We start from the raw sequence: 57,671 nt of genomic DNA on the forward strand, positions 1-57,671 counted from the left end.
TATGTCTACGTGCCATGTCAGTGAATTTCCTCCTGCACCCATTATCGGATGCGAAACCCACACAGTCACTGGACTCCTACCCGGGGACCCAACCACGGCGGCTTCGGTGCGGGTCTGGCCGGGTTTGGCGCCGTCATCGATCTCGGCCCGGCGCAGCCATTTCTGCAGCGTCATGGAGTGGACTCCGAAGTCTTTGGCGATCTGTTCGATCGTGACTCCGGGCTCACGTTTCCTGGCCACGCGGACAACATCGTCGCGGAACTCTGAGGGATAGGGCTTGGGCACTGTGACATCCTTCCAGGCCGCCCGCAGGCAAGCCAGAGTAGATGTCACCTACCGGTGCAGCAGACCCTTGTCAGTCCGACTACTTGAGGAACTATAAACTTGTTTCAGGTGTCGTGTCTGGTGGCATAAACGAACCCGAACGAGTGACATCTGGCGCAATCGCCCTCCGCCTGCTGCTCGAAGGGTATCTGCACCGCAAGTATCCAGAGGTGATCCCGACCGGGATAACGCTAGGAAAGGCAATCTCGGCGATAGAGGAAGCAGCTGGGACGGATTCGCCGTGTGCTGTTATGGCTTCTCGGGTAGAGGATCTCCGAGAGATGAATGATTATGCCAGCCAGTTCCATCACGAGACTCAACCTGATTATGCCGCCGCACAAAGAGCGGACCATCGAGAAATCGCGCGAAGCGGCGAGAGGATCTTGGAGTTCATCCACTCGGCCTAGCGTGGTCCTGAAGTCTTATTTACGAGTGTTGCCGTCCTGCTCGATCGATTGGATGTGACAGGAATCTGGCGGTGCCCTGGGCGCATGGGGCCATGCAGTCTAGCTCTCCGCCGCAACCATGACCTGGAGCTGTGGACTCCTTGCCCAAACGGTATCGCGGTTGATGGCCTGGCGCGGCCTCTGACCCTCAGATGGGAACGGTGTAAACGCAGGGGGAGGTAGCACTGCATGTATTCGCGGTCGATCCGCTCGATAACATGGCTGGCGCCTCAGGTAGACGGTCCTTTCAGGGTAGTTCGCTTGCCACAGAGCAGCGACACAAGAGTACTGCCGCCATGTTCTGTGCCGCGTGGACCCTTCGTGAACTCATCGATGACGGTGGGGCGGGCTGGCTAAGGCTCCCGGTCTTCCTCCGCTTCCGGAGCCCGTCCAAATGCTGTGAATCGAACCCGTTAGCTTTGACAGGCTCATCCCCGTGAGGTTTTCCCAACGCACGGAGTGCCGACATCGCACTGAAGCTAGAACAATCGACCCAACCGAAACGAGGCGCGAGTCCTCTAAGCAGAAGTGGTGGTCGTGAACTTGGTTGCCGGGAGAGCCGCTGAGAAGGCGTGGCCTCCCCCTGGTGCCGAGTGCGTACGAACAAGCTGGACAATGCCTTGAGAGTTTGCTTGCGACGGGGATTCCACGAGCCCACGTTCAGACTGCATGGCAGGTAGGTTCCGGAGGTTCAGGGTGCCCCTCAAGCCAGCGCGACGACGGCAACCCGCCCCAGGAATTGAGGGTCGCCGTCGTCGTGTTGCAGTTCAGTACTAACCGCGTCCGATAATCAGCGAGCCGCCGTGGGGGCGCCGCTGTTCACCGAAGCCTCGCGCGGCTGCACCTTCGGGTACTTCACCGGGGCGCTGCCGGTCATGTGCTCCAGCACCCGGACCACCTGAGCGGAGTAGCCGAACTCGTTGTCGTACCAGACGTAGAGGATTGCCTGCTTGCCGTTCACGATGGTCGCCAGCCCATCCACAATTCCCGCAGCTCGGGTGCCCACGAAATCGGTGGAGACCACCTCCGCGGAATCGATGTAGTCGACCTGCTTGTGCAACGGGCCTTCCAAGGATTCACGCCGCAGGAACTTGTTGAGCTCCTCCTTGGTGGTCTCGCGGTCCAGCTCCAGGTTCAGGATCGCCATCGAGACGTCCGGGGTGGGGACGCGGATGGCGTTCCCGGAGAGCTTCCCGGCCAGCTGGGGGAGCGCCTTGGCCACGGCCTTCGCCGCACCGGTCTCGCTGATCACCATGTTCAGCGCCGCGGACCGGCCGCGGCGTTCCCCGGGGTGGAAGTTGTCGATCAGGTTTTGGTCATTGGTGTAGGAGTGCACCGTCTCCACATGCCCGTGGTCGATCCCGTAGGCCTCGTCCATGAGCTTGGCCACCGGGGTGATCGCGTTGGTGGTGCAGGACGCCGCGGAGATGATTGTGTCCTCGTCGGTGATCTCCTCGTGGTTGACCCCGAACACGATGTTCTTCAGGTCGCCCTTGCCCGGAGCGGTCAGCAGCACCCGGGAGACGCCCTTAGCCTTGAGGTGCTGGCTGAGCCCCTCCTCGTCGCGCCAGCGGCCGGTGTTGTCCACCACCACGGCATTGCTGATCCCGTGGGCGGTGTAGTCCACTTCCGCCGGGTTCGAGGCGTAGATGACCTTGATGAACGTGCCATTGGCGATGATCGCCTGGTTCTCCTGGTCCACCCGGATGGACCCTTCGAAGGGCCCATGGACCGAGTCGCGGCGCAGCAGCGAGGCGCGCTTGGCGAGGTCGTCCTCGGCACCCTGGCGCACCACGATGGCGCGCAGTCGCAGCCCCGAGGCCGAGGAGGCGTTGCCAACGATGATCCGGGCCAGCAGCCGTCCGATGCGGCCGAAGCCGTAGAGCACCACGTCGCGGGGCTCGATCATGCCTTCGCCGCCGCGGCCGATGACCTCGGCCAGCTCCTCACGCAGGAAGCCGTCCATGTCCTCGGAGGCCGCGTAGGCAGAAGCTCTGTAGCGGGAGTTCAGCCGGGCGACGTCGATGCTTGCGGCGCCCAGATCCAGCGTGGTCAGCGCCTGCACCAAGGGCAGGGTCTGGGAGACCGGAAGCTCGGTCTCGTCGACCTGGCGGGCGAAGCGGTGCGCCTTGAGGATCTCGATGGCGGACCGATTGACCAGTCGGCGACCGTAGATCCCGGTGACCACATTGTTCTCACGGTAGAGCTTGCCCAGCAGAGGGATCATGGCCTCGGCCTGGGACTCTCGGTCGATCCAGCTGCGCAGTTGTTCGTCTGCTTCAGTGGTCATTATTGGACGTGTCCTCACTCGTCTAGACGTCATTGTCTACGTGGACCCATCGGGTGTTCGAATCACAAGCGAACACCGCGATGTGTCCGTAGGCGAGTCTAGCCGAAGCCGACTGGCTCGGCGCCGGAGAGCGGAGCGCGTTCACGCGCGCCGTGGAGGGCACGGGGGAGCGGGTGGGGGACGGGTCGGTCGATAAGCCGGGTTCTGTCGCCGCGGTGATTGCTCACCGAGGCGGACCATCATCCATCTGGGCCTCGTGTTGCCACGGACCTCAAGCGATCAACCCGGATGCTCGGGCGGGCAGCCCTCAAACACATCCTGTTCGACCTTGCACCGGATGGGGTTTGCCTAGCCGCCCCAGTCACCTGGGGCGCTGGTGGTCTCTTACACCACCGTTTCACCCTTACCTGCGACGACGAGCGCCGCGGGCGGTCTGTTTTCTGTGGCACTGGCCTGCGGGTCTCCCCGAGTGGGCGTTACCCACCATCCTGCCCTGTGGAGCCCGGACTTTCCTCGGCCCGAGGCAGTTATCCGCCGTCTCCGGCGGGCCTCAGTCTCGAGCCGCGATGGTCTGACCGACCCGTCCCGGCTCACCATGGTACGGGATCTAGTCACCGCCCCCGGCACGACGGTGAGGCCGGGCACACGGCCGGTCCTGAGGCCGCAGGCGCGCGGAGGCGGTCCCTCCCCGGGCGGCTTGCTAGCCTTGCCCGGTGCTGATCTTCCTGCCGCCCTCCGAGGGCAAGACACCCCCGAGCGATCCCAGTGCATCCGCGGTGGATCTGCGCAGCCTGATCCTGCCCGAGCTGGACCAGGCTCGGAGCACCGTGATGGACGCGCTGGTCCAGGTCAGTGCGCAGGAGGACGCGCAGCAGATCCTCAATGTGGGCAAGACCGTGATGCCCGAGGTGCGCGCCAACGCCCACCTCGGCACCGCCCCCACGGCACCCGCGCACGAGATCTACACCGGGGTGCTCTTCGAGGCCCTGGACTCCGCATCCCTGACCCCCGAGCAGCTGAACCGGGCTACTAAGCAGGTGCTGATCTTCTCCGGGCTCTTCGGTGTGACTTCGCTCACCGATCGGATCCCGGCCTACCGCCTCTCCATGGGCGTCAGTCTCAGCGCCCCGGGCACTGGGCAGGGTCCCGGTGCGGCTCCAGCACGTCCCGCACCGGGTCGACTGGGCAGCTTCTGGAAGACCGCCCTGGCCGAGCCGCTGTCCGAACACATCGGTGATCAGCTGGTCGTGGACTGCCGCTCGAGTTCCTACGCCCAAGCCCACCGCTCCGCGCCGGAACAGACCTTGATGGTCAACAGCTTCACCGAGCGCGACGGGCAGCGGAAGGTCGTCACGCACTTCGCCAAGCATGCCCGCGGAATCCTCGCGGGGATGCTGCTGCGCACCGAGGGTGCCGAGCCTGAAACGGTCGAGGACGTCGCCGAGCTGGCCTCCCAGCGATGGCGGGTGGAGCTGCGTCCGGCCACCGCGAGGACTCCGCATCAGCTGGACCTGATCGACTGACCCGCGCAAGCCCGATCAGCCCGGACGGCCCAGCGGGCCATTAGCAGATTCTCTGCCCCGCCGACTAGCCTGGGGACCATGGCAGAGTTTATTTACACCATGATCAGCGCCCGCAAAAAAGTGGGCGACAAGGTCATCCTCGATGACGTCACCATGTCCTTCTACCCCGGTGCCAAGATCGGCGTAGTCGGACCCAACGGTTCGGGCAAGTCCACCATCCTCAAGATCATGGCGGGCCTCGATGAGCCCTCCAATGGCGAGGCACGTCTCTCCCCGGGATACTCCGTGGGCATCCTGATGCAGGAACCCGCGCTCAACGAGGACAAGACCGTGCTCGGCAACGTCCAAGAGGGCGTCGGCGAGATCTACCAGCAGCTGCAGCGGTTCAACCAGATCTCCGAGGAGATGGCCAACCCCGACGCTGACTTCGACGCCCTGATGGCCGAGATGGGCACCCTGCAGGAAGCCATCGACGCCGCCAACGCCTGGGACCTCGACTCCCAGCTGGAGCAGGCCATGGACGCGCTGCGCTGCCCGCCACCCGAGGCGGACGTCAGCGTGCTTTCCGGCGGTGAGCGCCGCCGCGTGGCGCTGTGCAAGCTGCTGCTCTCCAAGCCGGACCTGCTGCTGCTCGATGAGCCCACGAACCACCTCGACGCCGAGTCCGTGCTCTGGCTCGAGCAGCACCTGGCCGCCTACGAGGGCGCCGTGCTGGCCGTGACGCACGATCGCTACTTCCTCGACCACGTCGCCCAGTGGATCTGTGAGGTCGACCGCGGTCGGCTCTACCCCTACGAGGGCAACTACTCCACCTACCTGGAGAAGAAGCAGGCCCGCCTGAAGGTTCAGGGCAAGAAAGACGTCAAGATGGCCAAGCGACTCTCCGACGAGCTGGAGTGGGTGCGCTCCAACGCCAAGGGGCGCCAGACCAAGTCCAAGGCCCGCCTGAACCGCTACGAAGAGATGGCCGCCGAGGCCGAGCGCACCAAGAAGCTCGACATGGACGAGATCCAGATCCCGCCAGGCCCACGCCTGGGCACCCAGGTCATCGAGGCCGAGAACCTTCAGAAGGGCTTCGGCGACCGCCAGCTCATCGAAGGACTCTCCTTCTCGCTGCCGCGCAACGGCATCGTCGGGGTCATCGGTCCCAACGGCGTCGGCAAGTCCACGCTGTTCAAGACCATCGTGGGCATGGAAGAGCTCGACGGCGGCAAGCTCGCTGTGGGCGACTCCGTGAAGCTCTCCTACGTCGACCAGTCACGCGCCGGCATCGATTCGGAGAAGAGCCTCTGGGAGGTCGTCTCCGACGGGCTGGACTTCATCCACGTGGGTGCCGTCGAGATGTCCTCGCGCGCTTACGTCTCGGCCTTCGGCTTCAAGGGTCCGGACCAGCAGAAGAAGGCAGGTGTGCTCTCCGGCGGTGAGCGCAACCGGCTGAACCTGGCCCTGACACTGAAGCAGGGCGGCAACCTGTTGCTGCTCGATGAGCCCACCAACGACCTCGACGTGGAGACCCTCGGTTCCCTGGAGAACGCTCTGCTGGACTTCCCCGGCTGCGCCGTGGTCATCTCGCACGACCGTTGGTTCCTGGACCGCGTGGCCACCCACATCCTGGCCTGGGAGGGCACCGACGAGAAGCCTGCCGACTGGTATTGGTTCGAGGGCAACTTCGAGTCCTACGAGCAGAACAAGGTGGAACGGCTCGGCGCCGATGCGGCCCGTCCGCACCGCGTGACTCACCGCAGGCTCACCCGCGACTGATCCCGCAGCCCAGTCACCGACTGATCTGCTCGATCAACCCGCAGAGGAACCTGCGAGGCTGACTCGGCCCGCCCGCGACACCACTTCGGTGACCGCGGGCGGGCCGAGTCGTGTGCCCGTATTGTCCCTCGCTCGACATGGTCCTTCGCTCGGCGTCGTGCCGGTCAGAAGGGGGCTGCCTCCTTCTCCTCGGCCGGTTCCCGGGCCTCGGCGGTCTCGGTACCCCAGGCAGTCTCCGCGGCGGAGCTGGAAGAGCCGTTGGAGGACTCCGAGTTCGACTCCGTCATGTTGCGCCCGCTGTCTTCCCCGGAGCCTGCGCCACCGAGCCGGGTGAAAGAGCCCGAGCCGAAGGTCAGGTCATAGCCGATGGCCTCGGCGTCGATCTCTACCGAGGTCCCGCGCTGACCCTTCTCGTTCTCCCACTGCCGCACCCGCAGCCGTCCGGTGACCAACACCGGGTCGCCCTTGTGCAGGCTGCTCTTGACGTTCTGGGCCAGCTGACGGAAGGCCGAGACGGTGTACCAGTTGGTCTCCCCGTTGACCCACTGTTCGGTCTTGCGGTCGAAGCGCCGGGGCGTGCAGCCGAGCCGGAAGTTCGAGATCGGCAGCCCTTGGAGCGTGGTGAACTCCTCCACTTCGCCGCCCAGGAATCCGCGGACGGTGATCGTTTCGCTCATTGCTCTCCTCCATCTCTGTCACGGCCGCTCAGGAACGGCACGGTGTGCCTGGCCCCGCCGCAGGCCGTGGCAGTCGGAGACGGGGTCCCACCAGTGTTCGCGGTCAGGCTGCCCGGCAGGGTCATCTTCGGTGGGTGTGGATGACCGGCGCCTCGGCGGCGTGGCGAGGGACGCTGGGGAAAACCGGGGCCGTGAGGAGCAGGTAGACTCTCTGCCTGGACCTGCTCAGGATGCTGAGACTCTGCGTGTCCACGCCTCGGTAGCTCAGGGGATAGAGCAGCGGCCTTCTAATCCGCCGGTCGGGGGTTCGAATCCCCCCCGGGGCACTTGTCCATTTCGCATAGACTCCAGCTGGCCGCCGTCATGACGGCGGCTGCTCTGCTGTATCTCGCGCACTCCCTGCTGCGGTTCCGCAACTTCGAGGCCAAGGGCTACGATCTGGGCATCTTTGATCAGGCGGTGCGCCAGTACTCGCTGTTCAAGGCGCCGATCGTGCCGATCAAGGGCGAGGACTTCCACCTGCTGGGGGATCACTTCCACCCGATCATCGCCGCCTTCGCCCCGCTGTATTGGATCTGGGACGATCCCCGGGTGCTCAACATCGGCATGATCGCTCTGCTGGTCTCCACAGCGATCCCGGTCTACCTGGTGGTGCGCGGTTGGTTCAGCCACCTTCCGGCCCTGCTGGCCGCCGTCGCGCTGCTGCTCTTCTGGCCCTTCCAGGCGCTGGTGAACTGGGACTTCCACGAGATCGCCTTCGGAGTCCCGCTCATCGCCTGGGTGATCTGGGCCATCGAGCGTCGCCGGATGTGGCTCGCCGTGGGGCTCGGCGCGGCGCTGCTGCTGGTGCGTGAGGACATGGGAGTCACCCTCATCGCGCTCAGCCTGGTCCTCGCGATCAAGCGCGCCTGGCTGCCCGCGCTGGTGACCGCCGGCCTCGGTGTCTTCGGCTACTGGTTCGCCGTGGAGCTGGTGATCCCGCACTTCTCCGCAGCCGGGGAGTTCGGCTACTGGGAGTTCACCGCACTGGGACCCAGCGCGGGTGCCGCCATCGTCTTCCTGCTCACCCAGCCGTGGAACGCGGTGGTGATCCTCTTCGATCACCCGACCAAGGTGGGACTCTGGGCGCTGCACTTCCTGCCGCTGCTGCTGCTGCCCTTCGCCTCCCCGTATGTGCTCCTCGGCGCCCCGATCCTGCTCTCGCGGCTGTTCAACGATCGAGCGAACGTCTGGTCGGTGATCTATCAGTACGACGCGATCCTGACCCCGATCTTCCTGCTCGCCGGCTTCGACGTCGCCCGTCGGCTCATCGCGCGCTGGCCGCGGCTCAAACCGCTTGCCGTCGGTCTGCCCGGCACCGTCATCGCGGTCGGTCTGGTCGGCACCTTGGCGTTCCCCGGAGTCTTTCCGCTGCAGCGCACGGTGACCGCGGACAACTGGACCATGGGGGACCGGGCGCTGGCGCATCAGCAGGTCACCGAGGCCGTGCCCGACGACGTCTGCGTGGAGGCCGCGGACACCGCGGTGCCGCACCTGGTGGACCGCACCTCGGTGGGTCTGCACGGCACCACCGACGAGGACGCGCTGACCTGGCTCATCATCGACGACACCGTTCAGGAGCTGGGCGGCTCGAACCCGTTGAGCCCCGCGGAGGCCTTCGAGCGGGCCGAGCGGCTCGGCTTCGAACCGGTCATCGAGGATGCTGAGGGGCTCTGGCTGCTTGAGCGTGCCTCCGCCCCCGAGGGCGACGCCGCGAACGAATGCGCGGAATACCTGCGGCGATGACCGCGCTGTAGCATAAGGACCGAACCACCACACCCCTCAGCCGCGCCGCCGCGCGGCGTCATGGAGAGCCACATGTCCACCGACTGCGTCCCTGCGGGGGTCTGCCGAGCCTCGCAGACCGACCCGGAATCGGCCCGCGTGGTCATGGTGAGCCTGCACACCTCACCCTTGGCGCAGGCCGGAAATCGGGACGCCGGAGGGCTCAACGTCTATGTCAACGCGCTCAGCGCGGCTCTCGCCCAGTCGGGTCTCACCGTGGACATCGTGACCAGCGACGTCGACGCCGAGACCTCCGCCGGCGCGGACAGCGTCACGGTCCTCGATGACGGCCGGCGGATCCACACCCTGGCTGTGGGCGAGCAGGCGCGGGCCGAGAAGTCACTGCTGCCCGAACGGGTCGACATGCTCGCCGCCCGGGCGCTGCGCAGCCTGGAATCGATCGACATGAATCCGGTCACCACGGTGCACTCGCACTATTGGATCTCCGGGCTGGCCGGGATCCAGCTGGCCCGGGCGCTCTCGGCGCCGCTGGTGCACACCATGCACACGATCGCTGCGGTGAAGCAGGAGCTGGACCCGACGGCCTCAGCGAGCCCGCGGCGCAGCCTCGCGGAGGCGGAGATCGCCCGCGCCGCGGATCTGGTGACCGCCAACACCGAGCGCGAGATCGCCGACCTGAAACGGCTCTTCGGCCTCGCCGACGCCTCCATCGCGCTGGTCCGGCCGGGGGTGGACCTGGAGATCTTCCATCCGCCGGCGGGGAGGGACCCGCGCTCCGGCCCGTTGGCCGGGCGCGCGCTGCGCCTGGCCTTCGCCGGGCGGCTCCAGCCGCATAAGGGGCCGCAGGTCGCCGTGGAGGCCCTCGGCGCGCTGCGCCGGATGATGCCCGAGGTGCCGGTGCAGCTCGTGGTCGCCGGCAGCCAGAGCGGAGACGACGTGCTGGACCTCCAATCCCTGGCAGCCCGGGCCGGCGTCGCCGATGCGGTCCAGGCTCTGCCCCCGCTGCCGCATGAGGAGCTGGCAGAGCTCTTCCGAGGCAGCGACGCCGTCCTGGTGCCCTCGTTCAGCGAATCCTTCGGGCTGGTCGCGCTCGAAGCCATGGCCTGCGGCACCCCGGTGATCGCCCACGACGTCGGCGGCCTCTCCTCGCTGATCACCCACCGCCGCAGCGGCCGGCTGATCCCTAGCCTGGACCCTGCGCTGTGGGCCGAGCAGCTGCGCTGGCTGGTGCTGCACCGGCGGGCCTGGAGCCGCTACAGCGCGACCGCGGCCACGCTTGCCCGCTCCTACTCCTGGGAGGCGACGGCGACCGCTACGCTGCAGGCCTACCGCAGCGTGGCGCTGATCACCAGTTGCTGAGCCCGCCCGTCAGGAACCGATCCTCTTCCCGGGTGGCGGAGTCGCGGCGGGCTGGCCTCCAGCCCGCCAGGCTCAGGTCTCCAGGTAGCGCGAGGACCAGGTCTGGGCGTACTTCTTGTTGATCGCCCGAGTGGCGCGGGAGCTGTTCACCAGGGTCTGTTGCATCTTCTCGGAGAGCTTCGGGCGCAGACCTTCCGGGGGCCGCACCATGCCCTCCTGGGCCACCGAGGCGACCAGCGCGCCGTCGCGGCTGTAGATGGACCCCTGCGCCAGGCCGCGGGCGTTCTGCGCGCTCGGGCTCTGCTGGACATAGAGCAGCCACTCGTCGGCGCGGGCCTCGCGGTGCCACCACATGGCGTGGTCGAGTGAGGCGACCTTCATCTCCGGCTTGGCCCAGTAGAGACCGTGCCGGCGCAGCACCGGTTCCAGCAGCGTGTAGTCCGAGGCGTAGAGGATCGCGGCCCGGTGGAGATTGGGATCATCGGGCAGCGCGGCCTTGGTCTTGAGCCACACCGCGCTGGTGGCATGCGGATTCTGGTCGGCCTCGAGGTAGATCGGACGGTCCACATGGCGGATGTCGAACGGGCGTCCATGCGCCCACTCATGCACGATCGGGTGCTTCACGTGTCCCACAAGCTCCTGGGGAGGTGCCAGATCCTCGGGATCCGGGACCCCCTCAGGCATCGTGCGCTGGTGTGCCACTCCGGCCGAAGGCCGCTGGAAGGACGCGATCATGGACAGGATCGGGGTCCCGTCCTGATAGGCCTGGCTGCGGCGAGCAGAGAAGGAGCCGCCGTCACGCAGCCGCTCCACCGAGACCTGGATCGGCTTGCTCGCGTCACCGGGGCGAAGGAAGTAGCCGTGCACCGAATGGATCAGCCGGTCAGGATCCACCGTGGTCATGGCCGCGGTCGCCGCCTGGGCGAGCACCTGCCCGCCGAAGACCCGCCAATAGGCCTGCTTGAACACCGGCCCGAGGAAATGATCCTCGCCGCTGCGTCCGGCGGCCGCCTCGGCATCGCTGGGATCCAGGTGCTTCAGCTGGAGCATGTCCACGAGCTGCTGCACCGACTCGGCGGCGGCGGGCACCTCATAACGGCGATCAGGCATGCGACGTCCTTTCGGGCGTGGACAGGGTCAGGTGCCTCCACTCTAACGGCCCTTCAGCCCGGCTCCGGGGGAGCAGGATCAAGCGTCGAGTGTCACGAGGGATTCTGCTCATCGATGGAGTCGGAGGCGGAGGCATTGCTGCGGAGCCAGGCTCGGGCCGACTCCAGGAGGTTCTCGACCGTGGTGTCATTGGCGAGCACCACGCCGTCCTCTCCCGGCTCGAGGGCTTCCAGGGTGCTCAGCTGAGACTCCAACAGCGCCGGGGGCATGAAATGTCCGCTGCGGTGGGCCAGTCGGGTGTTCAGCCGCGGAATCTCCACATCCACGTGGAGGAACACCACCCGCCCTGCGGCGGTGCGCAGCACATCGCGGTAGCTGCGCCGCAGCGCGGAGCAGGTGATCACGCTGCCGGTCGCCGCCTGGGTGGACATCCAATCGCGCAGGGACTCGAGCCAGGGCCAGCGATCCTCGTCGGTGAGCGGGGTCTGGGCCGCCATCTTCGCGATGTTCTCAGGTGGGTGGAACTCATCTGCTTCAGCCATCGGCAGGCCAAGGTCTGCCGCAAGGGCGGCTGCCAGAGTGGATTTTCCAGAGCCGGAGACGCCCATCACCACGAGGTGACGAGGGGGTGTGGGTTCACCCGGGCTAGGCTGTGCTGGGGGATTCGACATCGAATTCCTTTGTGCTGAGGGCTGGTTCTCGAGCCCCCTGTGACGGGGACCACGTTCCAGCTAAGATAGCACCTTTAAGTTCTAAAGGTGTGATGTTTGGTTCTGCGTCGATGAAGGAGACTCCGTGGCGAACTCTGCCGTGGCCCGGGTGGGCCGTGACGCGATCTCCGAGACCCTCGGACGCGAGATCGTCGATGGGGCGCATCGATCTGGGGCCGTGCTGACCCTGGAGTCGCTGCAACAGCGTTTCGGGGTCTCGCGCACCGTGGCCCGAGACAGCGTCAAGGTCCTGGAGTCCCATGGTCTGCTCTACTCCAAGCGACGCATAGGCCTGGTGGTGACCGCCGCGAAGCACTGGGACGTGATGTCGCCCTCGGTGATCGCCTGGCGCCTGGCCTCAGCCGACGCGCGCGGCGCGTTCATCGAGCTGACCCAGCTGCGCATCGCGGTGGAGACCGAGGCCGCCGCGCTGGCCGCGGCTCGACGGACCGAGGTCCAGGCACATCAGATGCTGGATCTGGCCGCCACCATGCGCCGGCTGGGGGAGTCCGAGCAGCTCACGGAGTTCATCACGGCGGACATCGCCTTTCACCGGCTGATGCTCGAAGCAGGCGGGAACTCGATGTTCGCTGCCCTGGCCGACGTCGTCGCCGAGGTCCTCTCCGGGCGCACCCAGCATGGTCTGATGCCGACCCGACCGATGCCAGAGGCGCTGGACGCCCACGACGGCGTGGCCCGAGCGATCGCGGACCAGGACCCCCGCGAGGCGCGGCGCTACATGGAGGTGCTGGTCGATGAGGTGCGCTCTGCTCTGGAAGAATGAGCCCCATGACTGACTCGCTGCGATTCGCTGAAGCCGTCTCGCTCCAGGACCTCTCCACCTACATCAAGCGCGCCAGGCGGATCCAAGAACAAGGCATCCGGCTCCAGGCCGTGGGCCGGGTGCTTGCCGCCTGGGTGCCGGTGATGACCCCGGGATCGCTGACCAGCCAGCTGCCGGCGGTGCTGGGACTGCGCACCGTCGCCCTGGCCGAGGAGTCCCGGGCCGATGTCACCGCGGAGCTCAGCTCGATCAGTGAGCGCATCGCCCGGATGAACCCGGCGGAGACCGAGCTCTCGCTGCCGCCGAGCCGGCTCAGCGTGCCCTGGGCGGCCGTGACGCCACCTCGCTCGGGCTGGGAGCCGCTGGGAAGTGTGGCCGATGACCAGCTGCGCTCCCAGGCCGCATCAGGCATCGCCCAGATCACCGAAGCCGTGCCGACCACGGCGGGCGCCGCCGTCGTCGAGCAGGTCCGGGAACAGGTCTGGGGCCGGGACCTGGAGACCGATGCCTCAGCAGACGGTGGGCAGGCGGCCCAGGCGCAGCAGCGCAGCGATGCCGCCATCCCGGCGGGCGCGGCCTTCGGCGCCCACGCGCTGAACTTCCTGGCCTCCGAGGGCGCTGGCGGCTCCACCGCGATCCACCGTCGGGGCCGCTGGGTCCGGCTCAGCTCGCAGGGCGGCTACATCCTGTGCCGCAGCACCCGGGAGCCGAGTCTCTGAGCTAAGTGCCTTCAGGCGCCTGAGCTGAAGACGCTCACCCCGAAGAGGTGTGAGCCTCTCCGGCTCAGCTGTTGACCATCGAGTGCGCGGCGCGCTCCAGGTAGTCCCAGAGGATCTGCTCGTGCAGCGGGGAGAGCTCCGCGGCGTCGACTCCGGCGCGCATGAACCTCAGCCACTTGTCCCGGGCCTGCGCGTCCACGGCGAACGGCATGTGCCGCATCCGGAGCCGGGGGTGCCCGCGCTGCTCCTGGTAGGTGCGCGGTCCGCCCCAGTACTGTTCCAAGAACATCAGCAGGCGCTCCTTGGCAGGTTCCAAGTCCGTCTCGGGGTACATCGCCCGGAAGTCCTCATCCTCGGCCACATGTGCGTAGAAGACCTCGACGATGGTCTCGAAGGTCTTGCGCCCACCGACGGCATCGTAGAAGCTCTGCTGCTCGGCGCCGGAGGGTTCCGGGGCGGGCGGTGCGGGGTTGGCCAGGGCGGCGTCGGAGGGTCCTGAGCTCGGCGGCGCCGCGCGCCCGGGCAGGCCGGAGACCTGGGACGGAGGCTTGCCCACTGGACGCACGGTGGCTATCGGTGCCCCCAGGCGGTTCGAGAACTTCGGAAGCTCGCGGGCGGGCTGGGACTCTTGCTCGGACATGTTCCTCCTCTTGCGCGGTGCAGGGTGCAACGATACTCGCTCGGCCCATGTTCCCGTCGGCAGCGCTGCCCAGCGGCCAGCGCCGGCCCCTCGCCGCGCGACGTAGGATTGACCCGGCCCTCGGGCCACCCGCGCCCTCGTCCCGAAAGGTCTGAGAAGAGATCATGGTAGACAGCATCGAAGTCCACATCGCCACCGATCACGCGGGGATGGAGCTCTCCGCCCACCTGGTGGATCATCTGCGCGGCCTCGGCTACACCCTCATCGACCACGGACCGCAGGAATACGACGCGCTGGATGACTACCCCGCGTTCTGCATCCGCGCCGCCGCGGCGGTGGTGGCCGCCCAGGGTGCGGGCAGGCACGCGCTGGGGATCGTGCTGGGCGGATCCGGCAACGGCGAGCAGATCGCCGCGAACAAGGTCACCGGGGTCCGCGCCGCGCTGGCCTGGAACCACGACACCGCGGTCCTCGCCCGGGAGCACAACGACGCCAACGTCGTCGCACTCGGCGGGCGCCAGCACAGCCTCGCGGAGGCCACCGGGATCGTGGAGGCCTTCCTGGGTGCCGAGTTCAGCGGAGATGAGCGCCACGCCCGCCGGATCGGGAAGATCTCCCACTATGAGCTCACCGGCGAGATCCTCGACTGATCCATGCCTGAAGGCCACACCCTCCACCGGCTCGCCGCGCAGATCAACACGGTCTTCGCCGGTCATCCGTGGCGGGTCAGCTCTCCGCAGGGACGTTTCATCGCCGGCGCGCAGCGTCTGGACGGGCAGGTGCCCCAGCATGCCGAGGCCTGGGGCAAGCACCTGTTCGTGCACCTCGGTCCCGAGGTGTGGCAGGTCCACCTGGGGCTCTACGGCGCGTTCAGCTTCCGCGGCGATGCGGACTTTGCGGCAGAGGCCACGGTCGGTGCCCCGCGCGCCGCGGTGGGGACCCTCGAGCCGCGCTACGCCGAGGACGGCTGGCTCATCCCAGAACCGCCCAAGGGTGCGGTGCGCGCCCGGGTCAGCGCCCGGCACGGGTGGGCGGACCTGCGCGGCCCCACCACCTGCGCGGTGCTGGACCTGACCGAGTACCAGGCTGTCGTGGATCGGCTGGGGCCGGATCCGCTGCGCCAGGGGATCAGCCAGGACGCCCGAGCCGATGCGCAGCTGCGCGAGCTCTTCCTGCACAATCTCAGCCGACGTCGAATCAGCATCGCCGCCGCCCTGATGGACCAGGCGGTCATCGCCGGGGTGGGCAACATCTACCGCGCAGAATCCCTTTTCCTCGAGGGGCTCGACCCGTATACGCCCAGCAACCAGCTGGATCCTGAGCGCGCGGCACCACTGTGGGACCGACTCACCGAGCAGCTGCGCGACGGGGTCGCCGAGGGTCGGATCCGCACCGTGCGCACCGGCGGCTCGCGTCGGCACTGGGTCTATAAGCATCAGGGCACCGCCTGTCCACGCTGCGGGACGGTCATCAAGGCGGCCGAGCTGCAGGGCCGAAGACTCTACTGGTGTCCGGGGTGCCAGCGCGACTGAGCCCCGCTTCAGTTCCGCCGGCGTTCCCGTAGAATCACCTGCGTCCGCAGAACATCCATGAGGAGTACATCCCAAGTGTCCGAAAACGCAGCATCGGAAGCCCCGTCCCAGGCCGCAGCGCCGGCTGAATCCATCAGCATCACCCGCGACGGCGAGACGGCGAGCATCGAGCGCGGCACCACCGGCACCACGCTCTTCGCCGCGGACAAGACCACCGTGGTCATGCGGGTGGACGGCGAGCTCTGGGACCTCTCCCGGGAGATCCCGGCCGGCGCCGCCGTGGAGGCCGTGGACATCGCCAGCCCCGACGGGCTCAACGTCCTGCGCCACTCCACTGCCCACGTGATGGCCCAGGCGGTCCAGCAGCTCTACCCCGAGGCCAAGCTCGGCATCGGCCCCTACATCACCGACGGGTTCTACTTCGACTTCGACGTCGCCGAGCCCTTCACGCCTGAGGATCTCAAGAAGATCGAGAAGGCCATGCAGAAGCTGATCAACCAGACCCAGCAGTTCGAGCGCGAGGTGGTCAGCGAAGATCAGGCCAAGGCCGCGATGGCGGATGAGCCGTACAAGCTCGAGCTGCTCGGCGTCGCCAGCGCTGCCGCCGGCGCAGGCGGTGCCGCTGAGGCCGCCGAGGGCGCCAACATCGAGGTCGGCGGCGGGGAGATCACGATTTACCACAACGTCGATCGTCACGGCGAGCGGATCTGGTCTGATCTGTGCCGCGGCCCGCACCTGCCCAACACCAAGCTGATCGCCAACGCCTACGCCGTGATGCGCTCCGCCGCCGCCTACTGGCGCGGCAAAGAGTCCAACCCGCAGCTGCAGCGCCTCTACGGCACGGCCTGGCCGACCAAGGACGACCTCAAGGCCTATAAGGAGCGGCTCGCCGAGGCCGAGCGTCGCGACCACCGTCGACTGGGCTCCGAGCTGGACCTCTTCAGCTTCCCCGACGAGCTGGGCTCCGGACTGCCGCTGTTCCACCCCAAGGGCGGCATCATCAAGCGCGAGATGGAGGACTACGTCCGGACCCGGCACATCGAGGCCGGCTTCCAGTACGTGGGCACCCCGCACATCTCCAAGGACGGCCTGTTCCACACCTCGGGACACCTGCCCTACTACGCCGACACCATGTTCCCGCCGCTGCACGTGGATGAGGAGCGCGACGCCGAGGGCAACATCACCAAGCAGGGCCAGGACTACCGGCTCAAGGCGATGAACTGCCCGATGCACAACCTGATCTACCGCTCCCGCGGACGCTCCTACCGCGAGCTGCCGATGCGACTCTTCGAGTTCGGCTCGGTCTACCGGTATGAGAAGTCCGGCGTGATCCACGGCCTGACCCGCGTGCGCGGCTTCGCCCAGGATGACTCCCACTCCTATGTCACCAAGGAGCAGGCCCCCGATGAGGTCCGCCACCTGCTTAGCTTCGTGCTCTCGCTGCTGCGCGACTTCGGACTCGATGACTTCTACCTGGAGCTCTCCACCCGGGACGAGGACTCAGAGAAGTTCATCGGCAGCGCCGAGCAGTGGGCGGAGGCCACCAAGGTGCTTGAAGACGTCGCCACCGAGACCGGTCTGGAGCTGGTCGCCGATCCCGGCGGCGCGGCCTACTACGGACCGAAGATCTCCGTGCAGGCCCGCGATGCCATCGGCCGCACCTGGCAGATGTCCACCGTGCAGTACGACTTCAACCAGCCCGAGCGCTTCGGCCTGGAATACCAGGCCGCCGACGGCACCCGCCAGGAGCCCGTGATGATCCACGCCGCGAAGTTCGGCTCGATCGAACGCTTCCTCGGCGTGCTCACCGAACACTATGCAGGTGCGTTCCCGGTCTGGCTCTCCCCGGTCCAGGTCCGCGCGATCCCGGTGGCGGAGCCGTTCAACGACTACCTCACCGAGGTCGTCGCGAAGCTGCAGGCCGCCGGGGTGCGCGCCGAGCTCGAGGACAGCAGCGACCGCTTCCCGAAGAAGATCCGCACGGCCTCGAAGGACAAGATCCCGTTCGTGCTGATCGCCGGGGGCGACGACGTCGACGCCGGTGCGGTCTCCTTCCGGTTCCGCGACGGCAGCCAGGACAACCAGGTGCCGGTGGACGCGGCCGTGGCCCGGATCCTCGCGGCCATCGAATCCAAGGAAGGCTGAGTCGGGTGGGGTCCGGCGACGAGTTCGAACTGGCAGGCGTGCCCGACGCCTTCCAGCGCCTCTGGACCCCACACCGCGCTGCCTACCAGCAGCGCGGCCAGGACCAGGTCAGCGGGTCAAGCGACTGCCCGTTCTGCCAGGGGCCGAAGCGCAGCGACGAGGAGTCGCTGATCGTGCACCGCGGTGAACGCTGCTTCGTGCTGTTGAACCTCTACCCCTACAACCCCGGTCACCTGATGGTCTGCCCCTACCGGCACGTCCCGGACCTCACCGACCTCGACGCCGAGGAAGCCTCGGAGTTCATCACGCTGACCCAGCAGTGCATGCGCGTGCTGCGCGCCACGGCGAACCCGGGAGGGTTCAACCTGGGGGTCAACCAGGGCAAGGTCGGCGGGGCAGGCATCGCGGCGCACCTGCACCAGCACGTGATCCCGCGCTGGAACGGGGACACCAACTTCATGCCGATCATCGCCCAGACGAAGAACCTCTCACAGACGCTGGGCGAGACCCGCGCCCTGGTGGCCGAGGCCTGGGAGGCGAACCGCTAGATGCTCAACCGCTACGCGCGCGCCTTCTTCGGCGGGCTGTTCACCCCGATCGCCAAGGCGCTGCTGGGTATCGGAATGACCCCGAACATGGTCACGGTGATCGGCACGATCGGTGTCTGTCTGGGCGCGCTGGTCTTCTACCCGATGGGAGAGCTGTTCTGGGGCACGGTGTTCATCACCGTCTTCGTCTTCTCGGATCTCGTCGATGGGCTGATGGCCAGGATCAGCGGCCAGGGATCGGTGCTGGGCGGCTTCCTGGACTCCTGCCTGGACCGGGTCCAGGACGGCGCGGTGTTCTTGGGCCTGCTGATCTGGTTCTTCACCGGGGGAGACCACGTCTGGCTCGGGATCGCCTCGGCGTTCTGCCTGCTGGCGGGCAACCTGGTCTCCTATGTGCGGGCCAAGGCCGAGGCGCTGGGCTACACCGCCGACGTCGGGATCGCCGAACGCTCCGAGCGGATGGTGCTGACCCTGGTGTTCACCGGCTTCACGGGCCTGGGCCTGCACTCCTCGGTGCTGCTGGTGGTGCTGACCCTGCTCGGGGTCGCCTCGGTGGTCACCATCGCCCAGCGCTTCCGCACCGTGATCGCCCAGACCGCCGCCGCCACCGACTGACCCGGCGGCGTCTCCGCCCCGCTCCTCCCCGCTGCTCCCCGCAGCTCCGCAGCTCCTTCCGCGCATCTGTCGCATCCCTATGCCATGTCCCATCGTTATTTCCGTCCATAGCCATGGGACATGGCATAGGGATGCGATAAACCGTGGCGGGAGCGCTTCCGAGGGCTCGGCACACGCACCGCCGGGTCCAATTGGGTAGCGTCAGGGTCATGACTGATGTCCCGATGCGCACCGCCGGGGTCGATCTGGCCGCCGAGAGCAAGGGGACAGCCCTGGCCACGATCGAGTGGGGATCCGGAGGCGCCCGACTGGTCCAGCTGAGTCTCGACGTCGAGGACGCGGAGATCACCGAGGCCGCTGCAGGGATCACCAGGATCGGCATCGATTGCGCCTTCGGCTGGCCCGATGAGTTCGTCTCGTTCATCGCCGATCATGCGAACCTCGCAGCCCAGCAGCGCCCGGATGGGCGCATGCAATGGCGCCGGACGTTGGCCTACCGGGAGACCGATCGGTGGATCCGCGAGAAGATCGGACGCTGGCCGTTGAGCGTCTCGACCGACCGGATCGGTCTGACCGCGATGCGCTGCGCGGGTCTTCTCGGCAGACTCGCGGCCAGCGGGCTTCTCGTCGACCGGTCCGGCCGGACCGGCGTCGTCGTAGAGGTCTACCCCGGGGCCACGCTCAGAACCTGGGAGTGGGAGGTTCGCGGATACCGGGCGGACCCGCAGGTGCGCCGGGCACTGGTGCAGCGGATGCAGCGCGACGCACCCTGGTTGGCTCTGGGCCCGCACGCGCAGCTCATGGTGGAGTCCACCGATGCCTTCGACGCCGTGGTGGCGGCCCTTGCCGCGCGCGCCGCTGCACTGGGTCGGTATGACCCTCCGCCTGCCGAACACCAGGCGCGAGCCGAGCGCGAGGGCTGGATCGTGCTGCCATCCTGTTCGCTCGCAGACCTGCGTCCCGCTCAGACATGAAGCTGCGAGGTAACTCAGCCTTCATGCGGTTCTGGTTTGCCTCCACCGTCTCGGACTTCGGCACGTACATCACCACGGTGGCCCTCTCGGTTCTGGTCCTGGTGTCTCTGAGCGGCACCGCGTTCGATCAAGGGCTGGTCAACGCGGCACGCTGGGCGCCCTAGCTGCTGCTATGACTGTTGGCGTGCTGGGACTCCTCGACGTGGCAACCGTGATGGTGTTGATCTTTTGCTTCGGGACCCTGGCCTTGATGAGCGACGCGACCTCCCAGTCCTTCCTGCCGCAGCTCGGCTCGCGGCCTCTGCTCACATGCGCCCAACGCCCGGCTGCAGCAGAGCGACACCGTGGCCCAGACCACGGGAAGCGCCGTGGCAGGCGGCCTGGTCGCCCTGGTCACGGCCCCCTTCGCGCTGCTGCTCGGCGCGATCACCCACTTCATCTCCGCGACGGTCCTGCTCACACTCAAGCATGTCGCCGCCGAGACGCCGCTCGCGCACACTCCGGAACCGCTTCGCCGGAAGGTGCGTGAAGGTCTGCGCTGGATCTACCGGCACCCTCGGTTCGAACCCTTGGCCTGGTCCAGCCACGCCTGGTTCATCGGCTCAGCGATGATGGGCGCCGTCCTGCCGGTTCTGGTCCTCAACGATCTGGGACTCGGAGCGCTCGGACTCGGCCTGGTGCTCACCGTCGCTGGCATCGGCTCGGTCATCGGCACGGTCATCGGCACGGTGCTCTCGGTCTGGATCGGCCAACGGTGGGGGACTGGCCTGACCATGGTGATCGCCCGGTTCGTCCAGCCGCCAGTCCTGGCGCTGGTCATCTCGGGATTCCGCGACGCGACGGTCGAGGAGGACCAACTCACCGACGACGAGGCCCTTGCCTGAGAGACCGACACCGCGGGCACTCGGAGCCCAGAAACACACAGGTACTACCTTTTCTTGCCAAAAGTACTACCTGTCTGCCACCATGTGACAGGAAACACAGGTGGGCGGCTCTTCGCAGTCATCACAAGGCTCCGACGCCGCCTCACAACATCCCTCGCACCTGCGAAATATTCTTACTCTGCAACGGAGATACCCATGGAAGATTGGACTCAGACTCTGGGCACAGGCCCCTTGTTGTCCATCGCGGTCGGCGCCGTCGCGCTGATTCTGATATTGATCATTCGATTCAAGGTCCACGCGTTCATCACCTTGATCGTGGTCTCGACCCTCACCGCCGTCGTCGCCGGTGTTCCGCTGTCAGCGCTTTCCGAGACGTTGACTGACGGATTCGGCGCCACGCTGGCCAGTGTCGCGATCCTCGTCGCACTGGGCGCGATGCTGGGGCGCCTGGTGGAACACTCCGGGGGAGCCAAAGCTCTCGCGGAAGCACTGATCTCGAGGTTCGGGGAACGTCGAGCTCCCTTCGCCCTTGGCATAGCGTCTCTGATCCTGGGCTTCCCGATGTTCTTCGACGCCGGCCTGGTCATGATGCTGCCGATCGTCTTTGCCGTCGCACGTCGAGTGACAGGCAAGAGCGTGCTGCTCTTCGGATTGCCCACCGCTGCAGCGTTCTCGGTCATGCATGTCTTCCTGCCGCCGCACCCAGGGCCAGTGGCCGCGTCCGAACTCTACGAGGCCAACCTCGGCATCGTTCTGCTCGTCGGCCTGGTGATCGCCTACCCCCTCTGGTACCTCGCCGGATACCTCTGGGGCATGTTCGTTGGTCAGCGCCTGATGATTCCCGTCCCGGCGATCTTCGGTGAGGTCGACGAGGACCAGCCGAGCAACCCGCCCCGCGTCAGGACCATCGTCTTCCTGCTTCTGCTGCCGATGACGCTCATACTCTTCAACACGGGTCTGAACAGCCTGACCTCGGTCGGAGTCTTCGATGGGGACAGCACCTGGGTTCAGGCGCTGTCGTTCCTCGGGACCACCATGATGGCGCTGCTGATCACGGTGATCGTGGCGACCATCGTGCTGGGGTACCGTCGCGGTGAATCCGGCACAGCCGTGGAGAAGCTCCTCGACTCGGCTCTGGGCCCGGTCTGCTCGGTCATCCTCATCACCGGCGCCGGTGGCATGTTCGGCGGTGTGCTGCGCGCCTCCGGCATCGGCGACGCCCTTGCGGACTCACTCAGCGATCTCGGGCTGCCCGTCATCGTCGCGGCGTACCTGATCGCCGTCGCGATCCGGCTCGCCCAGGGCTCCGCCACCGTCGCGCTGGTCACAGCCGCCGGTCTGGCAGCCCCGGCCGTGCTGGCGGGAGACTTCAACTCCTTCCAGGTGGCCTCGATCGTGCTGGCAACCGCCGCTGGATCGGTATTCGCCGGTCACGTCAACGACTCCGGGTTCTGGCTGGTCGGACGGCTCATGGGGATGAACGTCAAGGAGACGCTGAAGACCTGGACGGTCCAGCAGGCACTGCAGTCGGTGCTGGGCTTCGTCATGGTCGTCGTCGTCTACCTCGCAGCCTCGCTCCTCTGAAAGGAACTACGCAGTGACACACAGAAGCACCGAGAGCGCAGCGCAGGGGCTCTTCGACATCACCGGTCAGAGCGCGCTCGTCACAGGCTCCTCACGAGGACTTGGCCGACAGCTGGCCTTGGCCCTGGCGGGAGCAGGCGCGGAGGTCACGCTCCACGGTCGCGACGCCACGGCACTGGAAGATGCTCGTGCGGAGGTGGAGTCCGTCTCCGGCCGGCCGGCTCACAGCGTCAGCTTCGATGTGACGGATTCGGATCAGGTTCGTGCCTCCTTGGACCGGCTCGTCGAGGAACGCGGCACCCCGGACATTCTGGTGAACAACGCAGGGCTGCAGCGCAGGGGGCCCTTCCAGGAGTTCGCCACACAAGACTGGGATGACATCGTCTCGTCCAACCTCAGCAGCGTCTTCTATGTGTCGCGGGCGCTGGTCCCTGGAATGATTCAGCGCGGTTCCGGAAAGATCATCAACATCGGTTCCGTCCAATCCATGTTGGCCCGGGAGACGATTGCGCCGTATTCGGCCACAAAAGGTGCCGTAGCCCAGCTGACCAAGGGTATGGCCGCCGACATGGCTCGCCACGGAATCCAGGTCAACACCATTTCCCCGGGCTACTTCGCCACCGACATGAATCGGGCTCTGGTGGCAGATGAGGACTTCAACACCTGGGTGTGTCAACGCACACCGGCCGGACGCTGGGGTTCCTTGGATGAGCTCGCCGGTGCCCTCCTGTTCTTCAGCTCCCCGGCTTCCAGCTTCGTCTCCGGACAGAACCTGTTCGTCGACGGTGGCATGACTTCGGTGGTGTGACGCATGACGACATTGAATGACTACCCCGGCATCGCGCACAGTTCGAATCACGCACTGGTGATCCAAGGTCCGAGGAGCTGCCGCTGGGAGACGGTCCCGATGCCTGAGCTTCACGAGCAGCAGGTACTGATCCGCGTCGACTACGTCGGGATCTGTGGCTCTGACCTGCATTACTACCGCGATGGAGCCAACGGGGACTTCCGAATCCGCGAGCCCCTGATCCCGGGACACGAGATGTCGGGGGCAGTCGCCTTCGACCCCTCGGGCGGACTCGCCGTGGGTACGCCCGTGACGGTCCACCCGGCGCGGTGGGGCAGACCGACGGAGGGCTTGGAGAAGGCCCCTCACCTGCGGCCCGGTGGATCCTACCTCGGCAGCGCCTCCACCTGGCCGCATACTCAGGGAGCCTTGGCTGAGTTCATCGCCGTGGACCGCGCCATGGTTCGTGCCCTTCCCACTGAGCTCCCCATCCGTCGCGCGGTGCTCGCGGAGCCACTCGCCGTGGCGCTTCACGCCATCGAGCAGGCCCGCTCGGTGGGCGCCGTGGTGGAATCTGCGCGGATCCTCGTCTCTGGAGTCGGCCCGATCGGTCTGCTGACCGTTGCGGCGCTTCATGCCGCGGGCGCTGCGCACATCACCGTGACAGATGTGGTGCCAGAGGCGTTGGAACGTGCGGCGGAGCAAGGCGCAGCCGTCTGCCTCGATGTGTCCAAGCGCAGCGTTCCTGAGAACAGCTTCGACGTGGTCTTCGAGTGCTCTGGTGTGGAGGCCGCCATCGACGCCTCGGTCTCCCGGGCTCTGCGGCCCGGGGGCGTCCACGTCCAAGTAGGCATGGTCTCGCCGGACTCACGGCCCGTGGGACTCTCCCGCGTCATCTCGGGCGAGATACGACTCGTCGGTGCGTTCCGCTTCATCGATGAGATTGATGCAGCGATCCGGCTCCTGGAGTCACGTCCAGAGATCGAGAAGGTCATCACCCATGAGCTGGATCCAGAGGACCCCGCGACCTTGTTCGACACGGCCTCGAATCCACGTCTCTCGGGGAAGGTGATCGTCGCGCTGCCAACTGCCGCGGCATCCTGAACGCGAGCCTCGAGAGCGAATGGGGTACCAGGAAGAGGCCATGACTCGGGCCGCGCGCGACGTCGGTCCGAGTCATGGTCTGCCTCTGGAGGCCCATGACGGTGCACCGGGTCTGGAAAGAGCCACCGTCGTGTCTGCTGGAGGCCGACGGCCGACGCTGATGCCTGGGTGCGAAGAGACGGGTATTGATGCAGGCGGCAGCGGCGTCTGGTCGTGACGCCTCCTCGGTTCACGGCGCGCTCCCAGGTGTGCGCCGTCATCCTGGATGGCGCCGCCAGGGGAGTGTCACCCCGTCGGCCACGAGGCCGCCATGACTCCTCAGCAGCCAGGACTCCGAGGGGCGATCTCCCGCCTAGAGCCCCAGCTGGCGCAGCAGGGGTTCCATGTGCGGCTCCCGGCCGAAGCTGATCCGGTAGGACTCCAGGGGATCCCGGGTGTTCCCGCGGGCCAGCAGCTCGCGGCGCACCTGGGAGCCCGCCGCGGCCAGGGCACGGTCCTGCTGCTCGGAGTCATCGAGTGCACCCAGCTGCTCCCGGTACCACTGCGAGGCGTCGGCGGCGAGCACCTGGGCCCACAGGTAGGAGTAGTACCCGGCGGCGTACCCGGATCCGGCGAAGATGTGCTTGAAGAAGCCGGTTCCATACCGCGGCGGCACCAACGGGTGATCCAGGCCCCAGGCGGTGAGCGCGGCGGCGGAGAACGCGTCGGGATCCTCCGCGGCGGCCTCGGCCTCCTCGACGGAGAGGGTGTGCCAGGCCAGGTCCAGGACGACGGCGGCGATGTGTTCGAAGGTGCTGAATCCCTTGCCCCAGAGGTCCTCCGCCGCCGGCGCCTGCCCTGCTTCGGCGAGGCCACCGGTGAACAGCTCCTGGAAGATCTCGTTGACCTGGGACGGGAACTCGACGTTGTCCCGAGGCACCGCAGTGCCGGAGAGCTCCTCGAACTCGGCCTCGGCCAGCAGGCCATGCAGGGCATGACCGAACTCGTGGAAGAGCGTGCGCATCGCCGAGGGCGTCAACGCCGGCTCTTCTCCGGGGGCCGGGGCGGTGATGTTCAACGCGTTGATCACCACCGGTGAGGATCCGGTCAACGTGGAGGCCACCGAGAAGGAGTTCATCCACGCCCCGCCGGACTTGCTCGGCCGGGCGAAGAGGTCGAGCAGGAACAGGCCGATGCCCGCACCGGGCCGCTGTTCTGCGGAGGCCTCGAAGACCTCGAAGCTGCGAGCTCCGGGAGCGAAACCGGGCAGGTCATCACGTTCGACCACCGTGATCCCGTAGAGCCGGGACGCCGCGGCGAAGACCTGCCTCAGGGCCTCCTCAAGGGGCACGTCCTGCCCCTTGGCCGCTGCTGCCGACTGGTCCGCTCCTGCCGACTGGTCCGCTCCTGCCGACTGCTCCGCTCCTGCCGACTGCTCCGAGCCGGAGGCCGCATCAGAGGACCGCTGCTTCGCCACGGTCGCGAAGCCGAAGCTGATGTCCCAGGGGTCGAGCTCTGCGGTGCTGCTCGAGTGCGCGGGGTCCGACGCGCTTCCCGCGAGGACCCCGGTCTCGCGCAGGGTCTGGATCTCGGCCTCGAGCCGGGCCGAGGCGCCGTCGGCGATGGTGCGCAGCATCGTCTCGATGCTGGTGCGGTCCTCGGCTGTGCGCGAAGGCAGCACGCTGTCCAGGTGATGCTCGAAGCCCAGCATCCGTGCGCGCCGGGCGCGCAGCAGAGCGATCTGCGCTCCGATGGCACTGGTGGTCCTGCCCTCGTCATCGGTCAGGGTGCCGCGCGCCGTGGAGGCCTGGTGCAGCCGACGCCGGGAGTCGCGAAGGGTCATCCGCTCCAGCGGGCCCTGCTGGACGGGCAGATTCAGGGGCAGCAGCGCTCCGCTGACGTGACCGGCTTCCCGGGCCGCCGCCTCCGCAGCGGCCAGCTCCTGCTCGCCGAGTCCGGCCAGCTCCGAGAGTTCGGTGAAGTGGACCGCGTGGGCGGCCGCCTCCTGCCGCTGAAGCTGCTCATAGGCGGTCTCGGCGGCGGTGAGCTCGAGGTTGATCGCGCGCAGCTGCTGCTGGGTGGCCTCCACGAGTCCTGCCCCGGCGGCGCGGGCTGCGTCCAGCGTCTTCTGCAGCATCCGCAGCTGCTCCGGGGTGGCGCTGGCCTGACCCTGCGCCAGCGCGGTCTCCAACGCAGCGAGCCGGCGGAAGAGCCCTGGGTGCAGGGTGAGCCAATCCCGGTGCCCGGCCAGTTCTTGGGCCAGCTCCTGCTGGACCTGCTGCCGCTCGGGAGTGGCGTGCACCGAGGACATGCAGGAGAACGCCCGCTCCACCCGGGAGAGCAGTCGGTGGGAGAGTCCCAGCGGGTGCAGCACGGTGGCGACGCTCGCGGGGGAGTCATCGGCGGCGATCGCCTCTACCGCTTCGCGCTGCGCGGTGATCCCGGCGTGCAGCGCGGGGAGCCAGTGCTGATCTTCGATGCGGGAGAGGTCAACCAGCCCATAGTCCAGGGTGCCGTCTGCGAGCAGGGGATTCCAGGTGGGCGGCTGGTGCGTCGTCGGGCGCGCTGTGGCGCCTGGGCGCTCGGTGTGCTCCATGAGACTCAAGGTCCTCTCCGATAGGCTGGTGGCAACACTATAGGACCGTTGCTTGATGCAACTGTTGATTGTGATCATCCGGACGTCATTCACGAGGAGAACCATGGCCGGCCATTCCAAATGGGCCAACACCAAGCACCGCAAGGCTGCTGTGGATGCCAAGCGCGCCAAGCTCAACGGGCGCTACATCAAACAGATCGAGGTGGCCGCGCGCAACGGGGGCCCCGACCTCGCCGGCAACCCCGGGCTTGAGCTCGCCGTCTCCAAGGCGAAGAAGAACTCCGTGCCCAACGACAACATCGACCGCGCGATCAAGCGAGGCGCCGGACTCTCGGGCGACAGCGTGGAGTATGAGGAGATCACCTATGAGGTGCGCGGCCCGCAGGGCTCGGCGCTTCTGGTGGAGTGCCTCACCGATAACCGCAACCGCGCCGCCTCGGAGGTCCGCATCGCGGTGACCCGATCCGGCGGCACCGTCGCGGACCCCGGCTCGGTGGCCTATATGTTCCAGCGCAAGGCCGTGGTGCAGCTGCCCAAGGCCGAGCTGAGTGAGGACGATGTGCTGGCCGCCGTGCTGGAGGCCGGGGTCGAGGACCTCATCGAACACGATGCCAGCTTCGAGATCCGCGCCGAGCCGCAGGACCTGCACGCGGTGCTCAAGGGTCTGGAGGAAGCCGGCCTGAGCTGGGACAGCGACGAGGTGGAGTTCGTCTCCGATGTCACCGTGGACCTCGACGTGGACGCCGCCAAGAAGTTCTTCAAGCTGCACGACGCCCTGGAGGACCTCGACGACGTGCAGAACGTGCACACCAACGCCGACCTCAGCGCCGAGACGCTGGCAGCCCTCGAGGCCGAGGACTGAGGCAGGCGCAGCCCCGATGCCGCAGCACACGATGAGCTCGGTGCCGCAGTGAGCCCGGCGGGAGTCGTCTCCGGCACCGCCGGGACCTCGCGGACCGCACAGCGGATCTTGGGAGTCGATCCCGGGCTGACCCGCTGCGGCTTCGCCGTGGTGGAGATGAACCTCAATCGCACGGGGGAGTCCCTGCACGTGGAGGTCACCGGGACCAAGGCGGCGCAGGACCTGGCCGAGAGGATCCTTAGCATTCAGCGCGCCGCTGAGGCGCTGCTGGATCGATTCGCCCCGGACGTGCTGGCCATCGAACGGGTCTTCGCGCAGAACAATGCGCCTACGGTGGTGGCCACCGCCCAGGCCTCAGGGGTGATCATCGCGGCCGCGGCCGCCCGGGGCATCCCGGTGGCCTGGCACACCCCCTCGGAGGTCAAGGCCGCGGTCACCGACGACGGCAACGCCGATAAGCAGGCCGTGGCCCGGATGGTGCAGCGGATCCTGAAGCTCCCCGGCCTGCCGACTCCGGTGGACGCCACGGATGCCTACGCGGTGGCGATCTGCCATGGCTGGCGCTCCGGGATCGGTGCGCGGTTCAACATGTCGGGATCCACCCAGACCCACCAGGGCGCCACGACCGGGCTGCAGCGGGCTCAGCAGGCGGCAGGCTCCACACCCGGTGGATCGAAACGAGCGGCCTCCGGGGCCGGGCTGACCCCCGCGCAGCGCGCCTGGATGGAAGCCGCCAAGCGGGCGCGCTAGAGTGTTCGAATACATGTTCTAATGGCTCCGGGGCATCCCTGGTCCGTGACCAGTCGCCAGCGGCGACGGTGAGGTGAGAAATGATCTCTTCCATCCGTGGCGACGTGCTCCACGTCGGCATCGACCACGCGGTGGTCGAGGTCTCCGGCTTCGGGCTGCACGTCTCCGCCACCCCGAAGACCCTGGCGGATCTGCACCGCGGCAGCGAGGCGCGGCTGCACACCAGCTTCGTGCCGCGCCAGGACGATGCGCCGCTGCTCTTCGGCTTCTCCGAGCTCTCCGAACGGGTCATCTTCACCACCCTGGTCTCGATCTCCGGGATCGGGCCCAAGATGGCGCTGGCCGTGCTCGCGGTGCACACGCCGCACGAGGTCCATCAGGCCATCGCCGAGTCCGACACCGACGCGTTCACCCGGGTCCCGGGCATCGGGAAGAAGACCGCGCAACGGATCCTGCTGGAACTCGCCGGCAAACTGGTGATCGATCCGCCGGCGCCGACCGCCGCCGCCCCGGCTGAGCCCGAGGTCGCCGTGCAGGTCCGCGAGGCCCTGGTCTCTCTGGGCTGGACCGAGAAGGACGCCCGCACCGCCGTGGAGAAGCTGCTGGCCGCCCAGCCGGAGCTGATCACCGCCGATGTCTCCACCGTGCTGCGCCAGGCGCTGCGCAGCCTCGGAGGTGCCAGGTGAACGCAGAGGCTCCCCGCGAGCTGGTGGGCGGGAACTCGATGACCGAGGAGCGTGCCATGGAGGCGGCGCTGCGACCGAAGGCGCTGCGCGACTTCGTCGGGCAGCAGACGGTCCGCCGTCAGCTCTCCCTGGTGCTGGAGTCCTCCCGGATCCGTGGCACCGCCTCGGACCATGTGCTGCTCTCCGGGCCTCCCGGGCTGGGCAAGACCACGCTGGCGATGATCATCGCCGCCGAGATGAACGCCCCGCTGCGGATCAGCTCCGGGCCTGCGATCCAGCATGCCGGGGACCTCGCGGCGATCCTGTCCTCGCTGACCGAGGGCGAGGTGCTCTTCGTCGATGAGATCCACCGGATGTCCCGGCCCGCGGAGGAGCTGCTCTACATGGCGATGGAGGACTTCCGGGTCGATGTGATCGTGGGCAAGGGTGCCGGTGCGACGTCGATCCCCCTGGAGCTGCCGCCCTTCACCCTGGTGGGGGCGACCACCCGCGCGGGCCTGCTGCCCGGGCCGCTGCGCGATCGGTTCGGCTTCACCGCTCAGCTGGAGTTCTACAGCACCGACGAGCTGGAGCTGGTGCTGCGCCGCTCCTCGGCGATGCTGGACATGGACGTCGCCGGCCAGGGCTTCGCGGAGATCGCCGCGCGCTCCCGGGGCACCCCGCGGATCGCCAACCGGCTGCTGCGCCGGGTCCGGGACTGGGCGCTGGTCCATCGGGTGCCGCAGGTGGACCGGGCGACCGCCTCCGAGGCACTGGAGATGTACGAGGTCGACGAGCGCGGCCTGGACCGGCTGGACCGCTCGGTGCTCGAGGCCCTGTGCCTGAAGTTCAACGGCGGCCCGGTCGGACTCTCCACGCTGGCCGTGCTGGTGGGGGAGGAGACCGAGACCGTGGAGACGGTCGCCGAGCCGTACCTGGTCCGAGAGGGGCTGCTCGCCCGGACCCCGCGCGGGCGCGTCGCCACTGACCAGGCCTGGCGGCACCTGGGGCTGACTCCGCCGGAGCGTCACCCTGATAGTCTGTCGGGTTGAATGCCCGGCCAGCTTCTACGGGGTGAAGATCCGCCCGCTGGCCCCGAACATCCCGCGACGAGAGATTGGCCCGATCTGTGAACGCTTCGCTCTACCACGCCCAGCTTCTAGCCACTGAGGGCGGTGGGACCGGTCCCGCGCTGGACCCGTTCCTGCTGATCATGATCGCGATCCTGGTGATCTTCATGGTGCTGACCTTCCGCCGCGGCAAGAAGATGCGCGATGAGCAGACCAAGGCCCGCGGCGGCGCCGTGGTCGGCGCCCAGGTGGTCACCGCAGGCGGCATGGTCGGCACCGTGGTGTCCCGTGATGAGGAGGCCCAGCGGCTGACCCTGGAGTTCAGCTCCGGGGACCGCGTGGACTTCCTGATCGGCGCCATCCAGCAGGTGGTTGAACCCGCCGCCACCACCGAGGACTGATCCGCCTCCTATGGCTCCACGCACCCCCGTCGCGAGTGCCCGCGGCGCCCTGATCGGTCTGCTCGTGCTGCTCCTCGGCATGGGCGGACTTCTCGCGTTCGCCGTCCAGGACGGCCGCGCCCAGTGGGCGCCGCTGCTCGCCCTGGACCTCGAAGGCGGCACCCAGATGGTCCTCTCGCCCCAGGTCGAGGGTGACGCACAGATCGACGCCGAGCAGCTGGACCAGGCGGTGGAGATCATCCGCCAGCGCGTCGACGGCTCCGGCGTCACCGAATCGGAGATCGCCACCCAGGGTGCGGAGAATGTCGTCGTGGGCATGCCCGGCGTGCCCGATGAAGAGACCCGAGAACTGATCCAGGCCTCGGCGAACATGGAGTTCCGCCCGGTCATCCAGGTGGAGCAGGACCTGGACTTCCTGCAGCAGACGCTGCTCGAGGACGAGGACCTCTCCGAGGAGGAGGCCGAGGCTCTCGAGGAGGAGCTCGCGGCCACCGAGGAGGACGAAGACGAGGCCCCGGCGGCCCAGCCCGAGGACTTCGAGGAGCCCACGGCAGAGCCGGAGAACGGCTCAGACCCGAACTGGATCACCCCTGAGGTGGCCGCGGACTTTGCGAACTTCACCTGCAGCACCGAGATCAGCCTTGAAGAGCGCGCCGAGGCCTCCGACGAGGAGCCGCTGAGCGCATGTGACCCCAACTCTGGGGTCAAGTACCTGCTGGGACCCGTGGAGGTCCCCGGTACCAACATCGCAGACTCCAGCTTCGGCATGGAGCAGTCTCCCAGTGGGCAGTCCACCGGACGCTGGGCGGTGACCATCAACTTCGACGCCGAGGGCACCGAGGCGTTCCGCGACACCACCACCCGCCTGGTCAACCTGGAGGCCCCGCGCAACCAGTTCGCCATCATGCTCGACGGCCAGGTCATCTCGGCACCGACCACGCAGGCAGCGATCGTGGACGGGCGCCCACAGATCACCGGTGACTTCACAGAAGATGAGGCCCGCGGGCTCTCCGAGCAGCTGCGCTATGGCTCGCTGCCGATCAGCTTCGAGATCGAGTCCGAGCAGCAGATCTCCGCCACCCTGGGCGAGGAGCAGCTGCGGCTCGGACTGATCGCCGGCATCATCGGCCTGGTCCTGGTCGCCGGCTACGCGATGTTCCAATACCGCTCCCTGGGCCTGGTCACCATCGCCTCGCTGGTGGTCGCCGGTGTGATGACCTGGTGGGCCATCGCCCTCCTGGGCTGGAGCGACGGCTACCGGCTGTCCCTCGCCGGCATCGCCGGACTGATCGTCTCGATCGGTCTCACCGCGGACTCCTTCATCGTCTACTTCGAACGCGTCAAGGACGAGCTGCGCGAGGGCAGATCCCTGCCCGGGGCAGTCGAAGCCGGCTGGGCCCGTGCCCGACGGACCATCCTCGCGTCCAAGGCCGTGAACATCATCGCCTCTGTGGTGCTCTACCTCGTCGCCGTGGGCAATGTGCGCGGATTCGCGTTCACCCTGGGCCTGACCGCCATCATCGACATCATCCTGGTGTTCCTCTTCACCCACCCGTTGATGCAGCTGATCGCCCGACGGAAGTTCTTCGCCGCCGGCAAGCCCTTCTCCGGGCTCTCCGAGAAGGAGCTCGGCGTCGATGTGCTCTACCGCGGCCGCGGCCGGTTCGCGCGCAGGACTGTGGTCGCCGAAGGACCGGCGGGGCCGATGACGCCGAGCGATTCCACCGCAGATCCGGGCGGGGCCTCTCGGCCGCCGAGCAGTGCGCTGCCACGCTCGGCGGTAACTCCCGACGACGCGCGGGAGGCCCGGATACAGGAGCTCCCCGAGATCTCAGATCTCGAATGGAGCCAGATGACGATCGCCGAACGGCGCCGCACGCGGGCCGCAGCGGCCCGTCAGCGCAGCTCCGAGCACGCACCGCATGACGCAGTGGCCTCGGAACAGCGCCTGAGAACTAGTGAGACCGAGGAGGACCGCTGATGGCTGCAGGATTCGCCAAGACCGGCAACCAGCTCTACACCGGTGAACGGTCTTACCCGTTCATCCAGCGATCCAACCTCTGGTTCCTGATCGCCGGGATCCTGGTGCTCGCCTCGATCGCCCTGCCGTTCTTCCGCGGCGGCTTCAACCTCGGGATCGAGTTCACCGGCGGCTCGGAGTTCACGGTCTCGCAGACCGAGAACACCGACATCGCGGTCGGTGAAGACGCCGTGTCCGAGATCTCCGGCCAGGAGGCCGTGGTCACCAACGTCGCGCCCAACACGGTGCGCGTGCAGACCGCAGAGCTCAGCGACACCGAGACCCTGGAGGTCGCCGACGCGCTCCAGCAGGGCTACGGCGTGACCGGGGAACAGGTCAGCTCCACCTTCATCGGCCCGGTCTGGGGCGAGCAGATCTCGCAACAGATGCTGCTCGGCCTGGTGATCTTCGTGGTGCTCGTGGCGCTGTATATGGCGTTCTACTTCCGCACCTGGACCATGTCCCTTGCGGCGATGCTCGGGCTGGGCTTCGTGGTGATCACCACGGTCGGCATCTACTCGCTCACCGGATTCGAGGTGACCCCCAGTGCGATCATCGGATTCCTCACGATCCTCTCCTATGCGCTCTACGACACCATGGTGGTCTTCGACAAGATCCGCGAGAACCTGGAGCCGCTGAAGGACCAGAAGGACCAGACGTTCACCGAACGGGTCAACCTGGCGGTGAACCAGACCCTGGTCCGTTCGCTGAACACCTCGGTGGTGGGCATTCTGCCGGTGGGCTCGATCCTGTTCATCGGCTCTCTGCTGCTCGGCGCCGGCACGCTGCGCGACATCTCGCTCTCGCTCTTCGTGGGCATCATCGTGGGCACACTGGCCACGATCTTCATCCAGGCCCCGCTCTACGCGCGGATGCGCCGCAACGACGGGGAGATCAAGGCTCACACCCAAGAGGTCCTTCGGCTGCGAGAGCTCCGTGGGGTGCACGCGGTCACCTACTCCGGAACTGCGCTGGATGAATCCGGACGACCGGTGAAGTTCCCGCCGCTTCCAGAGCCGGAGCCGGAGGAGGAGCTGGAAGCCGAAGACGAGTACCAGGTCATCATTCAGACCCCGCACGAGCACTGAGTCTCAGCAGCTGCTGAAATGGGGCTAGAATTGCCGACACGCCGTCTTCAGCATCCCGGCTCAGTCCTAGGGAAAGCAGGTCCGCACTGGTGAACGAGGAACGCCCAGCAGTCGAGGGCACCACGCAGCTCGCCGCAGCGAGCGCAGCCTCACCGCCCGTGGTCCGACGGGCTCGCGCCGTCGGGGTGGTCAGTGATGAGGCAGCCTCCTCGCCGCTGCTCGAGCCGCTGCTGCGCGCCATGCGGGCCAACGATTCGCAGCAGGACTTTCCCCTGGTGCAGCGCGCCTTCGAGGTGGCGAACCATCACCACCGGGACCAGAAGCGCAAGAGTGGGGATCCCTACATCACCCACCCGGTGGCAGTGGCCACCATCCTGGCTGAGCTGGGCCTGACCGGATCCACCCTCGCCGCCGCGCTGCTGCACGACACGGTCGAGGACACGAGCTACTCGCTGGAACAGCTCACCGAGGAGTTCGGCGCTGAGATCGCGCTGCTGGTAGACGGGGTAACCAAGCTGGACAAGCTCAAGTTCGGCGACGCCGCGCAGGCCGAGACCGTGCGCAAGATGGTCCTGGCCATGGCCAAGGACATCCGGGTGCTGATGATCAAGCTCGCCGACCGGCTGCACAACGCGCGCACCTGGCGCTATGTGGCCGCCGAGTCCAGTGCCCGCAAGGCCAAGGAGACCCTGGAGATCTTCTCCCCGCTGGCCCACCGGCTGGGGATGAACACGATCAAATGGGAGCTCGAGGACCTCTCCTTCGCTGCCCTCTACCCCAAGGTCTACGAGGAGATCGTCCGGCTGGTCGGGGACCGCACTCCGCAGCGCGAGAAGTTCCTCTCCGAGGTGCGCGAGACCATCGCCGATGACCTCAACGAGTCGGCCATCTCCGCGACCATCACGGGGCGGCCCAAGCACTACTACTCGATCTATCAGAAGATGATCGTGCGCGGCAAAGAGTTCGACGACATCCACGACCTGATGGGCGTCCGGGTGCTGGTGGACACCATCCGGGACTGCTACGCGGTCCTCGGCGCGCTGCATGCCCGCTGGAACCCGCTGCCCGGGCGGTTCAAGGACTACATCGCGATGCCGAAGTACAACATGTACCAGTCGCTGCACACCACGGTGCTCGGCCCGGCCGGCAAGCCCGTCGAGATCCAGATCCGCACCCATGAGATGCACCGACGCGCCGAGTACGGTGTGGCCGCGCACTGGAAGTACAAGCAGGACTTCTCCGCCTCCGCGCCGCACTCTGCGGTGAACCAGCCCTCCGGCGGATCCCTGGCCGGGACCGCGACCCAGCAGTCTCAGGCCACCGAGGACATCGGCTGGCTGCGCTCCCTGGTGGACTGGCAGTCCGAGACCAAGGACCCCGACGAGTTCCTGGATTCGCTGCGCTTCGAGATCAACGCCAAGGAAGTCTTCGTCTACACCCCCAAGGGTGAGGTCATGGCGCTGCCGGCGGGCTCCACCCCGGTGGACTTCGCCTATGCGATCCATACCGACGTCGGACACAAGACCATCGGGGCTCGGGTCAACGGGAAGCTGGTGCCGCTGAACTCCGAGCTTCAGCACGGGGACTGGGTGGAGATCTTCACCTCCAAGTCCGAGACCGCCGGGCCCAGCAACGACTGGCTGATGTTTGTCAAGAGCCCGCGGGCCCGGAACAAGATCCGGCACTGGTTCTCCAAGGAACGCCGCGAGGAGTCCATCGAGCGCGGCAAGGAGAGTCTCACCAAGGCCATCCGGAAGTCCGCGCTGCCGCTGCAGAAGGTGATGAATCCCGAGGTGCTCGACACCGTCGCCAAGCAGCTGCACTACACCGAGGTCGCCGGGCTCTACGCCGGGGTGGGGGAGGAGCACGTCTCCACCCAGAACGTCATCGACCACCTCACCGCGCTCTTCGAGCCCGAGGAGGAGTCCGAGGAACACGACACCACCCCGATCACCTCCCCAGGCACTCCGGCCAACCAGTACTCCGACGCCGGAGTGATCGTCAAGGGCGCCGGGAACGTGCTGGTGAAGCTGGCCCGCTGCTGCACCCCGGTGCCGCCGGATGAGATCGAAGGATTCGTCACGCGCGGCCAGGGGGTCTCGGTACACCGCGGAGACTGTCGCAACGTCCAGCAGCTGCGCGAGCAGCCCGGGCGTCTGGTGGAGGTCGAGTGGGCCCCCACGAAGTCCTCGGTGTTCCTGGTCGAGATCCAGGTTGAAGCGCTGGACCGCAAGTCGCTGCTCTCGGACGTGACGCGGGTCCTCGCCGAATCCCAGGTCAACATCCTCTCCGCGAGCGTGCAGACCTCTCGGGACCGGGTGGCGATCTCCCGGTTCTCCTTCGAGATGGGCGACCCCCGCTACCTGAACCACGTGCTGAATTCTGTGCGCCGGATCGACGGCGTCTACGACGTCTACCGCACGGTGGGCAAACGCCGGGAACATTGAGCCTGGCGCCGACGCCCGCGCCTAGAGCGTTCACCGGCCGAAGACCCGGGCCAGGAGCAGCGCCTCGAGCCGCTCCTGGCCTCGGCGCTGCGCGGTGTCTCGGCCTCCGCGCCGGGTCTCGATCGCCCGGAGCAGGGTGGCCAGCTGGATCTGTTCCGGGTTGGCGCGGCGCAGTCCGCGGATCAGCGCCCACCGTTCTGCGCATCCGGGACCGGCGGGCGCGCCAGCGACCCATGCCGAGTCCGTGCGCTGGGCTGATCCCGGTTGACCCGCCGGCTCCGCGCTGAGTGCGGTGGGCGGTGCATCCAGGGCACGGCGGCTCTGCACCGTGCCGATGCCCAGGAAGAGGTCCGCCGCGGTGCGCAGCGCAGTGGTGACCGGGACTCCTTGCAGCTGGAGCTGCTCGTGTGCTCCCAGCGGCACCTGATGGACCTGCCAGGGGATCGCACCTGCGGTCCGGCGCCGGTACACCCCGGCGGTGATCACGGTGATCCGCGCCGGGGCTGACCCGACGCCCAGGTGCACCCACGCGGCGGACTGCCCGCAGAGCACCGCGTGGGCGTGCAGCGAGCCACTGAGCAGCACCCGGCAGGCCTGGGCGCGCAGGGAGGGGGCGTCGGGCAGGGCGCTGCAGGCGTAGAGATCGCCCAAGAGCGGACGCACGGCGCCCTCGTGGACCATGACCTGGAGTTCTGCCGCGGAGAAGCCCGAGCCGGAGCGGTAGAGGCCCGGAGGTAGATCCGGCGCGGTATGGGGTGGCATACGTCCAGCCTGCCCGATCATCACCGCATCGCCAGGACCTCGGTCACGTCTGTGGAGGAGCCTGGTCCAGGACCCTGAGCGGCGCGAAGCTGTGGAGAAAGCCGTCATGCCGCCAGTTTTGCGCGCTCCACCTTCAGAGCCCCGTCGTGCCCGCGGCCCGTGCTCAGGCCGCGGAGACTGGCGCTCCCGGTTCCCGGCCCCAGGACTGCCGCAGGTCCAGGGCGTGGGTGAGGATCTCCACGGCCGCAGCCTGATCGATGCGAGTCCGCTGATCCTTCGATGCGACCCCGGAGGCGCGCATCTTGCTAGCGGCCGAGACTGTGGAGAGCCGCTCATCGATGAGGTAGACCTCGGTCTGCAGTTCAGCGGTCTTGATCATCCCGGCAAGCTGCCCCGCGTAGTCACGGGCCTTCTGCGTCGAGGGGGTCTCGCGGCCCGAGAGCGACAGCGGCAGACCCACATAGACCGCGCGGGCCTGCCGATCCCGGATGATGGTGATCAGCATGGTCAGATCAGAGGACCGATTGGGGTCTCGGCGCAGGGTCATCACCGGGGTGGCGATCAGCGCGTCGGGATCTGAGGCGGCGAGTCCGACGCGGGCCTCACCCACGTCGATGCCCAGGCGCACACCCGCCCGCACGCTCGGGCCCGGGGCGTCGCCGGTGGCGGAGGTGGCCGCTGTACCCGCAGTGGGCTCCTCGGGGTGATCAGCCACGCTGGCCCACTGCGGAGGTGACTTCCTGCAGGGCTGCGGGGATCTTCGAGGCATCCTGCCCGCCGCCCTGGGCGAGGTCGGCCTTGCCGCCGCCTCCGCCGCCGAGCACCGCGCAGGCGCGCTTGACCAGGTCTCCCGCTGAGACTCCCTGTTCCCGGGCCGTCTCGGTGGTCGCCACCACGATCACCGGTCGGCCCTTGGACTCACCGGCAACCGCGACCGCTGCCGCACGGGAGCCGAAGCGTCCGCGCAGGTCCAGTGCGAGGGCCCGGAGATCATCGGCGCCGGCCACGGTTCCGGCGTTGTGTGCCAGGACCTCGACGCCACCGGCGTCCACCGCCTGCGAGAGCAGCTCACCGGCCTTGGCGCGCAGCTGGGCGCTGCGCATCTTCTCCAGCTCACGCTCGACCTCCTTGAGCTTGGCCAGGGTCGCAGCGATGCGGTCTGGGACCTGATCGGCGGGGACCTTGAGCATCTCGGTGAGCTGGTTGACCAGGGTCCGCTCAGCGGCGAAGTGGTGGAAGGCGTCGAGGCCGACCAGGGCCTCGACGCGCCGGTTTCCTGACCCCACTGAGGCCTCAGACATCAGGGCCAGGGTGCCGATCTCGGCGGTGGCGTCCACGTGGGTGCCGCCGCAGAGTTCGCGGGACCAGGCCCCGTTGATCTCGACCATGCGGACCTCGTTGCCGTACTTCTCACCGAAGAGCATCATCGCGCCCTGCGCCTGCGCCTCTTCCAGCGAGGTCACCCGGGTCTGGACCTCGTAGTTGTCCCGGATCGCCAGGTTCACGGCGGCCTCGAGCTCCTGCCGGGCGGCGCTGCTCATCGCGGCCTCGGAGGTGAAGTCGAAGCGCAGGTAGCCCTCCTTGTTGAAGGAGCCGGCCTGCACGGCTTCCGGGCCCAGCACGTCGTGCAGCGCGGCGTGGATCAGGTGCGTGCCGGTGTGGGCCTTCTCGGCGTCGAGTCGGCGGCGCACATCGATGGCGCCCAGCGCCTCGGCGCCGGCGGGCACCTCGCCGGAGAGGACCCGGGCGCGATGGACCGAGAGGCCCTTGATCGGTGACTGCACGTCGAGGACCTCGAGTTCGAAGCCGTCGCCGCTGATCCGGCCGGTGTCCGGAGCCTGACCACCGGCCTCGGCGTAGAACGGGGTGGCGTCGAGGACCAGCTCGATGTCCTCCCCGGCCGAGGCGCTGCTGCGGGTCTCTCCGCCCACCAGCAGCCCGCGGATCCGAGATTCGGTGGTGTGTTCGGTGTAGCCGGTGAAATGGGTGGGGGAGTCGGCGCGCAGCTCCTGATACACCTGGGTGTCGGCGTGGCCGGACTTCTTGCCCTTGGCGTCGGCCCGGGCGCGTTCGCGCTGCTCGGTCATCAGGGCCCGGAACCGGGTCTCGTCGACCCCGACCCCGGCCTCGGCGGCCATCTCCAGGGTCAGGTCGATCGGGAAGCCGTAGGTGTCGTGCAGCGCGAACGCGTCGGCGCCGGTGACCGCAGCCCCCGCGCTCTGTGCCGAGCTCACTGCTGAGCGCAGCTTGGCGGTGCCGGCGGAGATGGTCCGCAGGAAGGCCTGCTCCTCCTTGACCGCGACCTGGTGGATCTTCTCGAAGCCGGACTCGACCTCTGGGTAGGTGCCCTTCATCGCGTCCTTGGACACGCTGACGAGTTCGCCGAACACCGGCTCCTCCACACCCATGAGTCGCATCGCGAGGATCACCCGGCGGATCAGGCGTCGCAGCACGAAGCCGCCGCCCTCATTGGAGGGGCGGACACCGTCGGAGATCAGCATCAACGAGCTGCGCACGTGATCGGCGATCATCCGCAGCCGCACATCATTGGCATGGTGCGAGTCGGCGGGATCCTCGGTGGAGGTGTACTCGATGCCGGCGAGCTCGGCGGCGCGGTCGAGCACCGGGCGGACCTGATCGGTCTCGTACATGTTCTCCACGCCCTGGAGCACCATGGCGAGGCGCTCGAGGCCCAGACCGGTGTCGATGCTCTTGTTCTGCAGCGGACCCGCCACCTCGAACTCGGTCTTGGAATGTACCGCAGAGAGCCGGTACTGCATGAAGACCAGGTTCCAGATCTCCACGTAGCGGGTCTCGTCGGCGGCCGGTCCGCCCTCAACGCCGTAGGCGGGACCGCGGTCGTAGTAGATCTCGGAGCAGGGACCGCCCGGGCCGGGCTGGCCGGTGTTCCAGTAGTTGTCCTCGGGGCCGAAGCGCTGGATCCGGGCCTCGGGAACTCCGACCTGATCGCGCCAGATCGCGTACGCCTCGTCGTCGTCCTGATACACGGTGATCCAGAGCCGCTCCGGGTCCAGCCCGTAGCCGCGCAGACCCGTGACCGGGTCGGCCTCCCGTGGGTGGGTCAGCAGCTCCCAGGCCATCGGGATGGCGGTCTCCTTGAAGTAGTCGCCGAAGGAGAAGTTTCCACACATCTGGAAGAAGGTGCCGTGGCGGGCGGTCTTGCCGACCTCTTCGATGTCGGCGGTGCGGATGCACTTCTGCACAGAGACCGCACGGGAGTAGGGGGGCTTCTCGGTGCCCATGAAGTAAGGGATGAACGGCACCATGCCGGCGATGGTGAACAGCACCGAGGGATCTGGCGAGATCAGTGATGCTGAGGGGACGCGCTCATGCCCCTTGGCGGCGAAGTAGTCGTACCACGTCCGGGCGATGTCCTCGGTCTTCATGGGCTTTCGGGTCCTCCTGCTGATGGTCGCTGCGAGTCGGCCGGGGAGGTCTCATATCTGCGACCTCTCCGGATCTGCGCCGGGACCAGCTTAGTGGAAACACAGAGCCCGCTGCGGCCTCCGGTGGGGAGGGCAGCGGGCTCTGTGGGTTTCAGAACGAAGTTCTGAGAGATCCTCTGGGGATCAGCGTGCGTAGAACTCGACCACGAGCTGCTCTTCGCAGGTGACCGGGACCTCTTCGCGCTTGGGCTTGCGGGACAGAGTCGCCTGAAGCTTCTCGATCTCGACGGTGAGGTAGCCGGGGACCGTGGGAAGCGCATCCTGGTGGGTGCCTGCGGCGGCCACCTGGAAGGGCTCGAAGACCTCGGAGCGCTCGTGCACGTGGATCATCTGACCGGGCTTCACGCGAAAGGACGGGCGGTCCACGCGCTTGCCGTTGACCATGATGTGGCGGTGGACCACGAACTGGCGGGCCTGGGCGATGGTGCGGGCGAAGCCCGAACGCAGAACCAGGGCGTCAAGCCGAGACTCGAGCAGCTCGACCAGGTTCTCACCGGTCAGGCCCTCGTGCATGCGCTTGGCCTCTTCGTAGTAGCGCAGCATCTGCGCTTCGCGGATGCCGTACTGGGCGCGGAGACGCTGCTTCTCCTTCAGACGCACCGCGTAGTCCGAGTCGGTGCGACGACGGGTCCGGCCGTGCTGGCCGGGGCCGTAGGGGCGGCGATCCAGGTACTTCTGGGCCTTGGGGGTCAGCGCGATGCCGAGGGCTCGCGATGCCTTCACAGTACGACGACTGCGCAATGGTGATGTGGGCATTGAATGCCTTCCTGTCTTGTCGGCGAATGATGTTTATTCCTGACCGCGACAAACGTTCAGGTACCTGGCCTCCGAGATCCGTGGTTCGGAGAGTGTGAGCCGCCGAAGGCTCACGGCACTGCGACTTCGCACCGGCACACGGGCGCACCACCAGAGTTGACCGGGGGGCGCCTGGGTGCAGGGGATCTTCGGTAGAGATGCGAAGCCTGCCAGACAGCACAACAGCCTAGCACCGGGGATGACAGAACCCCAATCATCGCGTGGATGATCGGGGTTCTGTCAGGCAGGTGGTTCGGCCGCGTGTCAGGATCAGCCGCGCAGCGCCTTGCGGTCGGGGCGGGTGCGATAGGGATCCACGCCCTTGGGGATCGGCGGCCGGGAGATCGGCAGCGCCGTGAGCCTGCGGTCCACCGCGTTGACCTCGTGCTTGGTGAGCTTCTTGTCGAGCTTCTTGATGGTCTTGGCCAGCTTCTGCAGCGGGACCTGCTGATCCCCGCGGCCGGACTGGATCACGTGGATCGGCACTCCGGTGTCGCGCAGGATCGGACTGAACCGCTTGCGGGTCTTCTCCACCAGCTTGTTCACCCGGCCGGCGGGTCCCTCGGTGACCAGCACCAGGCCCGGCTTGCCGAGCACCCGGAAGATCGCGTCCTGGGTCTTCGGGTCCATGGCCACCGGCTCCTCGGTGACGATCCAGCCGCGCTTGAGCGTGCTCAACGCCGCGGCGGCGGCCCCCGGGCGTCCTTCGATCCTGGAGAACGCGGCCTTCTCAGCCCGCCGGTTCATCACGATCATCGCGGCCAGCAGGCCGAAGGGCAGACCGATCAGCAGGCCGGTGACCCAGTTCATCAGCAGGGTGAAGAGCAGGAAGAACACGCCGAGGGTGGCGAAGAAGGCCAGCGCCATCCACCACCCGATGTTGGGATCATAGGAGCGGGTCATCGTGAAGACCTGCTTGATCCGCGAGAAGAAGCCTTCCTGCTTATTGGCCTTCTTGCGGGCCTTTCGGTCCCGCTGTTCGGCCTTCTGCTCGGCCTTGAGGTTCTTGAGCGCGGCCTTTGCCTCTGCCTTGGAGGAAGCCTTGGGAGGAGTGGAGTCTGCTGGTGCCATAGTGACCTCAGTCTACCGCAGGCTCAGTAACCCGCGGCGACCAGCGTGGAGGCCTCCTGCTTGGTCGCGCCGGAGGGTTCGATGTGTGCGAGTGCGGCAGGGATCTCCCAGCCCTTCTTCTGCATCGCTTTGGCCCACAGGGACCCGGCCCGGTAGGAGGAGCGGACCAGGGGCCCGGACATGACGCCCAGGAATCCGATCTCCTCGGCCTCCTGGGAGATGTCCAGGAACTCCTGGGGCTTGACCCAGCGGTCCACCGGAAGGTGGCGCGGGGTGGGCCGCAGGTACTGGGTGATCGTGAGCAGGTCACAGCCGGCGTCGTGGAGATCGCGCAGCGCCTCGGAGACCTCCTCGCGGGTCTCGCCCATCCCGAGGATCAGGTTGGACTTGGTGATCATGCCGTGGCTGCGTCCCTGGGTCAGCACGTCGAGGGAGCGTTCGTAGCGGAACGCCGGGCGGATCCGGCGGAAGATCCGCGGGACCGTCTCGACGTTGTGCGCGAACACCTCGGGTGCGGCCTCGCAGATTCCGGCGATGTTCTCCTCGCGCCCGGAGAAGTCCGGGATCAGGATCTCGACCCCGGTGCCGGGGTTGAGCTCATGGATCTTGCGGATGGTCTCGGCGTAGAGCCACACGCCCTCATCGGGGAGGTCATCGCGGGCCACACCGGTCACGGTCGCGTAGCGCAGCTGCATCTCTTGGACCGACTGGGCGACCTGCAGCGGCTCGGACTCGTCTACCGCGCCGGGGCGGCCGGTGTCGATCTCGCAGAAGTCACACCGTCGGGTGCAGGCGGAGCCGCCGATGAGGAAGGTGGCCTCGCGGTCCTCCCAGCATTCGAAGATGTTCGGGCATCCTGCCTCTTCGCAGACGGTGTGCAGGCCCTTCTCGCCGACCCGCTTCTTCATCTCGGTGAACTCGGTGCCGATCTTGACCTTGGTGCGCATCCACTCGGGCTTGCGCTCCACGGGGATCGAGGCGTTGCGTGCTTCGACGCGCAGCATGCGTCGGCCTTCAGGTGCCACATTCACTGTGGTGCTCCTTCTGTAGTTCGGGACATCACACAGGTGTCCTGGTCTGCGCCGAGGCCGGGGGATCCGGTCAGGACGGGCGCGTCGTCGTCGTGCAGCAGCGGCGGCAGTGCCTGGCGCAGCTCCTCGGTGACCCGGTCGGCCACCTGCTCGGGGGTGACTTCACGGCCCAGTTCGGCGCTGATGCTGGTGGTCTTCGCGTCGGTGATCCCGCAGGCGATGATGTTCTCGAAGGGTGTGAGGTCGTTGGAGCAGTTCAGGGCGAACCCGTGCATGGTGACCGAGCGGTGCACGCGCAGCCCGATGGCGGCGATCTTGCGGTCGGGGCCGTTCCCGGTGATCCAGACCCCGGAGCGCCCCGGCACCTGGGTGCCGGTGATGCCGAAGTCGGAGGCGAGGATCCGGATCAGGGTCTTTTCCAGCACGCAGACGTAGTCCTTGACCAGGGACCGGTCGCGCAGGTGCAGGATCGGGTAGCCCACGAGTTGACCGCGTCCGTGCCAGGTGAGCTTTCCGCCGCGATCCACCTCCACCACGGGGGTGCCGTCCTGGGGGAGATCAGCGGGCTCGGTCCGGCGCCCGGCGGTATAGACGTCGGCATGTTCGAGCAGCAGGACGGTGGAGGGCGCCGAACCCTGCTGCACCGCAGCGTGCAGCCGGCGCTGGACCTCGAGCGTCTCGGAGTAGTCGAGAAGCTGCGGATCGAATCCCAGCTTCGTGAAGGTGAGCTCCATGACACCAGCCTAGACCGAGTTGGTCCTGCGCAGAGAACTGCGGCCAGATGATGACCTGTGGATAACCCCTGGATCGGGCATCGAGCGACCAGAATGGAGGTCATGGACGGTGACATCACCGCAGGGGCCACCGGAGGCCAGGCAGCACCCATCCGGGGGGATCTGACTGTGGACAGCACGGACCGGGCGAGGCCGCTGGAGCGGGTCGTGCGGAGCTTCGACGCTGCGGGTCACCAGGGCTGCGAGCCCCCGGCGGCGTCCGGCATCACGGTGGAGCGGCTGCTGGGCGGTGGCAGCAGCGCACTGGTCTGGCTGGTGTGGTGGGATTCCCCCGCGGAACCGGACTGGCACCTCGTCGACGGCTGCCCGCCCGCGGCGTTCGCGCTGAAGGTTCCTCGCGCCCACCCCGCGGGCCGCCCACCGCTGCAGCACGTCATCGCGGAGCTTCAGGCGCTGGACATGCTGCGTCATGAGCACCTGGTCCGGGCCTACGGGGCGCTGGAGACCTCACAGGGCATCGGGCTGATGCTGGAGCCCTACAGCGCCGGATCTCTGGCCCAGCTGCTGCGCGGCGTGGGCCGGCTCGAGCTGGGTGAGGTGGTCACCGTGCTGACTCCCATCGCCACCGCGCTGGGAGCCCTGCATCAGGGCGGGGTCGCCCACGGGGACGTCTCGCCCGGCAACATCTTGCTGGCCGCCGACGGAAAACCTGCCCTGGGAGACCTCGCGGACGCTCCGATCCTCGGGACCCCGCGCTCAGACACCGGCACCCCTGGGTTCGCTGCCCCGGAACGGGAGTTGGAGGGGCGACTTCCTTTCGGTGCGGATTCGGCCACCCGAAGAGCCGCCCGCGCGGGACTGGCCCCGGAGGCTGACGTCTATTCCCTGGCGGCAGTCGCCTGGTTCGCACTGACCGGGTCGATGCCAGCCCGGGAGCGCCACCGGGCACCGCTGCAGAGTCTGCGCCCGGAGCTGCCGGTCTCCATCACACGGCTGCTGGAATCGGCGCTGCAGAGCGATCCCACACTGCGGCCCGACGCTCAGGACTTCGCCGTGGAGCTCTTTCGCTGCGCCGCTCCCAGGGCGTTGGATCTGACCCCTCATGTCCACGAGGAGGTGGTGCCGGAACTGCCGGCCCTGACCGGACCCGGCACGGGTGCCCGACGCTGGGTCCCTCGCCTCGGGGCGTTCGCCGTCGCTGCCCTGGCTGCCGTGGTGCTCGCAGGGCTCTGGTTCTCCTCCGAGATCCTGACCCCCGGCCCGACCACGCCGCTTTGGTCGGTCGCGCAGCAGACGGAGGTGGAGCAGACGGAGGTGGAGCAGACGGAGGTGAAGCAGGGCCGGGACCCCAGAGGTGCGCAGCCCAGCGGGGTGCCGACCGGATCCGGCGCCGACCCGTCCAGTGCGCCCAGCCCCGGGGCACCCAGCCCCGGAGTGCCCAGTTCTAGTACACCCAGCCCCGGGGAACAGCTGCGAGATCGGGATCGGGTGCGAGCGGTGCAGGGGCTCGCAGAGCTGCGGACGCAGGCGCTGCGCGAGGCCTCCCAGGAGACGGTCCGGCGCTATACGGTGCCCGAGAGCCCGGCCCGGGTGGCAGATGCCGCGCTCATCCAGCGACTCATCGATGGTGGCACGAGCTACCAGGGTGAGACTCTCAGGATCCGAGTCACCGATCCGGCCCAGGACGTGCCCTCGGCCAGGGAGCCAGACCCTGCGAGGACAGAGTCCGCGGAGCCCGGGGCCGGGTCGCCCACGATTGCTGAGCTGCGCGCCTCGGTGATCGCCGGCGGGCTGGCCGCTGGAGCGGCTGAATCCCAGGACGTGGTGCTGGTGATGCACCGTCGCGAGGGGGAGTGGCTGCTGTACAGCGTGCGGGAGCCTGGCGCCGTCGAGCCGGACTCAGACGCAGAGCCGGACTCAGACGCAGAGCAGGGCCCGTCCGAATGAACGGACGAGCCCTGCTCTGCGTGACGAGGCTGGAGACGATCGGGCCGGGCCAGCGCTGCCTCTCGGCTGGAATGCCGCTGAGGCCTGTGAGTCGCGCCGGCTGCCCTGCCGGGTCTAGAGGCCCAGCTGCGCCTCGAAGTTGCCCTCTTCCAGACGAGCCTTCAGCGTCTGCATGAAACGACCGGCGTCGGCGCCGTCGACCAGTCGGTGATCGTAGGTCAGCGAGAGGTACATCATGTGCCGGATGCCGATGGAGTCGTTGCCGTCACCGTCGGTCACCACCATCGGGCGCTTGACGATGGTTCCGGTGCCCAGGATCGCGACCTGCGGCTGGTTGATGATCGGAGTGTCGAACAGGGCCCCGACCGAGCCGAAGTTCGTGATCGTGAAGGTGCCTCCGGAGAGCTCTCCCGGACCGATCTTGGACTGGCGGGTCCGCTCGGCCACATCGGCGATCTTCTTCGAGAGCCCGGCGATGCTGAGATCTCCGGCGTCATTGATCACCGGCACCAGCAGGCCCTTTTCGGTGTCCACGGCCAGCGCGAGGTGCTCGCTGTCATGGTAGGTGATCTGCTGGTTGGCCTCGTCGTATTCGGCGTTGAGCTTGGGGTGCTGCTTCAGCGCCTCGGTGACGGCGGTGCCGATGAAGGGCAGGTAGGTGAGGTTCACCCCGTTCTGCTCCTTGAAGGAGGCCTTGGCCTTCGCGCGCAGGTTCACGATCCGGGTCATGTCGATCTCGTGGACCTGGGTCAGCTGCGCGGAGATGTCCAGCGACTCGTTCATCCGCTGGGCGATCACCTGGCGGATCCGTGGAGCCTTCTCGGTGGAGCCGCGCTTGGTCTTGTCCACCTCGACCTTTGGTGCGGACTTCGCGGCTGCGGGAGCCTCGGCGGGGGCCTCGGGCTGGGCCTGGGACTTGCTCGCCTCAGCGGCGTCGACCACGTCCTGCTTGCGGATGCGTCCACCGACCCCGGTGCCCTTGACCTCGGCCAGGTCCACGCCCTCGTTCTTGGCCAGACGGCGCACCAGCGGAGTCACGTAACCCTCGGCGGAGGAGTCCGAGGACTCGCTCTTGGGCTCGGCCTTGGACTCGGACTTCTGTTCGCTCTGAGCCGGGGCCTCCTGTTTGGTCCGCTCCTGGGGGGCGGGCTCCTGCTCCGGCTCCGACTGTTCTGGCTCGGACTGCTTCGGTGTGGACTCCTCGGTGGCCGGCTCGGTCGCCTGCTCCTCGGCTTCGGCGTCCTGCTCCTGCTCGGCGTCGGCGGAGTCGGAGGACCCACCCGAACCTGAAGCTGCGCCGGACCCGGATCCCACGAGGGCCAGGACCGCGCCGACCTCGATGGTCTCGTCCTCGGAGACCTTGATCTCCTGGATGGTGCCGGCCACGGGGGAGGGGACCTCGGTGTCGACCTTGTCGGTGGAGACCTCCAGCAGCGGCTGGTCGACCTCGACGGTGTCGCCGACCTCGACGAGCCACCGGGTCACGGTGCCCTCGGTGACGGATTCGCCCAGCGCCGGGAGGGTGACCTCCTGGGTCTCGCCGCCGCCCTCGGAGGGTGCGTCGGTGGACTCGTCGGAGGACTCGGGAGCGGACTCCTCGGAGGTGTTCTCCTCGGCAGCCTGCTCGGTGGCCTCGGGCTGCGCAGCCTCGGTGGCAGCATCCTCGACCTCTTCGGCCTCGTCGCTGGACTCCTCCGGCTCGGCCGGGGCAGACTCACCGGAGTCGCCCGAGGAGTCGGAGTCCCCGGAGCCGTCGCCGATCCGCACCAGCGGGGCCCCTACTTCAATGGTCTCGTCCTCGGCGACCAGGAGCTCCTCGATGGTGCCGGCGGCCGGGGAGGGAACCTCGGTGTCGACCTTGTCGGTGGAGACCTCCAGCAGCGGCTGGTCGACCTCGACGGTGTCACCGACCTCGACGAGCCAGCGGGTCACGGTGCCTTCGGTGACTGACTCACCTAGGGCTGGAAGGTTCACGGTTTCAGACATGGTGTCCGACTCCTACTCTCAAAGTTCGACGCAGCCTCACGGCTGGAACATTTATCTCAACGGGCGGTTCTGGAAAGTGGCCCCGGGAATCCGGGATATGCGGGTCAGCCGTGCAGCGGGTGGCCGAAGAGCGCCATCGCGGCCTCGCCCATGGCTTCGTTCTGCGTGGGGTGCGCGTGGAGCAGGGTCGCGACGTCCTCGGGGTAGGCCTCCCAGTTCACGATCAGCTGGGCCTCGCCCACCTGCTCGCCGATGCGGGTGCCGATGCCGTGGACTCCGACGATCGGGCCGCCCTTGACGCCGACCATCTTGATCAGGCCGCCGGTGCCCAGGATGGAGGACTTGCCGTTGCCCGCGAGGTTGTACTCGGTGATCTCGATCTGGTCCTTGCCGTACTTCTCCTCGGCGGCGGGCTGGGTGTAGCCCACGGACATGATCTCTGGCTCGCAGTAGGTGACCTTGGGAATGTTGATGTCCTCGACGACGACCGGATTGTTGCCCGCGATCTCCTCGGCGACGAAGATTCCCTGCTGGTAGCCGCGGTGGGCCAGCTGCAGACCTGGGACGATGTCGCCGATCGCGAAGATGTTGCCGACTCCGGTGTGCAGCCGCTCGTCGGTGATCACGAAGCCGCGGTCCAGGGTGATCCCGGCGTCTTCGAAGCCGAAGCCTTCTGTGACGGGTCCGCGGCCCACGGCGACCAGGCAGATCTCGGCCTCGAAGGTCTTGCCGTCTTCGAGGGTGACCTTGACGCCGTCTTCGGTCTCCTTGACCTCGTTGAAGAAGGTGCCGGTGTTGAAGGTGATCCCGCGCTTCTTGAAGGTGCGCTCAAGCTGCTTGATGATCGCAGGATCCTCGTTGGGCACCAGCGAGGGAAGACCCTCGATGATGCTGACCTCGGTGCCGAAGGAGGTCCATGCCGAAGCGAACTCGCAGCCGATCACGCCGCCGCCGAGCACGATGGCCGACTTCGGGGTGTAGTCCAGCTCGAGGGCTTCGGTGGAGGTGATGATCTTCTTGCTCAGCGGCAGCCCGAAGGTCTTCGAGGTCGAGCCGGTGGCCAGCACGATGTTCTTGCCGGTGTAGCGGGTGCCGTCGACCTCGATCTCGTTCTCCGAGACCAGCTTGCCCTCGCCGGAGATCACGGTGACCTTGCGCATCTTCAGCAGACCGGTCAGACCCTTGTACTTGCCGGCGACGATGCCGTCCTTGTACTCGCGGACCTTGGCCATGTCCACGCCTTCGAAGTTCATCTTCACGCCGTACTTCTCAGACGTCCGCGCCTCATCGGCGAGCTCGGCGGAGTGCAGGTACGCCTTGGTCGGGATGCAGCCCCAGTGCAGGCAGGTCCCGCCCAGCTTGTCCTTCTCGATGAGGCCCACGGTGAGTCCGTGCTGGACTGAGCGAAGCGCTGCGGCATAGCCGGCGCTGCCCCCTCCAAGGACGAGTACGTCGAATTCCTGAGGCTGGTCGGCCACGGTCGTTGCTCCCTTGCATTGGGTGAGACGTGAAGATCATGATTCGGTCTGAGTCGGCTCCCCGGCGGGCCGTGGGGCGCGTCGGGGAGCCGTTCCCAGGGTGTTTCCTGCGGTCAGCCTATCGCTTGTGCGCAGGCATCAGCCACTGGATCAGCGGCTCAGGCCCTCGAGGTAGCTGATCAAGGTGCGGACCATCACGCCGGTGCCCGATTTCGGGGTGTATCCGTAGGCGCCCTTCTCGTTGAACGCCGGACCGGCGATGTCCAGGTGCGCCCACGGGATGCGGGAGGTCTCGGGGTCCAGCGGGTCAGCCGCGGCGCCGGTGCGGTCTCCGACGAACTCGCGCAGGAAGGCCGCGGCGTTCATCATGCCGCCGAAGCGGTCGCCGAGGTTCGTGAGATCGGCGACCTCCGAGTCGAACCCGGAGCGACCCTCCTCGAGGATCGGCATCGGCCAGAGGCTCTCGCCAGCCGCCTTCGAGGCCATCACCAGGGCTTCACGCAGCTCCTCATTGCCCATCACGCCGGAGGTGCGCGTACCCAGGGCGATCATCTGCGCCCCGGTGAGCGTGGCCACGTCGATGATCGCGTCGGGCTGCTCGGCGGAGGCCGCGACGAGACCGTCGGCCAGGACCAGTCGACCCTCGGCGTCGGTGTTGAGCACCTCCACGGTCTTGCCGCCGTGGATGGTGATGACGTCCTCGGGACGCTGCGCGGTGTCGGAGGGCATGTTCTCGGCCAGGCACAGCCAGCCGGTGACCTTGACCGGCAGGTTGAGGTCCGCAACCGCCCGGACGACGGCGGCCACCGTAGCGGCGCCGCCCATGTCCAGCTTCATAGTGGTCATCGCGGCGGCAGGCTTCAGCGAGAGCCCGCCGGAGTCGAACGTGATGCCCTTGCCGACCAGCGCGATGTGCGCCACCGGCTTGGCGGGGGAGTGCTCCATGCGGACCAGCCGGGGCTTGCGGGAGGATCCGGCACCGACGCCGAGGATGCCGCCGAAGCCGTCGCGGGCCAGTTCCTTCTCGCCCCAGACCTTGATCTTGAGCTTGGCCGCCCGCGCGGTGCCGCCCTGCTGGGCCGGCGCCTTGGTGCGCTCACCGAGCGTGGAGACCACCTCGGCGAAGCTCTCGGGGTAGAGGTGGCTCGGGGGAGTGTTCACCAGGTCACGGGTGGCGCGCACCGCGGATCCGACGACGGCAGCCCGGTCGATCGCCGGTCGGGTCTGCTTCTCCTTGAGCGCGGTCAGCACCTGGATGTTGCTGACCGGGCTGGAGGTGCGGGCCTCCTCGGAGCTGCGGAAGTGGTTGAAGGAGTAGGCGCCGATCGCGGCCCCCTCTGCGATGGCTCCGACCTGTTCCACCGAGGCCGCAGGCAGCGCCAGCGCCACGGACCCGATGCTGCCGAGCTGACGCACCGCGGAGCCGGCGGCACGACGTAGCGCCTCCAGGCTGATTCCGCCGGTGACCTCACCCGTCAGCGGTCCCACACCGATGAGCACCAACGTCTCGGAGGCGAAGCCGTCCATCCCGGGCAGACGCAGCAGCTGATCCGCTGCTCCGGTGGCACCAAGGGCCTTCAGCGAGTCTGCGACGCCCTTGGCGGCGTCGTCGGCCAGCGGGTTGGGGAGCAGGATCGGACCCTGCGGCCCCTTGGCGACGCCGAGCACCAGAGCATCGGTGTCGGTCTTCTCAACGGAGGTGGAGACGGCGGAAAGGCTGGGCTGAAAATCGTGGATCACTGTGGTCCTGTCTGATTCCTGGGGTGTTGGAATCGGTTATGTCGTCGTGGTTCTTCCTGTGTTCGATCCTAACCAACTTCCAGGCGGGAATGCCCGCAGCTGGCATCCTGTTGTACTGACGACCCTAGGAGTCGGACCGGCGGCGTTTCATAGGCCGGGCCCCGCTCGAACCCCATACCGGAAAGAGGACCCCTCAGGTGAAGGACCCCCTGGATCTGCTGCATGTCCATCCCGCAGCCGATGGAGAAGAGGAGTCGGACTCCTCCATCAACCTCGGCGCCCAGGACGGGCATGAGTCCAGCGTGAGCGCCGAGGGCGGTGCTCTGGTGCTGCGCGAGGCTGCGCCGCCCGCCGATCGACTGAGCCTGCTGGTCTCCTGGTCCGGCCACACCGACGCCGGGAGCCTGAGCGAGCAGCTCTCGGAATCCCTGCTCGGCGCGCTGCCCCACCGGCGGCTCGCCAGCTTCGAGGTGGATGAACTCTTCGACTACCGGTCACGGCGACCACAGATCACCTTCACCGGCAACCGGTTCAGCAACTTCGAGGCGCCCTCGCTGGAGCTCTACGAGGTGCGCGACGCCCTCGGTCGGCCCTTCCTCTTCCTGACCGGCGACGAGCCCGACTATCAGTGGGACCGAGTGTCCCAGGCCGTGCTTGCGCTGGTGGAGCGGCTCGATGTGAAGCTCGTCGTGCTGGTGGACGCGCTGGGTCTGCCGACCCCGCACACCCGCCCGATCGGGGTGACGGCCCACGGCAACCGTCCCGATCTCATCGACGGCATCTCCACCTGGGGGCCCAGCGCGCAGATCGAGGCCGGACTGAGTCAGTTCCTGGAGCTGCGGGTCGCCGAGGCGGACCGGGACGTAGTGGGCTACACGCTGCATGTCCCGCACTACCTCGCAGGTGGGCGCTTCCCGCACGTGGCGGTGTCCGCCCTGGAATACGCCGGTGCGGCGCTTGAGCTGATGCTGCCCACCGATGAGCTGCGCGAGTCCTCGCGGATGGTGGAGCAGGACATCTCCCGGCAGGTGGCGCAGAACACCGAGATCCAGGGCATGGTGGACCGACTCGAGCGCAACTTCGACGAGTACGCCACCCCGCAGCAGCGGTCGCTGCTGGTCAAGGACGACGACGCCGTGCCCGACGCCGAGGAGCTGGGCGCGGCGGTGGAGGCCTATCTGCGCCACCACGATCCAGCCGCCGACGCCGAAGCAGCCCGTGCCGCCTCGATCGAGGGCCTGCTCGACGACGCGTCCACGGAGCTCGGGGCGCCATCCCCCGGAGGTGCCGGCCCGGTGGATCCCGGCCCGGAGGGCGACCATGTGGCACCGGAGAATCCCGGCTCAGCTTCGCGGGAAGACCCACAGGGCCCCGCGGTCGATCCGGAGAATCACGACCGCCCCCAGTAGCCGCCGCGCCGCACCGGAGCCCTCCCACGGCGCTGCTCAGGGCCGGGGGTTCTCCACAGCACCGCCGCTGTGGAGCCCGCCCGCGGAGATGTCCACAGTCAACCCCGGCAGCGCCCGGGCACCCGGGACTTCAAGCACGCTGGCTCCATGGACGCACACCCGCACGCACGGCATCCGCTTCCCGGCCCAGCCCAGAGCACCTATGCCTCGGACCCTCCTCCAGGACCGCTCGACATCGCGAACCCTGCAGACTGCCTCGCCCTGGTGCGGCACACCTTCGGGGGGCTGCCGCAGGAATCACTCATCGTCATAGGGCTGCTCGACGGCTGCACCGGCGGTCACATGCGGATCGACCTGCAGCCGGCGCTGCAGGAGCCGTTCACCTGCGCCCGGCTGATCGCGGACTGCCTGGCCGGGGAGGGGTCCTCCCCGGCACCCGAGGCGGCCATGTTGATGCTGATCGGTGACGAGGCTCCTTCGCAGACCCAGGACGAGGCCTGGCGATGCTGCCTGGAGGCGCTGCGGATCGTGCTCGAGGCCGAGTACTGCGTGCGAATCGTCCAGACCTGGTTCCTCGCCGCCGACCACGTCCGCGACCCGCTCTGCGCCGACCCAGCCTGCTGCGGGCTGCCGGGCCGTGGCATCGGCGAGCTCCGGATCCCCACCCTGGGAGGCCTCCCGAACGGGCTCCCCGGCCGCGAGCCTGCGCCGCTGGAGAAGGCAGCCGCCACATTTCTTCAGCGAGCCCCGGTCGCGGACACGAGGGTCGAGGCGCTCCTCGCCGACCTGCGCACGGGCAACGCCGCACATCCGCTGCCCGAGCCGCGGCAGCTGCGACATCGGCTCCAAGCCTGGGACCTCGCGCTGGCTCGGGCTGCCGCCGCACCGCAGCAGGGGCGCTGCATCGATGCCGAGGCCCCGCGCAGCGAGGATCAGACAGCCACTCCCGAGGAGCCCCTCGCTCAGGCTCAGAACCTCATCAAGCTCCTGGAGCAGCTCCACACCGGGTTCGAGCGGGATCTGCTGATTCCTCTGGCCACCTTGGGGCTTGATCACGCCATGGCCGGGCTGCGCCACCGGGAGGGCCACCTGGTGTCCCCACCTGAACGGGCGGAGGCGGCGATGCTGCAGCGCTATGCGGCGTCGTTCCTCGGCGAGACCCGGTCACGGCCCGACTGGCAACGAGTCGACGGGCTTGAAGCCGTGCTCAACGCTCTGGTGCCCTACGCCCGAGGCGTCGAACGCGAGCACCTTCTCTGCCTCATGGCGTGGATCGAATGGGCCAGAGGCCGAGGCACCGCCGCCGGATCCTTCATCGACCGCTGCTTGAGCGAGTTCCCGGACAACGAGCTCAGCCGGATCATCGAGCGGCTGATGCAGCTCAAAGGCGTGTGCCTCTGGGCCCGGACCAAGCAGCACAGCTGGTCCTGGACCAGGACCACCGGCAGGACCACCGGGCCGAGCCCCGACTAGCCCGGAAAATCTCTCAGATTGGGAATGCGGGCGGAACACGCTATGTTGTCAACCATTGAGACCCTGCAACCATCGTAGGATCCCACCCACCCGAGGGGCTGTTGACAGCTCCTCAGAGGAGTGCGGTTCCTATTATGGCCTTGACAGGGTCATAGGTGTGTTGACCGACAAGTTCATCGCATCTGCACCATATGTCTAAGTCGGAAGGTCACCGTGCCCACTACTGCGTCCAAGTCCACCGAAGAGAACGCGGCCGCTGCAGAGGCTGAGAAGAAGACGCCCGCCAAGAAGAGCACTGCAGCTCGCAGCACCGCCGCCAAGTCCACTGCGGCGAAAAAGAGCCCTGCCTCCTCAGCCGCGAAGTCGAGCGCCAAGGCGCCGGCCGCGAAGTCGAGCGCCGCCAAGTCCACCACCGCGAAGTCCACCGCGGCCAAGACCAGCGCCGCGAAGTCCGCTGCGGAGACGAAGAGCGCCGCCGCGTCCCCGGCCAAGGCTCCCGCCAAGAAGACCGGGGGCCGCAAGCGTGCCGCAGATCCGGTGGACGAGGTCCTGGCCGAGGCGGACGCCGAAGAGAAGGCAGCGCCCACCGCCGCCCTGGAGAAGGCCGTCGCGAAGGCCGTGGCCGACGGGGAAGACCCGGAAGCCATCACCGAGGCCTCGGTCAAGGCCAAGGAGGGTGAGGAGGAGGAATCCAAGGGTCGCGGCTTCGTCATTTCCAACGCCGATGAGGACGACGCCCCCGCGATTCAGGTGGTCTCCGCCGGTGCCACCGCAGACCCGGTCAAGGACTACCTCAAGCAGATCGGCAAGGTCGCCCTCCTGAACGCCGAGCAGGAGGTGGACCTCGCGCTGCGCATCGAGGCCGGACTCTTCGCCGAGCACAAGCTGAACAAGCAGAAGATCACCGACCGTCGGCTCCGGCGCGATCTCGAACTCGTGGTCGCCGATGGCAAGCGCGCCAAGAACCACCTGCTGGAAGCGAACCTCCGTCTGGTGGTCTCGTTGGCCAAGCGGTACACCGGCCGCGGCATGCTCTTCCTGGACCTGATCCAGGAAGGCAACCTCGGACTGATCCGCGCGGTCGAGAAGTTCGACTACACCAAGGGCTTCAAGTTCTCGACCTACGCCACCTGGTGGATCCGCCAGGCGATCACCCGCGCCATGGCGGACCAGGCACGCACCATCCGCATCCCGGTGCACATGGTGGAGGTCATCAACAAGCTTGCCCGGGTCCAGCGGCAGATGCTCCAGGATCTGGGCCGCGAGCCCACTCCGGAGGAGCTGGCACAGGAACTCGACATGACCCCGGAGAAGGTCGTCGAAGTCCAGAAGTACGGCCGCGAGCCGATCTCGCTGCATACCCCGCTGGGTGAGGACGGTGACTCCGAGTTCGGCGACCTCATCGAAGACTCCGAAGCCGTGGTGCCCTCCGACGCAGTGAGCTTCACCCTGCTCCAGGAACAGCTCCACTCGGTCCTGGACACGCTCGCCGAGCGCGAAGCCGGCGTGGTCGCGATGCGCTTCGGCCTCACCGACGGGCAGCCGAAGACCCTCGATGAGATCGGCAAGGTCTACGGCGTCACGCGCGAGCGGATCCGGCAGATAGAGTCCAAGACCATGTCAAAGCTGCGCCACCCGAGCCGCTCGCAGGTCCTGCGCGACTACCTCGACTGAGTATCAGCTCCGCTGGCGCTCAGCTCCACTGGAGCTGAGCCCGGCGAGTTCCCGCGGAACCTCAGCGGAGACAGAAGAAGGGTGCGGACCGGATTTCTCCGGTCCGCACCCTTCTTCGTCTGGTGCTGCGCTACTTCGCGGTCGCGAGGCGATCCGACTCGTCGATCCACTCGACGGTCTTGGGGCGCAGCGAGTTCTCGACCTGCCGGCCGTGGTGATTGCAGAAGAGCAGAACACCGGATGTGAGCGCTGCTCGCACATACGCCTGCGCTCCACAGCGGTCGCAACGGTCAAGGGCAGTCAAGGTAGTGGGCTGGTTTTCCACGGTGCCAGTTGTGCCGGTCATGCTCTTCGCCTCCTCAGGTCAATGCTCCAGAGGTCCTGCAGCCGGGAAGGCCTGACTCAGGATCTCTTGGTGTTCCATAGAACCACGGACTCGGCCGTTTCATTCGCAGCGGCAGCCATAAACCGCCGTGCTTTCGCTGTGCGCGTACCGACTGCGGCGCTTCTGCGGAGCCCACGGTCCGCCTCGCACTACGATGGCAATGATTCCCCACCACCACAGGAGGACACTGCGTGGCCAAGCGCTCGGAGTATGACGCCCGGCATCTGTCGGTGCTCGAAGGTCTCGAAGCTGTTCGCAAGCGTCCCGGAATGTACATCGGTTCCACGGACTCTCGCGGGCTCATGCACTGCCTCTGGGAGATCATCGACAACTCCGTGGACGAGGCACTGGCCGGCCACGCCTCCACCATCACCATCACCCTGCACCGGGATGATTCCGTAGAGGTCAGCGACGACGGACGCGGGATCCCGGTGGACATCGAGCCCCGCACCGGACTCTCCGGCCTGGAAGTGGTCTTCACCAAGCTTCACGCCGGCGGGAAGTTCGGCGGCGGCTCCTATAACGCCGTGGGAGGGCTCCACGGCGTGGGCGCCTCAGTGGTCAACGCGCTCTCGGCCCGACTCGACGCCCAGGTCACCCGGGGCGGGAAGGTCCATCAGCTCTCCTTCCGCCGCGGCGAACCCGGCGTCTTCTCCGGCTCCCGGCCCGACCCCGATGCGACGTTCACTCCGGCCCTGGACGGCTCGCCGCTCGACATCATCGGCAAGGCGAAGCGGGGGGTCACCGGAACGACGATCCGCTACTGGTCTGATCGACAGATCTTCACCTCCGACGCCGGTTTCAACGACATCGAGATCGCCAACCGTGCCCGACAGACCGCGTTCCTGGTCCCGGGGCTGCGCATCACCGTGCGCGACGAGCGCGGCCCGGAGCCCCTGGAGGAGGTCTTCCAGTACGACGGCGGCATCAGCGAGTTCGCCGAGCACCTTTCTGCGGACACCTCGGTCACCGATATCTGGCGCATCCAGGGCCACGGGAAGTTCACCGAACGCATCCCGGTGCTCGCGGCAGACGGACGCAGCCACATGGAGGACGTGGAGCGCGACTGCGAGGTGGACATCGCGCTGCGCTGGGGGATCGGCTACGAGACCACCGTGCGCAGCTTCGTGAACATCATCGCCACGCCCAAGGGCGGCACCCACCTGACCGGCTTCGAACAGGCCCTGCTGAAGTCCCTGCGCAAGACTGTGGAGTCCAACGCGCGCAAGCTCAAGGCGGGAAGCGACAAGCTTGAAAAGGATGACGTGCTGGCCGGACTCACCGCAGTGGTCACCGTGCGCATCGCCGAGCCCCAGTTCGAGGGGCAGACCAAGGAGATCCTGGGCACACCCGCGGCCCGCCAGATCGTCTCCAAAGTGGTCAGCAAGGAGCTCGAGACCCGGCTGAGCTCCACCAAGCGGGGGGACAAGCAGCAAGCGACCGCGGTGCTGGAGAAGGTCGTCGCAGAAATGAAGTCACGCATCTCCGCCCGGATGCACAAGGAGACCCAGCGGCGCAAGAACGCGCTGGAGACCTCCTC

At 67.6% G+C, this 57,671-nt stretch carries 48 protein-coding genes, 1 tRNA gene and 1 other RNA gene (1 of these 50 running past the window's edge); 31 read left to right on the plus strand and 19 right to left on the minus strand.

All coding sequences use genetic code 11. The annotated features are described in order from the left end of the window. The 3 genes from EV640_RS13735 to rnpB all read right to left on the minus strand — a co-directional run. On the minus strand, positions 1–285 hold a 285-nt coding region (locus EV640_RS13735), incomplete at its 3' end, for a transposase (protein ID WP_208292196.1). A 1,275-nt stretch (positions 286–1,560) separates the two neighbouring features. Next, positions 1,561–3,060 (minus strand): glyceraldehyde-3-phosphate dehydrogenase, encoded by a 1,500-nt coding sequence (locus tag EV640_RS09435; protein ID WP_133726342.1) that lies wholly within the window; start codon positions 3,058–3,060, stop codon positions 1,561–1,563. Positions 3,061–3,237: 177 nt separating this feature from the next. Further along, an RNA gene (rnpB, locus tag EV640_RS09440) (RNase P RNA component class A) lies at positions 3,238–3,643 on the minus strand. Positions 3,644–3,773: 130 nt separating this feature from the next. Here rnpB and EV640_RS09445 point away from each other — a divergent pair. Together EV640_RS09445 and ettA are read left to right on the plus strand one after the other, a co-directional pair. After that, on the plus strand, positions 3,774–4,583 hold the full coding sequence (locus tag EV640_RS09445; RefSeq protein ID WP_036475364.1) for a YaaA family protein: 810 nt from the start codon (positions 3,774–3,776) through the stop codon (positions 4,581–4,583). 78 nt (positions 4,584–4,661) lie between these two features. Beyond that, positions 4,662–6,344, plus strand: coding sequence for an energy-dependent translational throttle protein EttA (gene ettA / locus EV640_RS09450; RefSeq protein WP_036475362.1), 1,683 nt, complete (start codon positions 4,662–4,664; stop codon positions 6,342–6,344). 164 nt (positions 6,345–6,508) lie between these two features. On the opposite strand, the gene EV640_RS09455 is transcribed toward ettA, so the two are convergent. Further along, positions 6,509–7,021 carry a single-stranded DNA-binding protein gene (locus tag EV640_RS09455; protein WP_084479548.1) on the minus strand — a complete coding sequence of 171 codons (513 nt, stop codon included), beginning with the start codon at positions 7,019–7,021 and terminating at the stop codon, positions 6,509–6,511. Positions 7,022–7,274: 253 nt separating this feature from the next. Here EV640_RS09455 and EV640_RS09460 point away from each other — a divergent pair. The 3 genes from EV640_RS09460 (at position 7,275) to EV640_RS09470 (ending at position 10,165) form a co-directional block, all read left to right on the plus strand. Continuing rightward, a tRNA-Arg gene (locus EV640_RS09460) sits at positions 7,275–7,347 on the plus strand. A 37-nt stretch (positions 7,348–7,384) separates the two neighbouring features. Next, positions 7,385–8,806 carry a DUF2079 domain-containing protein gene (locus EV640_RS09465; RefSeq protein ID WP_051501141.1) on the plus strand — a complete coding sequence of 474 codons (1,422 nt, stop codon included), beginning with the start codon at positions 7,385–7,387 and terminating at the stop codon, positions 8,804–8,806. A gap of 72 nt (positions 8,807–8,878) precedes the next feature. Beyond that, positions 8,879–10,165: a glycosyltransferase gene (locus tag EV640_RS09470; RefSeq protein WP_166645903.1), complete on the plus strand. Its 1,287-nt coding sequence runs from the start codon at positions 8,879–8,881 to the stop codon at positions 10,163–10,165. A gap of 72 nt (positions 10,166–10,237) precedes the next feature. Here EV640_RS09470 and EV640_RS09475 read toward each other — a convergent pair whose 3' ends face one another. After that, entirely contained in the window at positions 10,238–11,275 is a 1,038-nt protein-coding gene (locus EV640_RS09475) for an acyl-CoA thioesterase (RefSeq protein WP_036475358.1), read from the minus strand. A gap of 92 nt (positions 11,276–11,367) precedes the next feature. Next, positions 11,368–11,946: a gluconokinase gene (locus tag EV640_RS09480; RefSeq protein WP_051501138.1), complete on the minus strand. Its 579-nt coding sequence runs from the start codon at positions 11,944–11,946 to the stop codon at positions 11,368–11,370. Between the two features lie 124 nt (positions 11,947–12,070). On the opposite strand from EV640_RS09480, the gene EV640_RS09485 reads away from it, so the two are divergent. Further along, positions 12,071–12,769 (plus strand): FadR/GntR family transcriptional regulator, encoded by a 699-nt coding sequence (locus tag EV640_RS09485; RefSeq protein ID WP_036475353.1) that lies wholly within the window; start codon positions 12,071–12,073, stop codon positions 12,767–12,769. Positions 12,770–12,774: 5 nt separating this feature from the next. Then, positions 12,775–13,488 (plus strand): DUF8185 domain-containing protein, encoded by a 714-nt coding sequence (locus EV640_RS09490; protein ID WP_243832290.1) that lies wholly within the window; start codon positions 12,775–12,777, stop codon positions 13,486–13,488. 64 nt (positions 13,489–13,552) lie between these two features. Here the strand turns inward: EV640_RS09490 and EV640_RS09495 are convergent, their stop codons facing one another. Continuing rightward, on the minus strand, positions 13,553–13,966 hold the full coding sequence (locus EV640_RS09495; protein WP_051501145.1) for a globin: 414 nt from the start codon (positions 13,964–13,966) through the stop codon (positions 13,553–13,555). A 326-nt stretch (positions 13,967–14,292) separates the two neighbouring features. On the opposite strand from EV640_RS09495, the gene EV640_RS09500 reads away from it, so the two are divergent. The 11 genes from EV640_RS09500 (at position 14,293) to EV640_RS09545 (ending at position 24,301) form a co-directional block, all read left to right on the plus strand. Continuing rightward, positions 14,293–14,778 carry a ribose-5-phosphate isomerase gene (locus tag EV640_RS09500; RefSeq protein WP_036475350.1) on the plus strand — a complete coding sequence of 162 codons (486 nt, stop codon included), beginning with the start codon at positions 14,293–14,295 and terminating at the stop codon, positions 14,776–14,778. Between the two features lie 3 nt (positions 14,779–14,781). After that, positions 14,782–15,660: an Fpg/Nei family DNA glycosylase gene (locus EV640_RS09505; protein WP_036475346.1), complete on the plus strand. Its 879-nt coding sequence runs from the start codon at positions 14,782–14,784 to the stop codon at positions 15,658–15,660. Between the two features lie 75 nt (positions 15,661–15,735). Next, positions 15,736–17,805, plus strand: a complete 2,070-nt coding sequence (gene thrS, locus EV640_RS09510) for a threonine--tRNA ligase (protein ID WP_051501135.1) — start codon at positions 15,736–15,738, stop codon at positions 17,803–17,805. Continuing rightward, entirely contained in the window at positions 17,802–18,353 is a 552-nt protein-coding gene (locus EV640_RS09515) for an HIT family protein (RefSeq protein WP_369797207.1), read from the plus strand. The genes thrS and EV640_RS09515 overlap by 4 nt, the downstream gene beginning before the upstream one ends. Next, the gene (gene pgsA, locus EV640_RS09520) at positions 18,354–18,968 is read left to right on the plus strand and encodes a phosphatidylinositol phosphate synthase (protein WP_036475340.1); all 615 of its coding nucleotides are present in this window, start codon (positions 18,354–18,356) and stop codon (positions 18,966–18,968) included. A 209-nt stretch (positions 18,969–19,177) separates the two neighbouring features. Then, positions 19,178–19,942 (plus strand): DUF429 domain-containing protein, encoded by a 765-nt coding sequence (locus EV640_RS09525; RefSeq protein WP_243832291.1) that lies wholly within the window; start codon positions 19,178–19,180, stop codon positions 19,940–19,942. A 23-nt stretch (positions 19,943–19,965) separates the two neighbouring features. Continuing rightward, positions 19,966–20,106 carry a hypothetical protein gene (locus EV640_RS13595; protein WP_161634811.1) on the plus strand — a complete coding sequence of 47 codons (141 nt, stop codon included), beginning with the start codon at positions 19,966–19,968 and terminating at the stop codon, positions 20,104–20,106. A 180-nt stretch (positions 20,107–20,286) separates the two neighbouring features. Next, on the plus strand, positions 20,287–20,826 hold the full coding sequence (locus EV640_RS09530) for an MFS transporter (RefSeq protein WP_166645904.1): 540 nt from the start codon (positions 20,287–20,289) through the stop codon (positions 20,824–20,826). A gap of 195 nt (positions 20,827–21,021) precedes the next feature. Further along, complete coding sequence (locus tag EV640_RS09535; RefSeq protein WP_036475335.1) at positions 21,022–22,410, plus strand: GntP family permease; 1,389 nt, start codon at positions 21,022–21,024, stop codon at positions 22,408–22,410. A gap of 13 nt (positions 22,411–22,423) precedes the next feature. Beyond that, complete coding sequence (locus tag EV640_RS09540; protein ID WP_051501133.1) at positions 22,424–23,218, plus strand: SDR family oxidoreductase; 795 nt, start codon at positions 22,424–22,426, stop codon at positions 23,216–23,218. 3 nt (positions 23,219–23,221) lie between these two features. Beyond that, positions 23,222–24,301 carry a zinc-binding dehydrogenase gene (locus tag EV640_RS09545; protein WP_084479543.1) on the plus strand — a complete coding sequence of 360 codons (1,080 nt, stop codon included), beginning with the start codon at positions 23,222–23,224 and terminating at the stop codon, positions 24,299–24,301. A gap of 352 nt (positions 24,302–24,653) precedes the next feature. Here the strand turns inward: EV640_RS09545 and EV640_RS09550 are convergent, their stop codons facing one another. Next, positions 24,654–26,876: a M3 family metallopeptidase gene (locus tag EV640_RS09550; RefSeq protein WP_166645905.1), complete on the minus strand. Its 2,223-nt coding sequence runs from the start codon at positions 26,874–26,876 to the stop codon at positions 24,654–24,656. 103 nt (positions 26,877–26,979) lie between these two features. On the opposite strand from EV640_RS09550, the gene EV640_RS09555 reads away from it, so the two are divergent. The 8 genes from EV640_RS09555 (at position 26,980) to EV640_RS09590 (ending at position 36,179) form a co-directional block, all read left to right on the plus strand. Next, the gene (locus EV640_RS09555) at positions 26,980–27,738 is read left to right on the plus strand and encodes a YebC/PmpR family DNA-binding transcriptional regulator (protein ID WP_133726347.1); all 759 of its coding nucleotides are present in this window, start codon (positions 26,980–26,982) and stop codon (positions 27,736–27,738) included. A gap of 48 nt (positions 27,739–27,786) precedes the next feature. Continuing rightward, positions 27,787–28,488: a crossover junction endodeoxyribonuclease RuvC gene (gene ruvC, locus EV640_RS09560; RefSeq protein WP_133726348.1), complete on the plus strand. Its 702-nt coding sequence runs from the start codon at positions 27,787–27,789 to the stop codon at positions 28,486–28,488. Between the two features lie 80 nt (positions 28,489–28,568). After that, positions 28,569–29,174: a Holliday junction branch migration protein RuvA gene (gene ruvA / locus EV640_RS09565; protein ID WP_036475330.1), complete on the plus strand. Its 606-nt coding sequence runs from the start codon at positions 28,569–28,571 to the stop codon at positions 29,172–29,174. Positions 29,175–29,212: 38 nt separating this feature from the next. After that, positions 29,213–30,205 (plus strand): Holliday junction branch migration DNA helicase RuvB, encoded by a 993-nt coding sequence (ruvB, locus tag EV640_RS09570; RefSeq protein ID WP_051501143.1) that lies wholly within the window; start codon positions 29,213–29,215, stop codon positions 30,203–30,205. Positions 30,206–30,282: 77 nt separating this feature from the next. Then, positions 30,283–30,624 carry a preprotein translocase subunit YajC gene (locus EV640_RS09575; RefSeq protein WP_036475324.1) on the plus strand — a complete coding sequence of 114 codons (342 nt, stop codon included), beginning with the start codon at positions 30,283–30,285 and terminating at the stop codon, positions 30,622–30,624. 10 nt (positions 30,625–30,634) lie between these two features. Continuing rightward, on the plus strand, positions 30,635–32,605 hold the full coding sequence (gene secD / locus EV640_RS09580) for a protein translocase subunit SecD (RefSeq protein WP_133726349.1): 1,971 nt from the start codon (positions 30,635–30,637) through the stop codon (positions 32,603–32,605). Then, positions 32,605–33,732: a protein translocase subunit SecF gene (gene secF, locus EV640_RS09585; protein WP_051501131.1), complete on the plus strand. Its 1,128-nt coding sequence runs from the start codon at positions 32,605–32,607 to the stop codon at positions 33,730–33,732. Before secD ends, secF begins: the two co-directional genes overlap by 1 nt. A 158-nt stretch (positions 33,733–33,890) precedes the next feature. Continuing rightward, positions 33,891–36,179 (plus strand): RelA/SpoT family protein, encoded by a 2,289-nt coding sequence (locus tag EV640_RS09590; protein ID WP_243832297.1) that lies wholly within the window; start codon positions 33,891–33,893, stop codon positions 36,177–36,179. A gap of 30 nt (positions 36,180–36,209) precedes the next feature. Here the strand turns inward: EV640_RS09590 and EV640_RS09595 are convergent, their stop codons facing one another. From EV640_RS09595 to lipB, 7 genes are all read right to left on the minus strand, one after another. Next, positions 36,210–36,941, minus strand: coding sequence for a hypothetical protein (locus tag EV640_RS09595; RefSeq protein WP_036475319.1), 732 nt, complete (start codon positions 36,939–36,941; stop codon positions 36,210–36,212). 163 nt (positions 36,942–37,104) lie between these two features. Next, complete coding sequence (gene ruvX, locus EV640_RS09600; RefSeq protein ID WP_036475314.1) at positions 37,105–37,656, minus strand: Holliday junction resolvase RuvX; 552 nt, start codon at positions 37,654–37,656, stop codon at positions 37,105–37,107. After that, complete coding sequence (gene alaS / locus EV640_RS09605) at positions 37,649–40,348, minus strand: alanine--tRNA ligase (protein ID WP_036475304.1); 2,700 nt, start codon at positions 40,346–40,348, stop codon at positions 37,649–37,651. The genes ruvX and alaS overlap by 8 nt, the downstream gene beginning before the upstream one ends. A 183-nt stretch (positions 40,349–40,531) precedes the next feature. Further along, the gene (gene rpsD / locus EV640_RS09610; RefSeq protein WP_133726351.1) at positions 40,532–41,164 is read right to left on the minus strand and encodes a 30S ribosomal protein S4; all 633 of its coding nucleotides are present in this window, start codon (positions 41,162–41,164) and stop codon (positions 40,532–40,534) included. A 309-nt stretch (positions 41,165–41,473) separates the two neighbouring features. Further along, positions 41,474–42,274 carry a DUF4191 domain-containing protein gene (locus EV640_RS09615; protein ID WP_036475300.1) on the minus strand — a complete coding sequence of 267 codons (801 nt, stop codon included), beginning with the start codon at positions 42,272–42,274 and terminating at the stop codon, positions 41,474–41,476. A 23-nt stretch (positions 42,275–42,297) separates the two neighbouring features. Next, positions 42,298–43,305, minus strand: coding sequence for a lipoyl synthase (gene lipA / locus EV640_RS09620; RefSeq protein WP_036475297.1), 1,008 nt, complete (start codon positions 43,303–43,305; stop codon positions 42,298–42,300). Then, a complete protein-coding gene (lipB, locus tag EV640_RS09625) occupies positions 43,302–44,039 on the minus strand; it encodes a lipoyl(octanoyl) transferase LipB (protein WP_084479539.1) in 738 nt (245 codons plus the stop codon). Before lipB ends, lipA begins: the two co-directional genes overlap by 4 nt. Before the next feature lie 102 nt (positions 44,040–44,141). On the opposite strand from lipB, the gene EV640_RS09630 reads away from it, so the two are divergent. Beyond that, positions 44,142–45,986, plus strand: a complete 1,845-nt coding sequence (locus EV640_RS09630) for a serine/threonine-protein kinase (protein WP_166645906.1) — start codon at positions 44,142–44,144, stop codon at positions 45,984–45,986. A gap of 114 nt (positions 45,987–46,100) precedes the next feature. Here EV640_RS09630 and sucB read toward each other — a convergent pair whose 3' ends face one another. From sucB to EV640_RS09645, 3 genes are all read right to left on the minus strand, one after another. After that, entirely contained in the window at positions 46,101–47,972 is a 1,872-nt protein-coding gene (sucB, locus tag EV640_RS09635) for a 2-oxoglutarate dehydrogenase, E2 component, dihydrolipoamide succinyltransferase (protein ID WP_133726353.1), read from the minus strand. Between the two features lie 104 nt (positions 47,973–48,076). Next, the gene (gene lpdA, locus EV640_RS09640) at positions 48,077–49,450 is read right to left on the minus strand and encodes a dihydrolipoyl dehydrogenase (RefSeq protein ID WP_036475292.1); all 1,374 of its coding nucleotides are present in this window, start codon (positions 49,448–49,450) and stop codon (positions 48,077–48,079) included. A gap of 150 nt (positions 49,451–49,600) precedes the next feature. After that, positions 49,601–51,190 carry a leucyl aminopeptidase gene (locus EV640_RS09645; RefSeq protein WP_036475290.1) on the minus strand — a complete coding sequence of 530 codons (1,590 nt, stop codon included), beginning with the start codon at positions 51,188–51,190 and terminating at the stop codon, positions 49,601–49,603. A gap of 197 nt (positions 51,191–51,387) precedes the next feature. Between EV640_RS09645 and EV640_RS09650 the strand changes: the two genes are divergently transcribed. From EV640_RS09650 to EV640_RS09660, 3 genes are all read left to right on the plus strand, one after another. Beyond that, complete coding sequence (locus tag EV640_RS09650) at positions 51,388–52,599, plus strand: PAC2 family protein (RefSeq protein WP_235181016.1); 1,212 nt, start codon at positions 51,388–51,390, stop codon at positions 52,597–52,599. 147 nt (positions 52,600–52,746) lie between these two features. Further along, positions 52,747–54,072: a DUF4192 family protein gene (locus tag EV640_RS09655; protein ID WP_036475288.1), complete on the plus strand. Its 1,326-nt coding sequence runs from the start codon at positions 52,747–52,749 to the stop codon at positions 54,070–54,072. A gap of 180 nt (positions 54,073–54,252) precedes the next feature. Next, a complete protein-coding gene (locus EV640_RS09660) occupies positions 54,253–55,746 on the plus strand; it encodes an RNA polymerase sigma factor (protein WP_369797206.1) in 1,494 nt (497 codons plus the stop codon). Between the two features lie 130 nt (positions 55,747–55,876). Here the strand turns inward: EV640_RS09660 and EV640_RS09665 are convergent, their stop codons facing one another. Next, on the minus strand, positions 55,877–56,092 hold the full coding sequence (locus EV640_RS09665; protein ID WP_036475283.1) for a DUF7455 domain-containing protein: 216 nt from the start codon (positions 56,090–56,092) through the stop codon (positions 55,877–55,879). A gap of 230 nt (positions 56,093–56,322) precedes the next feature. Between EV640_RS09665 and EV640_RS09670 the strand changes: the two genes are divergently transcribed. Further along, positions 56,323–57,671: the 5' portion of a DNA gyrase/topoisomerase IV subunit B gene (locus EV640_RS09670; RefSeq protein WP_036475282.1), read on the plus strand. It continues 733 nt past the right edge of the window; 1,349 of the gene's 2,082 nt are visible here — the first part of the coding sequence; its start codon is at positions 56,323–56,325; its stop codon lies beyond the right edge, outside the window.

It is taken from the genome of Nesterenkonia aurantiaca (assembly GCF_004364585.1).
In the GTDB taxonomy this organism is placed as follows: Bacteria; Actinomycetota; Actinomycetes; order Actinomycetales; family Micrococcaceae; genus Nesterenkonia; species Nesterenkonia aurantiaca.

Coding starts and splice junctions, on each gene's coding strand:
- EV640_RS09435 (WP_133726342.1), bottom strand. CDS start 3,060: ATGACCACTGAAGCAGACGAACAACTGCGCAGCTGGATCGACCGAGAG.
- ettA (WP_036475362.1), top strand. CDS start 4,662: ATGGCAGAGTTTATTTACACCATGATCAGCGCCCGCAAAAAAGTGGGC.
- EV640_RS09455 (WP_084479548.1), bottom strand. CDS start 7,021: ATGAGCGAAACGATCACCGTCCGCGGATTCCTGGGCGGCGAAGTGGAG.
- EV640_RS09465 (WP_051501141.1), top strand. CDS start 7,385: ATGACGGCGGCTGCTCTGCTGTATCTCGCGCACTCCCTGCTGCGGTTC.
- EV640_RS09470 (WP_166645903.1), top strand. CDS start 8,879: ATGTCCACCGACTGCGTCCCTGCGGGGGTCTGCCGAGCCTCGCAGACC.
- EV640_RS09475 (WP_036475358.1), bottom strand. CDS start 11,275: ATGCCTGATCGCCGTTATGAGGTGCCCGCCGCCGCCGAGTCGGTGCAG.
- EV640_RS09480 (WP_051501138.1), bottom strand. CDS start 11,946: ATGTCGAATCCCCCAGCACAGCCTAGCCCGGGTGAACCCACACCCCCT.
- EV640_RS09490 (WP_243832290.1), top strand. CDS start 12,775: ATGACTGACTCGCTGCGATTCGCTGAAGCCGTCTCGCTCCAGGACCTC.
- EV640_RS09500 (WP_036475350.1), top strand. CDS start 14,293: ATGGTAGACAGCATCGAAGTCCACATCGCCACCGATCACGCGGGGATG.
- EV640_RS09505 (WP_036475346.1), top strand. CDS start 14,782: ATGCCTGAAGGCCACACCCTCCACCGGCTCGCCGCGCAGATCAACACG.
- pgsA (WP_036475340.1), top strand. CDS start 18,354: ATGCTCAACCGCTACGCGCGCGCCTTCTTCGGCGGGCTGTTCACCCCG.
- EV640_RS09525 (WP_243832291.1), top strand. CDS start 19,178: ATGACTGATGTCCCGATGCGCACCGCCGGGGTCGATCTGGCCGCCGAG.
- EV640_RS13595 (WP_161634811.1), top strand. CDS start 19,966: ATGCGGTTCTGGTTTGCCTCCACCGTCTCGGACTTCGGCACGTACATC.
- EV640_RS09535 (WP_036475335.1), top strand. CDS start 21,022: ATGGAAGATTGGACTCAGACTCTGGGCACAGGCCCCTTGTTGTCCATC.
- EV640_RS09545 (WP_084479543.1), top strand. CDS start 23,222: ATGACGACATTGAATGACTACCCCGGCATCGCGCACAGTTCGAATCAC.
- EV640_RS09550 (WP_166645905.1), bottom strand. CDS start 26,876: ATGGAGCACACCGAGCGCCCAGGCGCCACAGCGCGCCCGACGACGCAC.
- EV640_RS09555 (WP_133726347.1), top strand. CDS start 26,980: ATGGCCGGCCATTCCAAATGGGCCAACACCAAGCACCGCAAGGCTGCT.
- ruvA (WP_036475330.1), top strand. CDS start 28,569: ATGATCTCTTCCATCCGTGGCGACGTGCTCCACGTCGGCATCGACCAC.
- ruvB (WP_051501143.1), top strand. CDS start 29,213: ATGACCGAGGAGCGTGCCATGGAGGCGGCGCTGCGACCGAAGGCGCTG.
- secD (WP_133726349.1), top strand. CDS start 30,635: ATGGCTCCACGCACCCCCGTCGCGAGTGCCCGCGGCGCCCTGATCGGT.
- secF (WP_051501131.1), top strand. CDS start 32,605: ATGGCTGCAGGATTCGCCAAGACCGGCAACCAGCTCTACACCGGTGAA.
- EV640_RS09595 (WP_036475319.1), bottom strand. CDS start 36,941: ATGCCACCCCATACCGCGCCGGATCTACCTCCGGGCCTCTACCGCTCC.
- alaS (WP_036475304.1), bottom strand. CDS start 40,348: ATGAAGACCGAGGACATCGCCCGGACGTGGTACGACTACTTCGCCGCC.
- rpsD (WP_133726351.1), bottom strand. CDS start 41,164: ATGCCCACATCACCATTGCGCAGTCGTCGTACTGTGAAGGCATCGCGA.
- EV640_RS09615 (WP_036475300.1), bottom strand. CDS start 42,274: ATGGCACCAGCAGACTCCACTCCTCCCAAGGCTTCCTCCAAGGCAGAG.
- lipB (WP_084479539.1), bottom strand. CDS start 44,039: ATGGAGCTCACCTTCACGAAGCTGGGATTCGATCCGCAGCTTCTCGAC.
- EV640_RS09630 (WP_166645906.1), top strand. CDS start 44,142: ATGGACGGTGACATCACCGCAGGGGCCACCGGAGGCCAGGCAGCACCC.
- sucB (WP_133726353.1), bottom strand. CDS start 47,972: ATGTCTGAAACCGTGAACCTTCCAGCCCTAGGTGAGTCAGTCACCGAA.
- EV640_RS09655 (WP_036475288.1), top strand. CDS start 52,747: ATGGACGCACACCCGCACGCACGGCATCCGCTTCCCGGCCCAGCCCAG.
- EV640_RS09665 (WP_036475283.1), bottom strand. CDS start 56,092: ATGACCGGCACAACTGGCACCGTGGAAAACCAGCCCACTACCTTGACT.